This window comes from Pseudomonas mangiferae (assembly GCF_007109405.1).
GTDB classification, from domain to species: Bacteria; Pseudomonadota; Gammaproteobacteria; order Pseudomonadales; family Pseudomonadaceae; genus Pseudomonas_T; species Pseudomonas_T mangiferae.
Genome location: NZ_VJOY01000011.1, coordinates 113562 through 154251, shown reverse-complemented (window position 1 = coordinate 154251; position 40690 = coordinate 113562). Strand labels below are relative to the sequence as shown.

Here is a 40690-nt window from a genome sequence, read left to right as displayed (position 1 = left end):
GCCCCACCGCCCCGGGCCGCACCCCGGCCGCCGGCGGTGCCTCGCGCTGGCTCGGCCCTCTGGCCGGCCTCGCCGCCGGTGGCCTGCTGGCCTCGATGTTCATGGGCGATGGCTTCCAGGGCCTGCAGTTCTTCGACATCCTGATCTTCGGCCTCATCGCCTTCGTGCTGTTCCGCTTCCTCGCCGCGCGCAAGCGCCAGCATCAGGGCCAGCCCCTGGCCGCCGGCCCGTTGCAGCGGCAGATGCCCGAGGCCCAGGCGCCGATCTTCGGCAGCGCCGCGCCGGTCGCCCGCCCGGCCGTCAACGCCCCGGCCTGGTTCGACGAGCAGCGCTTCGTCGAGGCCGGCCGCGAGCACTTCATGAACCTGCAGCAGCACTGGGACGCGGCGGAGATGGACAAGATCGCCGAGTACGTCACCCCGCAGGTGCTGGCCTTCCTCAAGGAAGAGCGCGCCAGCCTGGGCGATGCCTACCAGTCCACCTACATCGACAACCTGCAGGTGCAGCTGGACGGCGTCGACGAGCTGGCGGACAAGACCGTCGCCACCCTGACCTTCAGCGGCCTGTCGAAGAATTCGCGCTTCGACCAGGGCGAAGGCTTCAGCGAGAGCTGGCGGATGGAGCGTGAACACGGCGACAACCAGCCCTGGCGGGTCGCCGGTATCCGGCAGAACGCCTGATCGGCGGCATGAAAAAACCCGGGCGCTGCCCGGGTTTTTCGTAGGTGGGATCGGGAAACTGGGGTCAGTACGCCTCGGTCAGCAGTGGCCCGAGCCGCTCCACCACCCCGGGCAGGTGGCGCACCCGCAGGCCGAACGGGCCTTCCAGCAGGTCCAGCAGCTCGCCGACGTTGGCGATCGTGCGGGTCTGCTTCTCCTCGCCCATCGTCTGCCGGCTGTAGCGGCCGTTGAACAGGCTGTGGCGCACCCCCGGCAGCGCCCGCGCCACCATCAGGTCGTTGACGAACAGCGACGCCGGGCAGTGGGACAGGTACCAGCTGGCGAGCCGGTAGTCCACCTCCAATTGCTCGCTCAGGTCGAAGCGGTAGAGGGTCTTCCACTCGTCGCAGGAGAGGCCCTGCAGGGTGTAGCCCTCGCCGTCCTGGAGCAGCCGGAAAGGCTCGTGGGGGGTTTCCTGGACCACGTCCGGCACCAGCCGCAGCGGGCCGGTGGGGGTCAGGCCGCCGAAGCCGACGTCGACGATGTACTCGCCGTCGTCGAGGCTCACCAGGATCAGCATGTGGGTGCGCGGGGTCGGCGGGGCGTCATCCGCCAGGTTCCAACGCACCCGCCCGGCCAGGCCGCGGGCGCGGAAGCCGAGGGTGTGCAGCATGCGCAGGAACAGCAGGTTCTGCTCGTAGCAGTAGCCACCGCGCTGGTCGCTCACCTGCTTGTCCAGCAGCGCCTGGGGGTCCAGGTCCACTTCCATCCCCAGCAGCGGCGTGAGGTTCTCGAAGGGGATGCTGGCGATGTGGGCGGCCTGCAGCGCGGCCAGGGTGTCCAGGGTTGGCGCGCAGTCACCGGTGTGGCCGATGCGCTGCCGGTAGAGATCGAGAGGCTCCACGAAAGGGGTCACTCCTGTAGGATGCGCCGCGTTCAGGGGCGGCGCATGCCGATGTGGGGGATGTCGTCTTCCAGGTAGACGCCGGTGACCGGCTCGAAACCGTAGCGGCCGTAGTAGGCCTGCAGGTGCGCCTGAGCGGAGAGGTAGACGGGGTGGCCGGGCCAGCGCTCGGCACAGGTTTCCAGGGCGCGAGCCATCAGTCCGTGGCCGAGGCCCTTGCCGCGGGCGGCGGCGTCGCTGGCGACGCGGCCGATGACCACCTCGCCGTCGTGGCGCGCCGGGTCCAGCAGGCGCAGGCAGGCCAGCAGCGTGTCGCCTTCCCAGGCGGTCACGTGGCAGGTGTCTCCCTGCAGGTCTTCGCCGTCCACATCCAGGTACGGGCACTTCTGCTCCACCACGAAGACCCGGGCACGCAGCGCGAGGATCGCGTAGAGCGTGACCTTGTCGAGCTCGCGGTGATGTTGACTGAGCCAAACGATCGCCATGGGGGCTGTCCTGCCTGTGCGGGGAACCGGGGTCGATGGTAGGAGGTCGACGGGCAGGCGTCGAGCCACCCGCGGGCGAAAAGACGCGACACTTGACCGCAGGGTGTCACCACAGGTTAACCTTCGGTACGCGACAGGACGTAACCGGACCGCACGAGCGGACGGCGCACACGCGAACCCGCGACAGACATTAGGGACGAACGATCATGAGCCAGGCATGGCACTCCACCCCCGACGCCCACGTGGCCGGGCTTCTCCACCCGACGTACGGCGCCCGCGCCGGCCGGTCCTAGGGAGGCGCCCATGGCCATTTCCCTGCCGACCACGCGCCGCCTCGGCCTGCTGGTGCTGCTGCTGGCACCCCTGGGCCTCACCTCCTTCGTCGCCACCGAGCGCGTCGAGGCCACCCGGACCATCTTCCCCGGCCAGCCGCGCCACGCCGCGCCGTCCATCGACGACCGCTTCCGCGACCCGCGCCACGACCTGCGCCGCCTGCTGCTGGAGGCCCGGGCCAACCGCCACACCAATCACTTCTGCCTGGTGGCCTACGTCTGGCCGGACGGCACCTCCCGCGCCGCGGTGCACTGGCTGGAGGGCAAGCGGCTGATTCCCTGGGCCGGCGAGAGTGTCGACGCCAAGACCGGCGGCACCCGCCAGGACGACCTGCTGGCGGCGCCCTACATCGATCTCACCCGCGACCTGGTGGACACCCCCCAGGAGCAGGCCGGGGAGAGCTATTACCACCTGCGCGCGGACGCCGAGGGCACCCTCGAGGACTGCCGCCAGCACGGCGTGCACTACACCATCCCGCCCTTCCGCCAGTACACCCAGGCCTTCTGAGCCACGGCGGGGTTCGTCGCGGCGCGGCGCCTGGGGTATAAAGCGCGTCTGAACGGGAGGGCCTTGGCCGTGGAAGAAGTCATCGAACAGTTGCGTGAAGTGAACGAGCCGGTGCCGGTGCCGCTGGAGCTGCCGGACGACGACCTGCTGGTGGAGATCGAGGAACAGCTGCTGATCAACCTGCCCTTCGAGCTGCGAGAATTCCTGCTCAAGGTCAGCGACGTGGTCTACGGCCGGCTGGAGCCGGTCACCGCCACCGACCCGCAGTCCCACACCTACCTGCCGGAGGTGGCGGCCAACGCCTGGGACGCCGGCTTGCCGCGCGACCTGCTGCCCATCTGCCAGGACGGCCGCGACTACTACGTGGTGGACATCGAGGGCCAGGTGACCCTGTGGGACGGCGACGACGGCGAACTCACCGAGGAGACCTGGGACTCGGTCTGGCACTGGGTGCGGGACGTGTGGCTGGCGGACTGATCCACCGCTGCCGCCGGCGCTCTGCCTGCCTCAGTGGGATGGCGGCTCCGGGCGGTCCAGGGTCTCCATCAGGGCGATCTGCATCCGCGAATGCACGCGGATCAGCCAGCGCCAGAGCAGCGCGCTGACCCCGGCGGCCAGCAGGCCGATCACCACCAGCAACTCCAGGGTCGGCAGAATGCTCGCCGAAAGCGGCATCAGCAGCAGCACGATGCCCCCCAGGGACAGCAGCGGAATCACCTCGGCGACGATCCGCCGGACCCGGGCGGTGTGGCGCCCGGCCTGGTCGGGGCTGACGCTCATCTCCGCCAGCAGCAGCGACAGCGCCTTGAGCTTGCGGTAGGCGGCGATCAGGAACGGCAGGGAAACCAGCAGTGCGCCGCCCCAGATCAGTGCCTTCTGCAGGTTCTCCTGGCCCACCCAGGGGTCCAGGCGCAGGGCCAGGGAGTCGGCGAACCAGGCGCTGCCGAGGAAAATCGCCACCACCAGCGCGAAATTGATCCCGATCTGCAGCAGGATGCGCCGGATCATCTTCGCCAGCACCGCGCTCTGGCCCTGGGGCTGGATGCTCCGCAGCCAGTCGCCGTAGTGGCTGAAGACCCGCGCCACCCGGGTCGGCATCACCCGCGCCAAGTAGCGGCTCAGGGGGTCGGCGGCGCGGATCTGGTAGGGCGTGCTGAGGGTGGTGATGGCCGACACCGCCACCACGATGGGGTAGAGGAAGTCGCTGGTGACCCCCAGGGTGGTGCCCAGGGCGGCGATGATGAACGAGAACTCGCCGATCTGCGACAGGCCCATGCCGACCCGCAACGAGGTGCGCCCGTCGTTGCCGGCGAGGAATGCGCCGGTGCCGCAGGAAATCATCTTGCCGAGGATCACCGCGCCGGTGATCACCAGGATCGGCCAGGGGTGCTCCAGCAGGATCGACGGGTCGATGGTCAGGCCGATGGCGACGAAGAAGATCGCGCTGAACAGGTCGCGCACCGGCTCCACCAGCCGCTCGATCTGCGGCAGCTGGCGCGACTCGGCCATGATGGCGCCCATCAGGAAGGCCCCCAGCACCATGCTGTACTGCAGCTTGGCCACCAGCAGGCAGAAGCCGAAGCACAGCCCGAGCACGGTGATCAGCAGCATCTCGCTGCTCTGGAAGCGCGCCACGTAGGCCAGCAGCCGCGGCACCAGCAGGATGCCGATGACCAGGGCGACGATCATGAACAGGGTCAGCCGGCCCACCGTGCCGGCCACCTCGCCGGCCTCCACGGTGCCGCTCACGGCGATCCCCGAGAGCAGGGCGATGATGCCGATGCCGAGGATGTCCTCGACGATCAGCACGCCGAAGATCTGCTGGGCGAAGCGCTCGTGCTTCATCTTCAGGTCGCCCAGGGCCTTGACGATGATGGTGGTGGAGGACATGGCGAGGATCGCGCCGAGGAAGATCGCGTCCATGTGGGTCCAGCCGAAGAAGCGGCCGATCTCGTAGCCCAGCCAGACCATCAGGACGATTTCCATGAAGGCGGCGAGGAACGCCGTGGAGCCGACGCTGGCCAGCTTGCGCAGGGAGAACTCCAGGCCGAGGAAGAACATCAGGAAGATCACCCCCAGCTCGGCGAGGATCTTGATGGTTTCCTCGTCGTGGATCAGGCCGAAGGGTGGGGTATGGGGGCCGATAATGAAGCCGGCGACGATGTAGCCCAGCACCACCGGCTGGCGGAAGCGGTGGCAGAGCACGGTGACCACGCCGGCGACCAGCATGATCACCGCCAGGTCCTGGATGAAGCTGATGGCATGCATGGCGGGGCTCCTCGGTCCGGGGTGGGGCGACCGGCGGTTGCCGGTCAGCGGGAGCGTACCATCGCGTCTTCGCGCCTCCGGCGCAGGGCAACATGTCGAAACAGTTGCCGCACACCGGTGGCGGCCGCCTCAGCCCCTGGCTGCGCGGCTCGGTATGCCGAGTGCCGACGCAGACTGGCCGGGTCGGGTCCGGGTGGATGCGCCGCGACCCGCCCGGGCGGCGGCACCCGACTTGCGGGCCGGGGCATCCGCCTCCAGGCGCAGCAACCCCGCCAGGTACTGGCCGCAGTAGCGCAGGTCCTGCTCCACCGCGTGACGCACCGCCCGGGCGTCGCCGGTGCGCAGGGCGCGGCAGGCCTCGTCGTGGAAGCCGTTGAGGCGCAGGTTGAGGTCGGCCTCGGTGAACAGCCGGTTGAAGAACGGCCCCACCTGCAGCCACAGGGATTCGATCAGGCGCAGCAGCAGCGGGTTGTCGCAGGCGCCATAGAGGGCCAGGTGGAAGCGGCTGTTGGCCGCCAGGTAGGTGCGGATGTCCCGGCGCTGCAGGGCCGCGTCCATTTCCGCCACCTCCGCCTCCAGCTGCGCCAGGGCCTCGGCGGTCACGCGCGGGCAGGCCAGCTCGGCGGCCAGCCCCTCCAGGCTCAGGCGCACCTCGAACAGCTGGCGGAAGCGCGCCTCGGTCATCGGCGGCACCCGCACCGAGCGCTGCGGCTCGCCTTCCAGGGCGCCTTCGGCCACCAGCCGCTGCAAGGCGGCGCGCACCGGCATCGGGCTGGTGCCCCAGGCGCTGGCCAGGTCGCGGATCTTCAGCGCCTCGCCGGGCTGGAAGCGGCCGTCCAGCAGGGCCTGGCGCAGCGCCTGGTAGAGCCGTTGCTGCAGGTTGGCATCGGCCATCTCAGGCCTTCCCGGCCGGCGGCGCCGGCAGTTGCGACAGGGTCAGGCTGCAATTGCGCATGGCGCACCTCGTTCTGTGATCACGAAAGCGACAGATTAGCCCATCGCGGCCCCATTCGAAGTGGCTATTGACATTCTGTGATCACAAAACAACGATGGCGACTCCTTCGCACGAGGTGTTCAGCATGACCGCCAGTGGCATCGCCGACTCTGCCGTGGAAACCTTCGCCGCCCGCGAGCGGCAGCGTTTCCTCGCCGCCAACCCCGCCTCCGTGGCCCTCGCCGAGCGCGCCCGCCAGTCCCTGTTCGGCGGCGTGCCGATGCACTGGATGAGCGACTGGTCGACGCCCTCGCCGCTGTTCGTCCGCCACGCCCGGGGCGCGCGCTTCGTCGACGTGGATGGCCACACCTACGTGGACTTCTGCCTGGGGGACACCGGGGCGATGTTCGGCCACTCGCCGGCGCCCATCGCCCGGGCGCTGGCGGAGCAAGGAGCCGACGGCCTGACCACCATGCTGCCAGGCGAGGACGCAGTGGTGGCCGGCGAACTGCTCGCCGCGCGCTTCGGCCTGCCGTTCTGGCAGGTGGCGACCACCGCCACCGACGCCAACCGCTTCGTGGTGCGCTGGGCCCGGGCGATCACCGGGCGCAAGCGGCTGCTGGTGTTCGACGGCTGCTACCACGGTACCGTGGACGACACCCTGGTGCGCTGCCGTGACGGCCGCACGGTGCACCGCCCCGGCCTGCTGGGCCAGGCGCGCAACCTGGCCAAGACCAGCCGCGCGGTGCCGTTCAACGACCTCGCCGCCCTGGAAGCCGCCCTGGCCGGCGGCGACGTGGCGGCGCTGCTCTGCGAGCCGGCCATGACCAATATCGGCATGGTCCTGCCCGACCCGGGCTACCTCGACCAGGTGCGCGCCCTTACCCGCCGCTACGGTACCCTGCTGATCGTCGACGAGACCCACACCCTGTCCACCGGGCCCGGCGGCTGCACCCGCGCCTGGGGCCTGCAGCCGGACTTCATCACCCTCGGCAAGCCCATCGCCGGTGGCGTGCCGTGCTCGGTCTACGGCTGCACCGCGGAGATGGCCCGGGCCATGCACCTGGCACGGCAGCACGCCAGCCAGCACGGCGGCCACGGCCACAGCGGCATGGGCACCACCCTGTCGGCCAACGCCCTGGCCATGCGCTGCATGCGGGTCAACCTGGAACAGGTGATGACCGAGGCCGCCTACGCCCACATGCTGCCCCTGGCGCAGCGCCTGGCGGCCGGCTTCCGCCGGGTGATCGCCGGCCATGGCCTGGCCTGGTCGGTGACCGAACTGGGCGCCCGCTGCGAATTCCAGTTCTGCCCAACGCCGCCGCGCTCCGGCGCCGAGGCGGAGGCGGCCTTCCACGACGCCCTGCAGAGGGCCCTGCACCTGTACCTGATCAACCGCGGGCTGCTGATCACGCCGTTCCACAACATGACCCTGTGCTGCCCGGACACCACCGAAGCCGACGTGGCGCGCCTGGTCACGACCCTCGACGAGGCCCTGGGCGAGCTGCTGGCCCTGCCCGGCGCGCGCCTGGCCTGACCCGATCCCCGGGGCCGCGCCCCGGCCACCCACGAGTAGCCACCATGCGATTCGCCGATCCCCGGGAAGCCCGTGACTTCCTCGCCGCCCACCCCGAGGTGCGCAGCATCGAACTGTTCCTCATCGACGCCAACGGCGTGCCCCGCGGCAAGCTGCTGCACCGCGACGAACTGCTGGCGGTGTACGAGAGCGGCCGGCCGCTACCCAGCACCATCCTCGGGCTGACGGTCAACGGCGACGACGTGGACGAGACCGGGCTGGTCTGGGACGTGGGCGACGCCGACTGCTGGACCTACCCGCTGCCCGGCAGCCTGACCCTGCAACCGTGGCGCCACCAGCCCACCGGGCAGGTGCAGGTGAGCATGCACCCCGAGCACGGCCAGCCGGCCGCGGCGGCCGACCCGCGCCACGTGCTGGCGCGGGTGATCGAGCGGCTGCGGGCCGACGGCCACTACCCGGTGATGGCGGTGGAGCTGGAGTTCTACCTGCTGGACCGCGAGCGCGGCGCCGACGGCCGGCCGCTGCCGGCGCGCCAGGCCAACGGCCAGCGGCCCGGCGCCACCCAGGTCTACGGGGTCTACGAGCTGGAGCAGTTGCAGCCGTTCCTCGACGACCTCTACGCCGCCTGCGAGCGCCAGGGCCTGCCGGCGCGGACGGCGATTTCCGAATACGCCCCGGGCCAGGTGGAGATCACCCTGGAGCACCGCGGCGACGCCCTCCAGGCGGTGGACGAGGGGGTGCGCTACAAGCGCCTGGTGAAGGGCGTGGCCAACCGCCACGGCCTGCAGGCCTGCTTCATGGCCAAGCCGTTCGGCGACCTGGCCGGCAGCGGCCTGCACCTGCACGTCAGCCTGGCCGACGCCGACGGCGCCAACCGCTACGCCTGCGACCTGGAGGACCTGGACGGCGCCGGCCACGGCACGGCGGCGACCCTGCTGCGCCACTCCATCGGCGGCATGCAGGCCAGCCTGCGGGAATCCCTGGCGCTGTTCTGCCCCCACGCCAACTCCTTTCGCCGCTTCCAGGCCAACAGCTACGCGCCCCTGGCCACCACCTGGGGGGTGAACAACCGCACCGTGTCGTTCCGCGTGCCGGGCGGGCCACGGGCCAGCCGGCACATCGAGCACCGCATCGGCGGCGCCGACGCCAACCCGTACCTGGCGGCGGCGGCGCTGCTGGCCGGGCTGCACCGGGGCCTTCGCGAACGCCTCGACCCCGGCACGCCGATCCGCGGCAACGGCTACGCCCAGGGCGGCGAACCGCTGCCCACCGACTGGCTCACCGCTCTGCGCGCCCTGGAGGGCTCGGCCTGGGCGCGGGAGGCCTTCGGCGAGGACTTCCTGCGGGTCTACCTGGCCATCAAGCGCGCCGAATACCGGCAGTTCATGGGCGAGGTGGGCGAGCAGGACTGGCGTTGGTACCTGGTGCACGCCTGAGAAGGCCAGGCGGCGGCGCCATGGGCAAAGCGGCCGGGCCCGGCTAAGGTAGCCCGACCATCCCCCCGACGGAGCGCGCCCATGGAACCCGGCAACGCCGAACTGACGATGACCGTGCTGATGACCCCGGACATGGCCAACTTTTCCGGCCACGTCCACGGTGGCACCCTGCTCAAGTACCTGGATGAAGTGGCCTACGCCTGCGCCAGCCGCTTCGCCGGCCACTACGTGGTGACCCTCTCGGTGGACCAGGTGACCTTCCGCCAGCCGATCCACGTCGGCGAGCTGGTGACCTTCCTGGCCACGGTGAACTACACCGGGCGCACCTCCATGGAGATCGGCATCAAGGTGGTCACCGAGAACATCCGCGAGCGCTCGGTGCGCCACACCAACAGCTGCTTCTTCACCATGGTGGCCCTGGACGAGAACCGCCAGCCGGTGCCGGTGCCGCCCCGGGAACCGCAGACCGCCGAGGAGCGCCGGCGCTTCGAGCAAGGCCGCCAGCGCCGGGAGATCCGCCAGGAACTGGAGCAGCGCTACCGCGACCTGCGGGGCGCCGCGACCGGCCAATCGGCATGACACGTTCTGTTTAAAATTGAGCCGCTCTTTGCGGTAGCCCGCGATAGATAGGCTACCGCTATCACGCTACCCTTCCCGGACGCGGCCTCGCCGTCTCCCCACGGGTCCGCCCGTGAACCCCGCCGAACTCTCCCCCTCGCGCCATGGCCCAAGCCTTGCAGAGCCGTGGGAGCGTTCCCGGCGCGCACAGGAAGGAGCCCTCCCCATGCCCCATCACACTCCGCTCATCGCCACACTTGCCGTAGGCCTGGTGCTGGCCTTCATCTTCGGCACCCTGGCCGCTCGTATCCGTCTCCCGCCGCTGGTCGGCTACCTGCTCGCCGGCGTGGCGTGCGGGCCCTTCACCCCCGGGTTCGTCGCGGACCAGGGGCTCTCCATGGAAATCTCGGAAATCGGCGTGATGCTGCTGATGTTCGGCGTCGGCCTGCATTTTTCCCTCAAGGACCTGATGGCGGTAAAGAACATCGCCATCCCCGGCGCCATCGTGCAGATCGCCGTGGCCACCCTGCTGGGCATGGCCCTGGCCTGGGCCATGGACTGGACCCTGGGCGGCGGCTTGGTATTCGGCCTGGCACTGTCGGTGGCCAGCACCGTGGTGCTGCTGCGGGCCCTGGAGGAGCGCCAGCTGATGGACAGCCGCCGCGGGCGCATCGCGGTGGGCTGGCTGATCGTCGAGGACCTGGTGATGGTCCTGGCCCTGGTGCTGCTGCCGGCCCTCTCGGGCATGCTCGGCGGCCAGGCCGCGGAGGGCGACGGCAACCTGGTGTTCGACCTGCTGCTCACCCTGGGCAAGGTCACCGCGTTCATCGTGCTGATGCTGGTGGTGGGCCGGCGGGTGGTGCCCTGGGTGCTGGCCAAGGTGGCCGGCACCGGTTCCCGGGAACTGTTCACCCTCTCGGTGCTGGCCATCGCCATGGGGGTGGCGTTCGGCTCGGCCAAGCTGTTCGACGTGTCCTTCGCCCTCGGCGCGTTCTTCGCCGGCATGGTGCTCAACGAATCGGAACTCAGCCATGAGGCGGCGGAGAACTCGCTGCCCTTGCGGGACGCCTTTGCCGTGCTGTTCTTCGTCTCGGTGGGCATGCTGTTCAACCCGGCGATCCTGATCCAGCAGCCGCTGCCGGTGCTGGGCACCTTTCTGGTGATCGTCATCGGCAAGTCCATCGCTGCGGCGCTGATCGTGCTCGCCTTCCGCCACCCGCTGTCCACCTCCCTGACCATTTCCGCCAGCCTGGCGCAGATCGGCGAGTTCTCCTTCATCCTCGCCAGCCTGGGGGTGAGCCTGAAGCTGCTGCCGGACGAGGGCCGCGACCTGCTGCTGGCGGGCGCCATCCTCTCCATCACCATCAACCCGCTGCTGTTCCTCGCCATCGACCGCCTGCAGCCCTGGCTGGAACGCCGCGAGGGCCATCGCTTGAAGGGCGGCACCCACCACGCCAAGGAAATGGACCAGCCGCCGCCCATCACCGAGCGCGACCACGCGATCCTCATCGGCCACGGCCGGGTGGGCAAGCTGATCAGCGGCAACCTGCGGGAGCGCGGCATCCCCCTGGTGATCGTGGAGAACGACCGCGATCACATCGACGAGCTGCGCCAGCAGGGCTTCAGCGCGGTGCTGGGCAATGCGGCGCGCCAGGATGTGCTGGACCGCGCCGAGCTGGCACAGGCCCGTTGGCTGCTGCTGGCGATCCCCAACGGCTTCGAGGCGGGGGAGATCGCCCAGTACGCCCGCAGCGTCAACCCGACCCTGGAGATCATGGCCCGGGCCCACTTCGATACCGAGGTGGAACACCTGCAGCAGCGCGGCGCCGACCTGGTGATCATGGGCGAACGGGAAATCGCCCGCAGCATGATCGAGCACATCACCGACGGCGTTAACCCCCACGCCACCCCCGACGCCGCCTGAGGCCGGCGCCGGGGGGCGCGCCGGTCAGGGCTGGCCGGTGCCGTGGTCCATGCCCCCGTGATCCATGGCGCCATGGTCCATCCCCTCGTGGGCATGCCCCGAGTCGGCGGGCGCAGCGGGCGCCGGGGCGTCCTTCTGCACGGCGATGTCCACGGTGACGTCGCCGGCCTTCTGGAAATGCAGGGTCATGGGGAAGCGCTGGCCATCCTCCAGGGGCTGCTTGAGGCCGAACAGCATCAGGTGGTAGTCCCCCGGGGTCACTTTCAGCTCTCCGCCGGCGGGGATTTCCACGCCACCGTCCACCGCCTCCATCTTCATCAGGCCGTTCTGGTGGACGTGGCGGTGGATCTCCACCTTGTCCGCCCGCGGGGTGTCGGCGCCCAGCAGGCGGTCGGCCTGCTCGCCGTGGTTGTGCACCACCAGGTAGGCGGCGGCGGTCGGCGCCACGGCGGGCATCGCCCGGGCCCAGGGGTGGTCGATGTGCAGGGCGCCGGCCTGGTATTCGTGGGCCAGGGCGGCGGCGGACAGGCCGAACACGGCGGCCAGGGTCAGCAGGGTCTTGCGCATGGGAAGGTCTCCAGGGAATCGACAGGGAACGCGCCGGCGGCGGCAGGCCGCCGGGCGGGAAAGCAACGTCACGCTCATTCGGCCAGCGGCCGGTTGCCGGCCAGGCGCGCCAGCACCAGCCGGTCCAGGGCCCAGACCGCCAGCAGCGAGGCGCCCACCAGGGGGAACAGCAGGCCGAGCGCGACGATGATCGCCACCCCGCCCTTCCACAGCGGCAGCCCGTGGGGCAGCGGCGGCACGCCGAGGCGGCCCTGGGGCCGGCGCAGCCACCACATCGCCAGGCCGCTGGCCGAGCCCAGCAGGATCGCCAGGCAGACCACGGCCATCAGCGCCTGGTTGAGGGGGCCGAACAGCTTGCCCTCGTGGAGCATCACGCCGGTCTCCACGGTACGCGCCACCGCGCCGTAGTCGCGCCAGCGCACGTCGGCCAGCACCGCGCCGGTGTAGGCGTCCAGGTGCAGGGTGGCATCGTCGCGGGGGTCGTCGGCGAAGATCGCCACGGTGTACACGCCGTCGGCGGCCACCGGCAGGGTGATGCTGTAGCCGGGCACCACCCCGGCCGCAGCGGCGCGCTCCACCACCGCCTGCAGGCCGATGCGCGGCGGCGCCGGCTCATGGCCGTGGTCGCCGTGGCCGTCGCCGCCACCATGGCCGGCGTGACCGGCATGCCCCGTGGAGACCGGCAACGGGGTGTTCTCCACCGGCCAGGGCACGGTCTGCGCCTCGACCCGGTTCAGGCTGCCGGCCTGGGCCCCGGAGGTGGGCACCGCGTCCCACATGGCCGCCGGAAAGTGGTTCCAGGCGCCGGCGAAGGCCTTGCCCCAGAAACCGGTCCAGGTCATCCCGGTGAGCAGCATGAACAGCAGCAGCAAGGCGCCCCAGGCGCCCAGCACGGCGTGCAGGTCGCGCCAGAACAACCGGCCGCGGGCATTCAGCCGCGGCCACAGCACGCCCCGCAGGCCGCGCCCCCGGGGCCACCAGAGGTACAGGCCGGACACCGTCAGCACCACGCCCCAGCCGGCCGCCAGTTCCACCAGGCGGTCGCCCGGGGTCCCCAGCATCAGCTCGCCGTGCAGCGCCCGGGCCACCGCCTGGAGGTTGTAGCGGGCGTCCTGGGTACCCAGCAGGGTGCCGCGGTAGGGGTCGAGGAACAGGCTCAGCTCGCGGCCGTCCTCGCTCGCCACGAACTCGGCGCTGCGGTCCGCCGCCGGCGGCGGCAGGTACTTGCTCACCTGCGCCGCCGGACGCAGCTCGCCGACCCGCGCCAGCAGCGCGTCGGCGGACAGTGCCGGGCCCGCCGGCGCCACCACCCGCAGCTCGGCGTCGAGCCACAGGTCCAGCTGCGGCTTGAACAGGTAGACCAGGCCGGTCAGGGCCAGCAGCATCATGAAGGGCGCGACGAACAGGCCGGCATAGAAATGCCAGCGCCACGCCAGGGTGTAGAAGGACACGCGTCTGTCGCTCATGGAAAGGCTCCTCGCCGGCGCGCTCAGAAGTGGAAGTCGACCCGGGTCCACAGGGTGCGGCCCGGTTCGTCGATGGCCCGGGCGACCTCGGCGGGGTAGCCGAAGCCGGCGTCGCCGGCCAGGTTCAGGTGCTCCGCGTAGTCCTTGCCGAACAGGTTGTCGACACCGACGCTCACGGTCAGGTTGCGGCTGACCCGGTAGGTGCCGTTGAGGGAGAAGACCCCGAAGCCGGCGCTGTCGCCGAAGTCCTGGCCCACCACGTTACCCTTGCCGTCGGCCACCCGGTGCTGGGCGGCGACCACCCGCCAGAGGGCGCCGGCGCTCCAGGCATCGCGTTCGTAGCTCAGCCCCAGGCGCGCCTCCAGGGGCGGCATCTGCGGCAGGGCCTCGCCGTCGGCGCGGTTCTCGCCCCAGGCGTAGGCCAGGCTCGCCTCGCTCTTCCAATGGGCGCTCCAGCGATAGGCGGCCCCCAGCTCGCCGCCGGCGATGCGCGCGTCGACGTTGCGCGCCAGGGACGACGGCCCCATGGCGCCGCGCTCGCTGTAGTCGAAGAGGATGAAGTCGCGCACCACCCCGGCGTACAGCGACGCCCAACTCTCCAGGCGCTCGCCCTGGTACTGCAGGCCGATGTCCAGTTGGGTGGTCTTCTCCGGCTTCACCCCGTCGAAGGCGTTGACCGCGCCCGGGCTGCCCTCGGGCGAGAACAACTCCCAGTAGTCCGGGAAGCGCTCGGTGTGGCCGAGGCCGGCGTAGACCGTGGCGGGCATCCCGGCCAGGTCGCGCTCGTAGCGCAGGAAGCCGCCAGGCAGGGTGTCGCGGCGGGTCTCGCCGGCAGTAGGGTTGGGCTGGCTCATCATCCCCGAGCCGATGCGCGAGCGGTGATCGCGGACCTCGGCGCGGTCCAGGCGGGCGCCGCCGATCAGCCGCTGGTCATCGGCGGCGTACCAGGTCAGCTCGCCGAATGCGCCGTAGGTGTGGAAATCGGCGTCCTTGTCATAGGGCACGCGGTCGTAGGTGCCCTCGCCCATGGCCGAGCGCTGGCGGTGTTCGTTGGCCTGGCCGTCGGCCCCGGCCACCAACTGCAGGTCGTCCCAGCGCCAGGTGGCGGCCAGGCGCCCGCCCAGGGTGCGGCGGTCGACGTTGGCGGCCATGGGCCCGGCCATCATGCCGCTGCCCGATGGCCGGCGCAGGCTGTAGTTGTCCATCACGTGGTCGGCGTAGTTGTAGTAGAGCTGCGCCTCGACCTTCTCCAGGGTCTCGCTCAGGCGGCTGCGCTCGGCCCGCAGGGCCAGGCTTTCCCGCAGGAAGCGGGCGCCGTCCATGCCGCGCCCGGCGTAGCGCGCCTCGCCGTCGCCGCGACCGCCCGACAGCTCCACCCAGGTGTCCTCGTCCGGGGTCCAGCCCAGGGCCAGGTCGCCGTTCCACTTGTCCCAGCGCGAGGGCACGCGGTGACCGTCGCCGTCGTGGTAGTCATCGGCGCGGGAGGTGTTGGCCAGGCCCCGCAGGTAGCCCAGGGGCCCGCCGACAGCGGCGTCCAGGCGCTTGTCCAGGCGGCCGTCGGTGCCGGCCAGCAGCGTGCCGTCGACCCGGCTGCCCAGCGCGCCGAAGCGCTCCGGGTCGCGCTCGAAGAGCACCGTGCCGGCCGAGCCCATGGGGCCCCAGAGCACGCTCTGCGGGCCCTTGATGACCGTCAGCTTGTCGTAGTTCTCCGGGGCGATGTAGGAGGTCGGGGCGTCCATGCGGCCGGGGCAGGCGCCGAGCATCTGCCCGCCGTTGGCCAGCAGGTTGATGCGCGAGCCGAACATGCCGCGCAGCACCGGGTCGCCGTTGCTGCCGCCGTTGCGGATGGCGGCGAAGCCGGGGATGGTCTTGAGGTAGTCGGCGCCGTCGCTGGCGGGCACCGGCTGACGCGGGACCTTGGGGTCGGTGACCACCGTGAGGGGCGAGCTGGGGGCTACCGCGGTGATCACCGTGGCGTCGAGTTCGGCGGGAGCCGGCGCGCTGTCAGCCAGGGCCAGGGGCGCCATCAGGCCGCCGCAGGCGGCCACCAGCAGACGGGCGGTAGCCGGGTGCGCCGGCCGCGGACGAGCGGCCAGCGGCCGCCCGGGAACGAAGGATGCGGACATGTGGATTCCATGATCGAGACGACGGGGGCCCGCCACCCCGCCGCCCCGCGCGCGAGGCACAGGTACGGAGCGGGCCGGCGGGCCGTTCCTTGGGGGTGGGTCGATCAGGCGGTGAGCGGAGGCGCGCGCGTGCGGGCGCCGGGGAAGATCGCCGAGCGGGCGTGGCCCTCGGCCAGGGGCGCGACGCGCCGGGAGTCGGCCTGCACCCCGGCGGCCGGGAGGGCCAGGACGGTGGCGGTCAGCGCGGGGGAATTGAACAGCAGGGTGCAGTAGCCGCACTTGGCCCAGTGCTCGTCCGGCGTCATGGGGTCGGCGGCGGGCGTGGTCAGGCCGGCGTCTGCCTCGGCCGGGCCCGCCATCCCGTGGCCCATGGCGCCATGGTCCATTGCGACTGGGCCGACCCGGTCTGGCGAGACCCGGTCTGGCGCGACCCGGTCTGGCGAGCCGCTGGCCATCGGGCCGTGCTCGGTGCCGCAGTCCATCTGCGCCATCCAGCCCGCCGCGTGCCCGCCCGCGCGCACCTGGGCCAGGCCCTGGGAGAGCAGGGGCCCGGCCAGCAGCAGGAGCATGGCGAACAGCGCCAGCCAGGCTCCGGAGCGTACGCGTCTGGGGTGGGTCACGGGGTGATCCGCTGGAAGAAGGGGTGGACCGGCGCCGCTATCCTAGCGAAAGCCGGCGCCGGGGATGAAGCGTAGACCCTGGGGCGGATGGCCGCAGGGTGACGCCGGTCACAGCGCCTGCGCCTCGAATTTCACCCGCGGGTGGGCGATGCGGTCCTGGGCGCGCACCAGCTGCAGCTCGTAGCTGCCGCAGGCCTGGGTTTCCAGGAGCACCTCGTGGACCGCCGCGGCGCTGGACTCGAAGGCATCCCGCGGGCTCTCCCCCAGCAGCAGGCGGGCGAGGAACAGCCCGGAGGTGAGGTCGCCGACCCCCACCGGCTGGCGCGGGAAGGCCAGCAGCGGGCGCGACAGGTGCCAGCAGGCGTCCGCCTGCACCAGCAGGGTCTCGAAGCGGTCGGCGGGCTTGCCGGGGTAGTCCAGGTGCTTCACCAGCACCGCCCGCGGCCCGCGCCGCAGCAGCTCGCGGGCCATGGCCACGCAGTCCGCCAGGGACTCGGGCCGGCGGCCGACGAAGCTGTCCAGCTCCAGCTGGTTCGGGCACAGGTAGTCGGCCACCGCCGCCGCTTCCTCCAGCAGGAAGGCGCCGACTTCCGGCGCGACGATGCAGCCTTTCTCCGGGTGGCCCATCACCGGGTCGCACAGGTAGACCGCCGCCGGGTTGGCCTGCTTGATCCGCGCCACCACCTCGAGGATCGCCCGGCCCTGGGCGGCCGAGCCCAGGTAGCCGGAGAGCACCGCGTCGCAGCGGGCCAGCTCGCCGATGGCGGCGATGCCGTCCACCAGGGCGGGAATCTGCGTTGGCGCCAGGACATCCCCGGTCCAGCGGCCATACTGGGTGTGGTTGGAGAACTGCACGGTGTTCAGCGGCCAGACGTCCACCCCCAGGCGCTGCATGGGAAACACCGCGGCACCGTTGCCGGCGTGGCCGAACACCACGTGGGACTGGATGGCGAGCAGGTGGGGCGTGCGTTTCATCGACTACCTCGGACGAACGGGACGCGTCGGCGACGCGGGACGGCAGCGGACGCTAACCAAGATCGTCGGCCAGGGCAAGAAACCCGCCGGGGGTTCGGGTAAGCTGGCCCCCCTGCCATGGGAGGCGACATGCTGACTCTGAGTGATCTGCTGGTCCTGCTGCTGTTCATCGCCGCCGCGGCCTGGTTCTGGCGCGTGCACGGCGTGCGCGAGCGCGCCCTGGCGCGGGTCAAGCAGCATTGCGCGGCCCAGGAAGTGCAGCTGCTGGACGACAACGTGGCGTTCCGCGGCATCCGCTGGGTCCGCGATGCAGGCGGCCGGCGGCGCCTGGCACGGGTCTACGGCTTCGAGTTCACCGTCACCGGCGAGCAGCGCCACGCCGGCAGCCTGTGCATGTTCGGGCCGCGCCCCGGCCCCATCGAGATGGACCCGCACCCCTTCCGCGCCCCGCCCGCCGACGACGGCCGGGTGATCCAGCTGGACGACTGGCGGCGCACCCACCCGCGCCCCGACGAGCAGCGCCGGGTCGACTGACCGAAAAACCCCGCGGCGACCGCCCCAGGCGCCTGCTATACCTGAGCGACTGGCGCATTCGCGACCCGCGTCGACGGCTGGTACCCGTCCCCTCCGGAGCCCGCCGCCATGTCCCGTCGCCCTGCCCGCCTCGCCTGGCTGCTCGGTCTCGTCGTGTCCTTCGCCGACGCCGCCAGCCTGACCCTCGACCGCCCCAGCGTGCCCCCCGGCCAGCCCCTGGGCTTCGACGCCGCCGGGTTCGCCCCCGGCGAGCCGCTGACCCTGTACCTGGACGACCAGGCCCTGGCCCCCGCTTATGCGGCGGACGGCCACGGCGCCCTGCGCGCCCGGGCGAACACGCCAACCGCGGCCCGCGCCGGCCTGCATCGCCTGACCCTGCGCGGTGCCACCGCCCGTGCCAGCGCGGCCCTGCGACTGGACGCGCCCTGGCCGCAGTTCGGCTTCGACGCCGCCCACACCCGCCACGCCCTCTACGAAACCCGCCTGAGAGCCGCGCGCCTGGGCGAGCTGACCCTGCACTGGCGCAAGACCTTCCGCTGCGGCGGCCAGCTGTACACCTCACCGGCCGTGCGCGACGGCCTGCTCTACGTCGGCTGCTCGGCGGCCGGGCGCCGCGCCTATGGCCTGAGCGCCCTCAACGAGGCCAGCGGCACCACCCACTGGTCGCGCACCGGGGACGGCTTCGGCCTGTCCTCGCCGGCCCTGGCGGGCGACCTGGTGATCAGCGGCTCGCGGGAGGACGGCCGTCTCTCGGCGTTCGACGCCCGCAGCGGTGCGCCGCGCTGGTCGCTGCAGACCGAGGGCTTCGTGATCGCCTCGCCGACGGTGGCCGACGGGCGGGTCTTCGTCGGTTCCAAGGATGCCCGGGTGTATGCCCTGGACGTCGCCAGCGGGGCACTGCTGTGGCGCGCCGACACCGGCGGGGCGATCACCGCCTCGGCGGCCCTGGCCGGCGGCACCCTGTTCGTCGGCGTCCACGACGGCAGCCTGTATGCCTTCGCCGCCGACGACGGCCACCTGCGCTGGCGCGCCCCCACCGGCGGCGCCCTGCAATCGCCACCGCTGGCGGGAGGCGACGCGGTGTTCGTGGAATCCAACGACGGCCTCCTGTACGCCTTCGCCCAGGCCGACGGCACGCCGCGCTGGGCGGTGCCGGTGGGCACCCGGGCCCCGGAGGGGGACCAGCTGGCCACCTCCGCCGCCTATGCCGACGGGGTGCTCTACCTGGGCTCGCGGGACCAGCGCGTCAGGGCCCTGGACGCCGTCGATGGCCGGCTGCGCTGGTCGACGGACCTGGGCGCGCCGGTGCTGGCCTCGCCCGCCCTGGCCAACGGCCTGGTGTTCGTCGCCACGGTGGACGGTCGCCTGCAGGTGCTGGACGCCGCCGACGGCCAGGTGCGGCTCGACCGCCCGGTGGGCGACGGCTGGCCGATCCAGCATTCCGTGGTGGTGGCCAATGGGCGCGTCTACCTGGGCGCCAGCGACAACACCCTGTACGCCTTCGGCCTGCCGGAGGACGCACCACCCGGCGCGCCCTGAAGGGCGGCGATCAGAGCGCGCCGAGGCAGTCCGCGAGGCCGTCGGCCAGGCGGTCCAGCAGGCGCTCGTAGCCGTCCGCGGCGGGCGCCAGGCCCGCGCCCATGGCGTCCAGCTCGGCCAGGCGCACCGGCAGCCCGGCGGTAAGGGTTTCCGCCAGTCGCGGGCGCAGCGGCGGCTCGCTGAAGACGCAGCTGGGGCCGGCCTGCTGCAGGCGTTCGCGCATGGCCGCCACGTGGCGGGCGCCGGGCTGCACCTCGCCCAGCACGCTGAACACCCCGGCATGGCGCAGGCCATAGGCCTGTTCGAAGTAGTCGTAGGCCTCGTGGAAGACGAAGTAGGGCTTGCCGGCCAGGGGCTGGAGGCGCGCGGTCAGGCGCTGGTCGAGGCGGGCCAGGCGCGCCTCGAAGGCTTTCAGGTTGGCCTGGTAGCGGGCCGCGTTGGCCGGGTCGGCGGCGGCCAGGTCGGCGGCCATCCGCGCGGCGATCACCCGGGCGTTGGCCGGCAGCAGCCAGAGGTGGGCGTCGAGGCTGCCGGGGCGGTGGTCGTGGTCATGCTCCTCGTCGGCGGCGTGGGCGCTGCCGTCGGCCTCGAAGCGGCGCAGGTGCAGGCCCGGCAGGTCCTGCACAGCCACCGTGGGCTTGTCGCGGCCGGCCAGGGGCTTGTCGAGGAAGCCCTCCAGGTCGGCGCCGACCCAGTAGAACAGGTCCGCGCCGCGCACCCGCCGCACGTCGGACGGGCGCAGCGCATAGTGGTGCGGCGAGGCCCCCGGTGGCAGCAGCACATCGGGCTGGCCCATATCGGGCTCGCCCATGGTGGGCTGGCCCGCGCCGTCCTGCACCGCGGCGGCGATCAGTTGCAGCGGCTTGATGCTGGTCAGCAGGCGGACCTCGGCCCGGGCGCCGAGGGACAGCAGGCAGAGGCAGAGCAGAAAGAGCGGTCGCGTCACGGCAGCACACCTGGCGGGAAAAGAGTTATAGAATAACGTCCTTCACCCGTTTGTGCCGCCGCCATGACCGAACCATCGCCGTCCCGGGCCTCCCTGGCCTGCCTGCCCCATGACCATTCCCACTGCGTGAGCGATGCCCTGGCCAGCGCCGAGCGTATCTGCGCGCAGCTGGGGGTGCGCCTGACCGTGCTGCGCAAGCGCGTGCTGGAGCTGGTCTGGCAGAGCCACAAGCCCCTGGGCGCCTACGACATCCTCGGCGTGCTGAGCGGCGAGGACGGCCGCCGCGCCGCGCCGCCCACGGTCTACCGGGCCCTGGATTTCCTCCTGGAGACCGGCCTGGTCCACCGCATCGCCTCGCTCAATGCTTTCGTCGGCTGCAACCACCCCGGCGAGGCCCACCAGGGCCAGTTCCTCATCTGCCGCAGCTGCCACGCCGCGGTGGAGCTGGAACACCCGGCCATCAGCACGGCGATCCTCGACGGGGCGCGCACCGTGGGCTTCCAGGTGGAGGGGCAAACCGTGGAAGTGCTGGGCCTGTGCGCCCCCTGCCAGGCGGCGGCATGAGCGACGCGCTGATCCGCCTCGACGGGGTCGGCGTGCGCTTCGCCGGCCAGGACGTGCTGCAGGACGTGCGCCTGGCGGTGAAGCCCGGCGAGATCGTCACCCTGATCGGCCCCAACGGCGCCGGCAAGACCACCCTGGTGCGCGCCGTGCTGGGCCTCCTGCAGCCCGACAGCGGCAGCGTCTGGCGCAAGCCGCGCCTGCGCATCGGCTACATGCCGCAGAAGCTGCAGGTGGACCCTACCCTGCCCCTGAGCGTGCTGCGCTTCCTGCGCCTGGTGCCGAAGGTGGACCGCGCCCGGGCCCTGGCGGCCCTGGGGGAAGTGGGCGCCCAGGCAGTGATCGATAGCCCGTTGCAGCGGATTTCCGGTGGCGAGTTGCAGCGGGTGCTGCTGGCCCGCGCCCTGCTGCGGGCGCCCGAGCTGCTGGTGCTGGACGAGCCGGTGCAGGGGGTCGACGTGGCCGGCCAGGCCGAGCTGTACCGGCTGATCGGCCGCCTGCGGGAGCGCCATGGCTGTGGCGTGCTGATGGTCTCCCACGACCTGCACCTGGTGATGAGCGCCACCGACCAAGTGGTCTGCCTGAACCGCCACGTCTGCTGCAGCGGCCACCCGGAACAGGTCAGCGGCGACCCGGCGTTCCTCGAGCTGTTCGGCGGTGACGCCCGCAGCCTGGCGGTCTACCACCATCACCACGACCATGCCCATGACCTCCACGGCGGCGTGGTGCTGCGCCCGGCCCACGTCCACGGCCCCGGCTGCACCCACGGCCCGGGCGCCCTGGCGCCCGGAGCGCCCCGTGACCGCACCGACTGACGCCGCGCCCGCCCGTATGCCCCGCTCCCTCTCGCGCCTGCTTCCGGAATCCCCGCGCCATGGCTGACTTCCTTTTCAACGCGCTGCTCGCCGGCCTGGCCCTGGCCCTGGTGGCCGGCCCCCTCGGCTCCTTCGTGGTCTGGCGGCGCATGGCCTACTTCGGCGACACCCTGTCCCACGCGGCCCTGCTGGGGGTCGCCCTGGGACTGATGCTGGACGTCAGCCCGACCCTGGCGGTGACCGTCGGCTGCCTGCTGCTGGCGGTGCTGCTGGTGACCCTGCAGCAGCGCCAGCCCCTGGCCTCTGACACCCTGCTGGGGATTCTCGCCCACAGCACCCTGTCCCTGGGTCTGGTGGCCCTGAGCTTCATGCCCGACGTGCGCATCGACCTGATGGGCTATCTGTTCGGCGACCTGCTGGCGGTGAGCCGCACCGACCTGGCCTGGATCCTCGGCGGCAGCGCCTTGGTGCTGGCCCTGCTGGTGCCGCTGTGGCGGCCGCTGCTGGCGATCACCGTGCACGAGGAACTGGCCCGGGTGGAAGGTTTGCCGGTGGCGGCGATCCGTCTGGCGCTGATGATGCTGGTGGCGGTGGTGATCGCCGTGGCGATGAAGATCGTCGGCGTGCTGCTGATCACCTCCCTGCTGATCATCCCGGCCGCCGCCGCCCAGCGCCACGCCCGCACCCCGGAGCAGATGGCCGGCGGCGCCAGCCTGCTGGGGCTGCTGGCGGTGTGCGCCGGGCTGGCCCTGTCCTGGTACAAGGACACCCCGGCCGGGCCGTCCATCGTGGTGGCCGCCGCCGCGCTGTTCCTGCTGAGCTTCGCCCTGCCGCGCCGCGCCTGAGGATGGGGCCGCGCGCGCCAGGGGAGAAACCCGAGCGGTCGCCGGTCACATGTCCCTGAAGGGCGGCCCAGCGAGGCCCGGCGCCGCCCGCCGCCATTCCTCAGCAAGGAGCGACCATGAACATTCCCTACGTCCAGCTCAACGACGGCCACCGCATCCCGCAGCTCGGCCTGGGCACCTGGCAGACGCCGGACGCGGACGCCCCGGCCCTGGTGCAGACCGCCCTGCAGCTGGGCTACCGACACATCGACACGGCCGCCATCTATGGCAACGAGCGGGGCATCGGCGAGGGCCTGGCCCGCGCCGGCGTGCCCCGCGATGAGCTGTTCGTCACCACCAAGCTGTGGAACGACCGTCAGGGCCACGACGAGACCCTCAAGGCCTTCGACGAAAGCCTGCAGCGCCTCGGCCTGGACTACGTCGACCTGTACCTGGTGCACTGGCCGTGCCCCCAGCGCAATCAGTTCGTCGACAGCTGGAAGGCCATGCTGCGCCTGCGCGACGAAGGCCGCATCCGCTCGGTGGGGGTCTCCAACTTCCGCGAGGACGACATCGAGGCGGTGATCATGGAGACCGGCGTGGTGCCGGCGGTGAACCAGATCGAGGTGCACCCCTGGCTGCAGCAGCGGGCGCTGCGCGAACTGGGCACCTACAAGGGTATCGCCACCGAGGCCTGGAGCCCCCTGGCCCAGGGCGGCGAGCTGCTGGCCGACCCGCTGATCCGCGAGATCGCCGACCGCCATGGCAAGACGCCGGCCCAGGTGGTGCTGCGCTGGCACGTGCAACTAGGCTCCATCGTCTTCCCGAAATCGGCGAACCCGGCGCGCATCCAGGAGAACGCGGCGATCTTTGACTTCCAGCTGGATGAGGCCGACCTGCAGCGCATCGCCTCCCTGGACCGCGGCCAGCGCCTCGGCCCGGACCCGGAGACCTTCACCGGCTGATCCCGGCCCGCGGAGGACGCAACCCCCGACGCCCCTGGCCGCCTCAGTCGAGGCCCGGGCGCAGCGTCGGGCGGGCAGGCGCCGCGGGTGCCGGGCGGGCCCGGCTGGACAGGCGCCGGCCGAGGGCGATGAAGGGCCTTTCCACGACGACGTGGAGGGCGGTGGCCAGCAGCCCCACCACGGCCAGCAGCAGGCCCAGGTAGCCGTACCAGGTCAGCCCGGGCAGGTAGCGTGGCGCCCACGTCGCCATCGTCTCCATCACCGGCAGGTGCACCAGGTAGACCCCATAGCTGATCTCGCCCAGGTAGACCCAGCCGCTGCGCTGGAAGAAGCGGCCCACCGCCGGCGGCACGCAGGCGAACACCAGCACCAGGTAGCCGAACACCACCGCGGTGAAGAACCGCCCCCAGACCACCGGAACCTCGACGTCCCAGTAATCGCCGATGTGCCCCCGCAGCCAGCCCAGGTAGAGCACCAGCAGCAGTGCGGCAGAGGCCGCGCAAAGGGCGAAGTGCGCCTCGATGGCGGCGCGGCACAGCGGCCGCAGCTTCACCACCGCGAAGCCCGCGGCGAACAGGCCGAGCATGCCCGGCAGCTGGGTGCCGAGGAAGAAGCGCTGCCCCGGCTCCTGCCACAGGTGGAACACCGCGTAGCGGCTGGCCAGGGAAATGCCCAGCATCGCCAGGGTGAGCGTCCACCAGGCGCGGGGACCGCGCACCAGCCCCAGCAGCAGCGCCGCCAGCAGGTAGAACTGGAACTCGCTGCCCAGGGTCCAGAGCACCCCGTTGATGGCCCCGCCATGGCCGGGCACCAGGTTGTGCACCATGAACAGGTGGCTGACCAGCACCCAGGGCTCTTCCAGCAGGTGCGGCCGGGTGCCCAGCAGGCAGGCCACCGCCACCACCAGGAAGGCCGGGTAGATGCGCAGGACGCGCCGCAGCAGGAAGCCGCCCCGGGTCTCGCCGCGGTCGGCCGCCAGCAGCCCGCCGATGAGGAAACCGCTGAGCACGAAGAACAGGTCCACGCCGTTCCAGCCCACGTGCAGCAGGTAGGGGGAATACGGGCCGTGGTAGGCCGCCGGCACCAGTTCGACGACGTGGAACATCAGGACCCAGAGCGCCGCGAACCCGCGCAGAAAGTCCAGGCCGGCCAGGCGTGGGCGCGTATCGGCGGAGGCGGGCGGGACGGTCTTCGACTGCATGCTGAATTCCCTTTCGGAGCGGGTCGGCCGTGCCGCGACGTGAAGAAGGCCGGCAGTGTGCCCGAGGATGCCCGGCGTTCCAAGGGTAACGGCGGCGATCGCGGGCCCTCGCCACCGGTCGCGCGGTCGTCCGCAGCGGGTGGTCGGCACGGCGGACCGCCCTGGCCCGGGCCTGCCCGCGGCGGACGCCCATGAAAAAGCCCCCGCGGCCCGGAGGGCGGCGGGGGCTCGGTGACGCGGCGGGCGTCAGGCCGGGATCGACTTGATCTTCGGCATGCGGGCCCAGACCCGGTGCTTGGCCATGGCGGCGAAGAACGGCTTCTGCAGCGCCTTGACGTCGGCGCCGGTGAGCAGACCCTCGTCCGCGGTCAGGTGCACCGCCTGCAGCAGGTCCTTGGCTTCGCCGGACAGGGCGATGGCCTTCAGGTGCTTGTAGGCTTCCAGCAGGTAATGCTTGTACACCCCGTCATCCTGCATGGCCTTGACGCTCTGGGCGCCGCCCGGGACGAACACGGCATCCACCGCCACCGACGGCAGGCCCTCGGCGGAACCGTCCACCGGTACCGGCTTGCCGTCGGCGCCCTTCACCGGGCCGGCGGTGGGACCGAGCACCTTGACGTGGGCGCCCTCGGCCTTGAGGGCCTTCTTCATGGCGTCCACTTCGGCGCCGTTCACGCCGTCGGCGATCAGCACCGCCACCTTGAAGCCCTTGATGTTGCCGGACAGCAGGTTGAGCTGGCTCAGAGCCGGGGACTTCTCCAGGGACGGCTTCTTCGGCGGCACGGTGGGGGCGGTGGGCGGTTCCACGCCGATCTTGCGGGCCACCCGCTGGGCCAGGTCCAGGTCGATGTTGGCGAGGATTTCCTTCACCTGGCGCTCGCGGATCCACTGCCGCTCCACTTTGCCCAGCTCGAAGCTGTAGGCGTCCACCACGTGCTCCTGCTCCGGCTTGGAGAGGCTGTGGTAGAACAGCGTGGCCTGGGAGAAGTGATCCTTGAACGACTCGCTGCGCTCGCGGACCTTATGGGCGTCGACGCGCTCGTGGTAGCTCTCGAAGCCGCCGTCCACCGGGCCCGGCGGGGTTTCCTTGGGCCAGCCGCCGTCAATGGAGTTGGGCTCGTAGGAGGCACGGCCCTTGTCGATGCGCTGGCGGTGCATGGCGTCGCGCTGGTTGCTGTGGTTCGGCGCCAGGGGCCGGTTGATCGGGATCTCGTGGAAGTTCGGCCCACCGAGGCGGCTGATCTGGGTGTCGGTGTAGGAGAACAGCCGGCCCTGCAGCAGCGGGTCGTTGGAGAAGTCGATCCCCGGCACGATGTGGGCCGGGCAGAACGCTACCTGCTCGGTCTCGGCGAAGAAGTTGTCCGGGTTGCGGTTGAGCACCATCTTGCCGATGGGGGTCACCGGCACCAGCTCCTCGGGGATGATCTTGGTGGGGTCCAGCAGATCGAAGTCGAATGTGTGCTCGTCCTTCTCCTCGACGATCTGCACGCCCAGTTCCCATTCCGGGTAGTCGCCGCTCTCGATGGCTTCCCAGAGGTCGCGACGGTGGGCATCGGTGTCCTTGCCCGCCAGTTTCTGCGCCTCGTCCCAGACCAGGGACCGCACGCCCTGCTTGGGCTTCCAGTGGAACTTGACGAAGCGCGACACGCCCTTCTTGTCGATCATGCGGAAGGTGTGGATGCCGAAGCCCTGCATGCTGCGCAGGTTCACCGGGATGGCCCGGTCGGTCATGGTCCACAGCACCATGTGGGCGGATTCCGGGGTCAGCGAGACAAAATCCCAGAAGGTGTCGTGGGCGCTGCCGCCGGTGGGGATCTCGTTGTGGGGCTCGGGCTTCACCGCGTGGACGAAGTCCGGGAACTTGATGGCGTCCTGGATGAAGAACACCGGCATGTTGTTGCCCACCAGGTCGAAGTTGCCTTCTTCGGTGAAGAACTTCACCGCGAAGCCGCGCACGTCGCGCACGGTGTCGCCGGAGCCGCGGGGACCCTGCACCGTGGAGAAGCGCACGAATACCGGGGTCTGCTTGGCCGGGTCCTGCAGGAAGCCGGCCTTGGAGAGGGTGTCGCCCAGGGGCTTGTAGACCTGGAAATAGCCGTGGGCCGCGGTACCGCGGGCATGCACGATGCGCTCGGGAATCCGCTCGTGGTCGAAGTGGGTGATCTTCTCCCGCATGATGAAGTCTTCCAGCAACGACGGCCCGCGGGCGCCCACCCGCAGGGTGTTCTGGTTGTCGGAAATCTTCACCCCCTGGTTGGTGCGCAGGGCCTTGCCGGTGGCGTCGGAGCGGAAGCGCTCCAGGCTGTCCACCTTGGCGTTGTGGTTGGCGCGGTCCAGGGTATCGGTCCCGGCGAGCTCGCTCGGGGTGGCATCAGGCTTGTCGATGGCCATCGGTTGTAGACTCCTCGTAGGCGGCCCCGGGCGGGGCGTCGGTTTTCTCGTGCGACCGGTCCCGCCAGGCGGCGGGCCGGTCGTCGCATTCGAGGCGGCGGGTACAGGCTGGGCCCCGTCGCAGGTCTAGGTAGTGACCGGCGCACTTCGCCATGCGTTCCGCCCCGTTGATCGTCCGTGTTGTCGCAGGCGTGACCCCGGGTCCGCTCATCGGCTTATGCTTTTTCGCTCGGGCGCCCGCCAAACAAAAACTAAGTTTGCATAAGGGTTCAGGCTAAAATGCGCGCCCCCGGCGCTCACCGCCCCCCTTTACCGAATTACCTCGCACCCACAAGGTTCGTCCCGTGATCGAGTTCCACAACGTCCACAAGACCTACACGGTCGGCAAACGCGAGATTCCCGCGCTGCATCCCAGCCGCCTGACCATCGAAGGCGGGCAGATCTTCGGCCTGATAGGCCATTCCGGCGCCGGCAAGAGCACGCTGCTGCGGCTGATCAACCGCCTGGAAGAACCCAGCGGCGGGCGCATCGTGGTGGACGGCGAGGACATCACCGCCCTGGACGGCGAGGGCCTGCGGCGCTTCCGCCAGCGGGTCGGAATGATCTTCCAGCACTTCAACCTGCTCTCGTCGAAGACCGTCGCCGACAACGTCGGCATGCCGCTGAAGCTGGCCGGCGAGCTGTCGCGGCGGGAGATCGAGGCGCGGGTCGCCGAACTGCTGGCCCGGGTCGGCCTGTCCGACCACGCGAAGAAATACCCGGCGCAGCTTTCCGGCGGCCAGAAGCAGCGGGTCGGCATCGCCCGGGCCCTGGCCACCCGGCCGAAGATCCTGCTGTGCGACGAGGCCACCAGCGCCCTCGACCCGCAGACCACCGGCCAGGTCCTGCAGCTGCTGGCGGAGATCAACCGCGAGTTGCGGCTCACCGTGGTGCTGATCACCCACGAGATGGACGTGATCCGCCGGGTCTGCGACCGGGTGGCGGTGATGGACGCCGGGACCGTCGTCGAGGAAGGCCCGGTGGCGGACGTCTTCCTGCACCCGCAGCACCCCACCACCCAGCGCTTCGTGCTGGAGGCCGAGCAGGTGGACGAACACGAGCAGCGCGACGACTTCGCCCACGTGCCGGGGCGCATCCTGCGCCTGACCTTCCAGGGCGACTCCACCTACGCGCCGCTGCTGGGCACCGTGGCGCGCCAGACCGGGGTGGACTACAGCATCCTGGCCGGGCGCATCGACCGCATCAAGGACGTGCCCTACGGCCAACTGACCCTGGCCCTCACCGGCGGCGACGTGGAGGCGGCCCTGGACTGCTTCCGCGCGGCCGACGTGCACCTGGAGGTACTGCGCTGATGGACGCTTCCTTCGCTTCCCTGGTCCAGAACATCGACTGGGCGGAAATCTGGCTGGCGACCCTGGACACCCTGCTGATGCTGGGCGGCTCGCTGCTGTTCACCGTGCTGCTGGGGCTGCCCCTGGGGGTGCTGCTGTTCCTCACCGGGCCACGCCAGCTGTTCGAGCAGAAGGGCGTCTACGCCCTGCTCTCCCTGCTGGTCAACGTGCTGCGCTCGTTGCCGTTCATCATCCTGCTGATCGTGATGATCCCCTTCACCGTGCTGATCACCGGTACCTCCCTGGGGGTCGCCGGGGCCATCCCGCCGCTGGTGGTGGGCGCCACGCCGTTCTTCGCGCGGCTGGTGGAGACCGCCCTGCGGGAGGTGGACCGCGGCATCATCGAGGCCACCCAGGCCATGGGCGCCACCACCCGGCAGATCGTCCTCAACGCCCTGCTGCCGGAGGCCCGCCCCGGCATCATCGCCGCCACCACGGTCACCGCCATCACCCTGGTGTCCTACACCGCCATGGCCGGCGTGGTGGGGGCCGGCGGCCTCGGCGACCTGGCGATCCGCTTCGGCTACCAGCGCTTCCAGACCGACGTCATGGTGGTCACGGTGATCCTGCTGCTGATCCTGGTGCAGGTGCTGCAGACCGTGGGCGATCGCCTGGTGGTGCATTTCTCCCGCAAGTGAACCGGCGCGGGCGGGCCTGTCGCCCGCCTCATCGCTACCCCGAAACCAAAGGAGCCTTCCCATGAAGAAACTGCTGACCGTCCTGGCCGCCGTCGCCGCGTTCTCCGCCCAGGCGGAGACCCTCAAGGTCGCCGCGACCCCGGTGCCCCACGCGGAAATCCTCGAGTTCCTCAAGCCGCAGTTGGCCAAGGAAGGGGTGGAGCTGGAGGTGAAGGTGTTCACCGACTACGTGCAGCCCAACGTGCAGGTGGCGGAGAAGCGCCTGGACGCCAACTTCTTCCAGCACCAGCCTTACCTGGACGAATTCAACAAGAGCCGCAAGACCTCGGTGGAACTGGTCAGCGTGACCGGCGTGCACGTGGAGCCGTTCGGCGCCTACTCCAGCAAGGTCAAGCGCCTGGAAGACCTGCCCGACGGCGCCAGCGTGGCCATCCCCAACGATGCCACCAACGGCGGCCGCGCCCTGCTCCTGCTGGCCAAGGCCGGGGTGATCACCCTCAAGGAAGGCACCGGCATCCTCGCCACGCCCAAGGACATCGTCGGCAACCCGAAGCACGTGAAGGTGCGTGAACTGGAAGCGGCGACCCTGCCGCGGGTGCTGCCCCAGGTGGACCTGGCGCTGATCAACACCAACTATGCCCTGGAAGCCAAGCTCAACCCGACCCAGGACGCCCTGGTGATCGAGGGCGCCGACTCGCCCTACGTGAACATCCTGGTGAGCCGCGCCGACAACAAGGACGCGCCGGCCCTGCAGAAGCTCGCCCAGGCCCTGCACAGCCCCGAGGTGAAGCAGTTCATCCAGGAAAAATACAAGGGCGCCGTGGTCCCGGCGTTCTGATCCCCGCGGGCCGGCGACGGCCCCCGACGACGGGCGCCCCACCGGCGCCCGGCGTTCCCCTGGCGACCCGCCCCGCGACGCTCGCCTGACCGCTTCTCCCCACTCCTCTCACGACACCCCCTTGGTGGATGGCGCGGCGCGCCCGTGCGTCAGTCGCCGGCCACCAGGGACGGCAGCTGGTCGGCCAGCTTGGCGTTGTTCAGGGGCGCGCGGATGAAGCCGCGCTGGGTGCCGTCCGGGCCGATGATCACCAGGTTGCCGCTGTGGTCGACGGTGTAGTTGGGCTTGCTGGTGTCGGCGGGGATGAACGGGATGCTCACCGCGGCGGCGAATTTCTGCAGGGTGTCCAAATCGCCGGTGGCGCCGCGGAAGGCGGGGTCAAAGTAGCCCAGGTACTGCTTGAGCTGCTGCGGCGTGTCGCGGTTCGGGTCGACGCTCACCAGCATCACCTGCAGCCGCGCGCGGGCTTCCTCGGGCAGCTTGCCCTTGAGCTCGCGCAGCTGGGCCAGGGTGGTGGGGCAGATGTCCGGGCAGAACGTGTAGCCGAAGAACAGCAGGCTCCAGCGGCCCTTCAGGGTATCCACCCGCAGCGGCTGGCCATCCTGGTCGGTCATGCTCAGTTCCGGCAGGGTACGGCTCTGGGGCAGCAGCACAATGCCGGCGTCCAGCAGCCGCACCGGGTCCTGCTGGTGGCGTTCGCTCAGGGCCTTGTAGACAGTGAGCCCCATCACCAGGGCGACGACGGCGACGAGGATGAAGACGGTTTTCTGCACGCGGGTCATAGGCTTGCCTGTTCCGAGAAGACGGTCGGCCGCTGGCGGCCGGGCCCCGCATGGCCGCGGGACCCGCCGCGCATCATAGGTTCAGCAGCAGGTAGTGGTCGACCAGCAGCGCGATGAACAGCAGGAACAGGTAGGCGATGGAATAGCGGAAGGTACCCATGGCGGCCCGCGGGTCGTGGCCGCGGTAGAGCACCCAGGACCAGCGCAGGAAGCGCGCGCCCAAGGCCAGGGCGCAGAGCAGGTAGAGCGGGCCGCTCATGTGGATGACGAAGGGCATCAGGCTCACCGCGATCATCGCCAGGGTGTAGAGCAGGATGTGCACCTTGGTGTAGTGCTCGCCGTGGGTGACCGGCAGCATCGGGATGTCCGCCTTGGCGTACTCGGCCTTGCGGTGGATCGCCAGGGCCCAGAAGTGCGGCGGCGTCCAGGCGAAGATCAGCAGCACCAGCAGCAGCGGTTCGGCGCTCACCTGGCCGGTCACCGCGACCCAGCCCAGCAACGGCGGCGCGGCCCCGGCGACACCGCCGATGACGATGTTCTGCGGCGTGGCGCGCTTGAGGAAGCCGGTGTAGATCACCGCGTAGCCCAGCAGCGAGGCCAGGGTCAGCCAGGCGGTCAGGGGGTTGGTGAAGGCCAGCAGCAAGCCCTGCCCGGCGACGGCCAGCAGCAGCGCGAAGGCCAGGGCCGCGGCGGGCGAGACCCGCCCCTCGGCCAGGGGCCGGCGGTGGGTGCGGGCCATGATCGAGTCGATGCGCCGGTCCACCACGTGGTTCACCGCCGCCGCGGCGCCGGCGCACAGGGCGATGCCCAGGTTGCCGAACAGCAGCACGGTCCACGGCACGCCGGCGCGGGTGGCCAGGAACATGCCCACCAGGGAGGTGATCAGCATCAGCACCACCACCTTCGGCTTGGTCAGCTCCAGGTAGTCGCGCCAGCCGGCGTGGACGCGCTGCGCGGACGATAGCGTAGCCATGGCTCTTTCTCCTCAGGGCATCAGTCGGTCGCCAGGCGCTCCAGCGCCGGCGCATCCCGCGGCACCGCGCGGGCCTCGGCCGCGGGCGCCGCCAGGGGCCGCACGCGGTAGTTGGTCAGGATCAGGGTCAGCAGCAGCAAGGCACCGCCGCCGTTGTGGGCCACCGCCACCGGCAACGGCAGGTGCAGCAGCACGTTGCTCACCCCCAAGGCCAGTTGCAGCGCCAGCACCGCCAGCAGCAGCCCGGCCAGGCGCGCCAGGCCCGCCCGCCACAGGCGCCAGGCCAGCAGCGGCAGGTACAGCGCCAGGGTCAGGGCGCCGAGGCGGTGGGTCAGGTGGATGGCCGTGCGGGCGTCACTGTCCAGCTGCCCGCCCAGGTAGTTGGGGCCGATGTGCTGGGTCAGGTGGAAGCCGTTAGCGAAATCCGCCGCCGGCCACCACTGGCCGTGGCAGGTGGGCAGGTCGATGCAGGCCATGGCCGCGTAATTGGCGCTGACCCAGCCGCCCAGGGCGATCTGCCCCACCACCAGCGCCAGGCCCAGTCCCGCCCACACCCGCAGCGAGGGCGCCAGCGGGCGCGGCGGCCAGGCGCCGGACAGGCGCAGCGCCAGCAGGAACAGCAGGCCGAGGGTGCAGAAGCCGCCCAGCAGGTGGGCGGTGACCACCTGGGGCCAGAGCTTGAGGGTCACCGTCCACATGCCGAAGGCGGCCTGGGCGATCACCACCCCGAGCAGGACCAGGGGCAGCCCCAGCGGCTGGCCGGGGCGCCCGCGATGGCGCAACGCCTGTACCGCCAGGGCGAGGATGGCCAGCCCGAGGCTGCCGGCGAAGTAGCGGTGGATCATCTCGTTCCAGCCTTTGTGGGCTTCCACCGGCGCGTCCGGGAAGCGCGCCTCGGCGTGGGCCAGTTGCACCTCGCCCTGGGGCACCGCGAGAAAGCCGTAGCAGCCCGGCCAGTCGGGGCAGCCGAGCCCGGCGTGGGTCAGCCGCGTATAGGCGCCCAGCAGCACCACCAGCAACGCCAGCAGGGTGGCGGCGCAGGCCAGGGGGAAGCCGGGGCGGGCGCGTCGGGGCATGGGTTCTCCTCGCATCGAGACTGTCTGACCGGCCGCCTCGCGGTTTTGCTCCAGCGAATTGGCCGGGCCGGCAGCCAGGGTTCAGCCGATCTTCGACAGCTTCAGCAGGTGGCGCAGGTCGTCCAGCACGGCCTTGCCGTTCACCCCGGCCGGGTAGCGCAGCACCAGGTTGCCGTGGGGGTCGACGATCCACAGGGCCGGCTCGCCGCCCGGCACCGCGCCGCGGTAGCGCCCGGCGTCCAGGTCGTAGCGGCGCAGGCGCGGGTAGTCCCGCGCCAGGGTCGCCCGGTAGTCGGCCGTGGGCGCGGTGGCGCTGGCCAGGGCGTGCTCGCCGCGGGACGCCTCGCGCCCCAGGCCGATGTGGATCTGCCGGGCAAGGTAGACCAGGCGCCGGCAGGCCTCGGCGCAGTCGTCGGGGCTGGTGACCAGCACTTGCCAGCGGTCGCCCGGCGCGTCCACCTCCGAAGCCGCCACCGGCGCGGCCGCTGCAGCGGGCGTGGCCGCCTCCGCGATGCCCAGGGCGGCGCGGTCGCGGCCATCCCCCAGCAGTTCGCCGTGGAAGCTGCGGCCCTCGGGCACCCAGAACTGCCAGCGGTACATGGCCGAGGCCAGCAGCATCGGCCCCAGCACCAGGGCCAGCAGGCCCAGCAGCTGCCAACGGCCGCGACCGCGGGGCGAAGGGGTGTCAGAGAGGTACAGGCTGGGGTTCATCGACCACCTCCCGGGCCCGGCGGATGCCGAGGTAGCAATAAAGGGCGAGCAACGCCGCGGCCATGGCGAACCATTGCACGGCGTAGCCGACGTGGGTCTCGGGGCCCAGGCTCACCGTCGGCCAGCCGACCCGGTAGGCCGCGGGGCCGCCCTCCAGGCGCGCCTCCAGGGGCACGCCGTCGCGACCGAGGGCGGTCCACAGGGCGGGTGCGTCGACCCGGTTGACCAGCCGCGGCCAGCCCTCGCCGGCCACCTGGCGCAGCTCCAGCACCTGGCCCGGCGGCCGGTAGAGGTCGACGGTCAGGGCCTGTGGCCCGGGCGGCGTGTCGAAGGCCACCGGCACACGCCGGTCCGTCCAGGGCAGCCAGCCCCGGTTGACCAGCACCCAGCGCTGGCTGGCGGCGTCGTGGAAAGGTTGCAGCAGCTCCACGCCGGGACGGCCGTCGCGGGTGCGGTTGTCCAGCAGCAGGGCATGGTCGGCATCGAAGCGGCCTTCCAGGCGCACCCGGCTGCCACCCGGCGCGGCGCCCTGCAGGACCTGCTCCAGGGGCTGGGGCGGCAGGGCCTGCTGGCGGGCGTCCGCTGCCAGCATCACGCGCTTTTCCTCGGCCCGGGCCAGTTGCCAGGCCCCCAGGCCCACCAGCAGCGGCAGCAGCAGGAACACCGCCACGCTGGGCCCCAGGCCAGGGCGGAAGCAGCGTCGCCGGGGCGGCTGGCTATACTGGCCGACACCCCCTCGCGCCAGGAGACCGCCATGCTCAAGCTCGCCATCGTCGTTCTGTTGCTGGCGTCCGTGGCCAGCCTGTTCGGCGGCCTGGTGTTCCTGGTGAAGGACGAGGGCCGCAGCTCGCGCCTGGTCAACGCCCTGACCCTGCGGGCGGTGCTGGCGGCGTTCACCGTCGCGCTGATCGCCTGGGGCTTCTACAGCGGCCAGCTGGTGGCCCATACCACCTGGTAGCGCCTGGCGCGGGTCAGAGTACATAGACGAAGACGAACAGGCAGACCCACACCACGTCGACGAAGTGCCAGTACCAGCTGGCCGCCTCGAAGCCGAAGTGCTGGTGGGCGTCGAAGTGCCCGCGCTGGATGCGCACCAGCATGATCCCCAGCATCAGTGCGCCGATGGTCACGTGGGCGCCGTGGAAGCCGGTGAGCATGAAGAAGGTGGCGCCGTAGATGCCCGAGCCGAGGGTCAGTCCCAGCTCGTGGTACGCCTCCACGTACTCGGTGACCTGCAGCGCCAGGAAGCACGCCCCCAGCAGCACCGTGGCGCCGAGCCAGGCCTTGAGCTTGCGCCGGTCGCCGCGCTTCAGGGCGTGGTGGGCGAAGGTCACGGTGAAGCTGGAGGTCACCAGCAGCACGGTGTTCAGCAGCGGCAGGTGCCAGGGGTCGATCACCGCCTTGGGCGGCGGGAACAGCTTCGGGTCCGGGGTGTGCAGCAGTGGCCAGGTGTACTGGAAGTTCGGCCAGAGCATGTGCGCCACGCCCTTGCTGCCCTCGCCCCCCAGCCAGGGCCCGGACCACATGCGGATGTAGAACAGCGCACCGAAGAAGGCGGCGAAGAACATCACCTCGGAGAAGATAAACCAGGTCATGCCCCAGCGGAACGAGCGGTCCATCTGCGGGCTGTAGAGGCCGGCGCGCCCCTCGCGGATCACCGCACCGAACCAGCCGAACAGCATGTAGGCGATGAACAGCGCGCCGACGAAGAAGATCAGCGGCCCGTGGGAGGCCTCGCGGGCCGCCTTCAGGTCGTTGAACCAGGTGCCCAGGCCGTACACCGTGATGAGCAGGCCGAGGGTGGCGACGATCGGCCACTTGCTCTGGGCCGGGACGTAATAGTGCTCGTGGCTAGCCATTGGGGTTCTCCTTGGTCGCGCCGGTCCGCGGCGCCTGGGCCACCGGCGGGTGCCGCGCGGTGACGTCGAACAGGGTGTAGGCCAGGGTCAGGTGGAAGACGTCGCCGGGCAGTTCGCGGTCGACGATGAAGCGCACCGGCATCTCGATGCGCTCGCCCGGTTGCAGCACCTGCTGGCTGAAGCAGAAGCACTCGGTCTTGTGGAAGTAGGCCGCCGCCTCGGCGGGCGCCACGCTGGGGATGGCCTGGGCGGTCATCGGCCGGTCGGTGGGGTTGTAGGCGACGAAGAGCATCTCGTTGCTGGCGCCGGGCCTCACCTCCAGCTGGTCGGCCTTGGGGTGGAAGTCCCAGGACATGCCGGCGGCGTTGGTGGCGAGGAACTGCACCCGCACCTGGCGCGTCTCGTCCACCTGCTGGCGGCCTTCGTAGGCCGAGCCGGCGGTCTTGCCGTTGATGCCCAGGGCCTTGCACATCACGTCGTAGATCGGCACCAGGGCGAAGCCGAAGCCGAACATGGCCACCACCGCCAGCAACAGGCGGCGGATCAGCCGCGGGGTGCTCAGGGTGCGCTCCATGGCTGCCTCCCTGCCCGCCGGACCGTCTCGCGGCTCACGGCTGGCGCTCCTCCACCGGCAGTTCCGGCGGGGTGCTGAAGGTGTGGTAGGGCGCCGGCGAGGGCACCGTCCATTCCAGGCCGTGGGCGCCGTCCCAGGGCTTGGCCGGCGCCGGCCGCCCGCCGCGGATGCACTTGATGACGATGAACAGGAACAGCAGCTGGGTGGCGCCGAAGGTGAAGGCGCCGATGGACGACACCATGTTGAAGTCGGCGAACTGCAGGTTGTAGTCGGGGATGCGCCGCGGCATGCCGGCGAGGCCGACGAAGTGCATGGGGAAGAACGCCACGTTCATGCCGACGAAGGACAGCCAGAAGTGCAGGCGGCCGAGGGTCTCGTCGTACATGTGGCCGGTCCACTTGGGTAGCCAGTAGTAGGCCGAGGCGAAGATCCCGAAGATCGCCCCGGGCACCAGCACGTAGTGGAAGTGCGCCACCACGAAATAGGTGTCGTGGTACTGGAAGTCCGCCGGGGCGATGGCCAGCATCAGCCCGGAGAAACCGCCGATGGTGAACAGGATGACGAACGCCACGGCGAACAGCATGGGCGTCTCGAAGGTGAGCGAGCCCTGCCACATGGTGGACACCCAGTTGAACACCTTCACCCCGGTGGGCACCGCGATCAGCATGGTGGCGTACATGAAGAACAGCTCGCCCACCAAGGGCACCCCCACCACGAACATGTGGTGGGCCCAGACGATGAACGACAGGAAGGCGATGCTGGCCGTGGCGTAGACCATGGAGGTGTAGCCGAACAGCGGCTTGCGGGAGAAGGTGGGGATGATCGAGCTGACCGCGCCGAAGGCCGGCAGGATCATGATGTACACCTCCGGGTGGCCGAAGAACCAGAACACGTGCTGGAACAGCACCGGGTCGCCGCCGCCCGCCGCGTTGAAGAAGCTGGTGCCGAAGTGGATGTCCATCAGCATCATGGTCACCACCCCGGCCAGCACCGGCATCACCGCGATCAGCAGGAACGCGGTGATCAGCCAGGTCCAGCAGAACAGTGGCATCTTCATCAGGGTCATGCCCGGCGCCCGCAGGTTCAGCACCGTGGCGACCACGTTGATCGCGCCCATGATGGAGCTGATGCCCATCAGGTGGATGGCAAAGATGAAGTAGGTGACGCTCTCCGGCGCGTAGGTAGTGGACAGCGGCGCGTAGAAGGTCCAGCCGAAGTTGGGCCCGCCGCCGGCGGTGAACAGGGTGCTCACCAGCAGGCCGAAGGCCGCCGGCAGCAGCCAGAAGCTGAAGTTGTTCATCCGCGGCAGGGCCATGTCCGGCGCGCCGATCATCAGCGGGATCATCCAGTTGGCCAGGCCGACGAAGGCCGGCATCACCGCGCCGAACACCATCACCAGCCCGTGCATGGTGGTCATCTGGTTGAAGAATGCCGGCTCGACGATCTGCAGCCCCGGCTGGAACAGCTCGGCGCGGATCACCATGGCCATGCTGCCGCCCAGCAGGAACATGCAGAAGCTGAACCACAGGTAGAGGGTGCCGATGTCCTTGTGGTTGGTGGTCAGCAGCCAGCGCGACAGCCCGCGGGCCGGGCCGTGGGCGTGGTCATGAGCGGCTTCGGTGTGGCCCGGTTCGATCACTGCGCTCATGTCATTTCTCCTCGGCCTGCTTCAGGGCCAGCACGTCCTTCGGGGTGACCATGTCGCCGTCGTTGTTGCCCCAGGCGTTGCGCTCGTAGGTGATGACGGCGGCCAGGTCGACCTCCGAGAGTTGCTTGCCGAAGGCCGCCATGGCGGTGCCCGGCACGCCGTGGAACACCGTGGACAGGTGCTTCTCCTTCGGCCCGGTGACGATCTTCGAGCCCTTGAGCGCCGGGAACATCGGCGGCAGGCCCTGGCCCTCGGGCTGGTGACAGGCGGCGCAGGTGGTGTGGTAGACCTTGTCGCCCCGGGCCACCAGCTCCTCGCGGGTCCATTCCTTGTCGGTCAGCTCCTTGAGCTTGGCCACCTCGGCCTTCTTGTCGGCGAGCCAGGCGGCGAAGTCCTCCTTGCTCTTGGCCTCCACCACCACCGGCATGAAGCCGTGATCCTTGCCGCACAGCTCGGTGCACTGGCCGCGGTAGATACCGGGCTTGTCGATGCGGGTCCAGGATTCGTTGATGAAGCCAGGAATGGCGTCTTTCTTGACCGCCAGGGCCGGCACCCACCAGGAGTGGATGACGTCGGTGGCGGTGATCAGGAAGCGCACCTTGGTGCCCACCGGCACCACCAGGGGCTGGTCGACCTCCAGCAGGTAGTGGTCGTCCTTGTCGGCCTGGTTGTGGATCTGCTCGATGGGCGTGGCCAGGTTGCTGAAGAACTCCACGTCCTGGCCCAGGTACTTGTAGTGCCACTTCCACTGGTAGCCGGTGACCTGCACGTCCAGCTCGGACTCCGAGGGGTCGTAGATCTGGATCAGGGTGCGGGTCGCCGGGATCGCCATGACCACCAGGATCACCAGGGGCACCACGGTCCAGGCCACCTCCACCAGGGTGTGCTCGTGGAAATGGGCGGGCTGCTGGCCGGTGGAACGGCGGTGCAGGATCATCGACCAGATCATCACGCTGAACACCACCACGCCGATGGCGACGCAGATCCAGAAGATGGTCATGTGCAGGTCGAAGACGGAACGGCTGGTGGCCGTGGCGCCGGGCGCCATGTTCACCGTCCAGGCCGCTTGCACGGTCTCGAACGGTAGCCACAGCAGGAAGCTCATCCATGCGCTTGGATGACGCGTCATCGCGGTTCCCCTTATCGTTCTTGTTATCCCGCCGGCTGTGCCTGCGGCCAAGGGAGCGGCTGTCGATACGGCTGACTTCAACGGCCGGACGCTCGGTCGAACGCGCAGTCGGACTCATCAGGTAACGCCTTTCGAGACCGAGTATAGCCAGGGTCCCCAGGCTGACAACGCGAGATGAACGACGCCCCGGCGCGACCCGCCGACGTGCCGGGAGCCCATGGCACAAGGGCTGCAGGCCGATGGACGGTCGTTGGTTATGCCCTTCGCGAATAATCAAGAATGGTTTATGCCGAAGCGGTCTTAGGCGGTGCGCGGTAGCGGCTAACGTCTGTGACGGTCGGCGTCGACCGTCGGCTTTCCGTAGCCGGCGGTGACGCCGCGCCGGTCGGCCGCCGTCGTACGCCAGGTAGAGGCCGACCGTTCCCCGCCCCACGACCTTCGCTACAGGAGTCCCCATGAACACTGCCGCCCTGCGCGCGCTGATCCAGCAGGCCCATCGCCACGAAGCCGCCACCGGCCACCTGGCGCGCCTGCTCGATGCCCGCCTCGACCACCTGCACCCCGCCATCCGCCTGCCCCAGGCCGACCCGCGGGGCGCCCTGGCCGCCTTCGTCGCCGCCTACCTGGACGAGGTGCCGGAGCTGCTGGACGCGGCCGCCGAGGTGGCCCGGGAAGCCGGCATCGAGGACCAGGTGAAACCGGTGCTGAAGGTGGCGGAACAGTTCTTCCTGCAGCCGCCGGCGCTGATGGAAGGCCACGATGGCCTCGACGGGCTGCTGGACGAGGCCTACCTGGCCCACCGCCTGGTGGAGGAAGTGAACGACCGCTACATCGCCCACCTCGGCCGCCCGTTGATCCCCCTGGACACCACCGTGGCCAACCTGGTGGCCCACCAGCTGATCGGCGAACCGTTCGCCAACCGCCTGGACGAAGCGGTGCACCACGCGGTGGACGGGTTTCTGGACGAGCGCGCCTTCGCCCAGGAGTCGGTGCGCAGCTACCGCGCGCGCCTGGACGACCCGTCCACCGAGTCGGCCTGGCGGCGCTGGCCATGCCTGTCCCGACGCCTCGGGGTGGACCTGCAGCTGGACGGCGCGCCGACCTGAGGCCGCCGCGCCGTCGCGTCAGGCGGCCTTGGCCGAGCCCACCGCGCTGGCCCCGCGCAACCGCCCTTCCAGGCGCCGCTTGAGCGCCCGCGGCTCGATCACCAGCCGCGAACCGCTGGCCGCCGCCGCACGGCTCCAGTCCTCCAGCAGCTCCATGCAGGCGTGGTCGATGTAGCTCAGGTGGTCCAGCGGCACGTGGAGCTCGGTGCCAGGGCGCACCGATTCCAGCACCCGGGCCAGCAGCGGCACCTTGAGGAAGGTGGCGGCGCCCACCAGGCGCAGCTCGGCGCGCCGGGCATCCCGGTAGACCAGGCTGACCTTCAGCCGCGAGGCCTTCCAGGCCAGCTTGGCCAGGGTCAGGCCGAAGCCCACCAGCACCCCGGTGAGCAGGTCGGTGCAGACGATCACCAGGGCGGTGGCGGCGTAGATCACCATCGGCATGCGTCCGTAGCGGCCCAGGCCGCGCAGGGCCTTGAGGTCCACCAGCTTGATGCCGGTGTAGACCAGCACCCCGGCCAGGCTGGCGACCGGAATGCTCTGCAGCACCCCCGGCAGCAGCATGACGAAGGCCAGCAGCCAGGCGCCGTGGAAGACGGTGGACAGCCGCGTGCGGGCGCCGGCCTGGACGTTGGCCGAGCTGCGCACGATCACCCCGGTCATGGGCAGCGCCCCCAGTACCCCGCAGAGCAGGTTGCCGACGCCCTGGGCGGTCAGCTCGCGGTCCAGGTCGGAGCGCGGGCCCGCTTGCATGCGGTCCACCGCGGCGGCCGAGAGCAGGGTCTCGGCGCTGGCGATGAAGGCCATGGCCAGGGCCGCCACCAGCAGCGTCGGGTCGGCCAGGGCTAGCAGGTCGGCCGGGCGCAGCCAGTCGATGGCGTCGGCGAGGGTCG

General features: G+C 70.8%; 40 protein-coding genes (1 of these 40 running past the window's edge). 18 read left to right on the top strand and 22 right to left on the bottom strand.

Features of this window, described 5'->3' with window-relative positions; all coding sequences use genetic code 11:
* On the top strand, positions 1–680 hold a 680-nt coding region (locus tag FM069_RS15965), incomplete at its 5' end, for a Tim44 domain-containing protein (RefSeq protein WP_143489364.1).
* 64 nt (positions 681–744) lie between these two features.
* On the opposite strand, the gene FM069_RS15960 is transcribed toward FM069_RS15965, so the two are convergent.
* The gene (locus FM069_RS15960) at positions 745–1563 is read right to left on the bottom strand and encodes an arylamine N-acetyltransferase family protein (RefSeq protein WP_178106775.1); all 819 of its coding nucleotides are present in this window, start codon (positions 1561–1563) and stop codon (positions 745–747) included.
* Between the two features lie 32 nt (positions 1564–1595).
* Positions 1596–2048 carry a GNAT family N-acetyltransferase gene (locus FM069_RS21640; protein ID WP_178106773.1) on the bottom strand — a complete coding sequence of 151 codons (453 nt, stop codon included), beginning with the start codon at positions 2046–2048 and terminating at the stop codon, positions 1596–1598.
* A gap of 303 nt (positions 2049–2351) precedes the next feature.
* Between FM069_RS21640 and FM069_RS15955 the strand changes: the two genes are divergently transcribed.
* Positions 2352–2888 (top strand): hypothetical protein, encoded by a 537-nt coding sequence (locus FM069_RS15955; protein WP_143489362.1) that lies wholly within the window; start codon positions 2352–2354, stop codon positions 2886–2888.
* A gap of 69 nt (positions 2889–2957) precedes the next feature.
* Positions 2958–3365, top strand: coding sequence for an SMI1/KNR4 family protein (locus FM069_RS15950; protein WP_143489361.1), 408 nt, complete (start codon positions 2958–2960; stop codon positions 3363–3365).
* Positions 3366–3395: 30 nt separating this feature from the next.
* On the opposite strand, the gene FM069_RS15945 is transcribed toward FM069_RS15950, so the two are convergent.
* Both FM069_RS15945 and FM069_RS15940 read right to left on the bottom strand, forming a co-directional pair.
* A complete protein-coding gene (locus tag FM069_RS15945) occupies positions 3396–5156 on the bottom strand; it encodes a cation:proton antiporter (protein WP_143489360.1) in 1761 nt (586 codons plus the stop codon).
* Positions 5157–5285: 129 nt separating this feature from the next.
* The gene (locus tag FM069_RS15940) at positions 5286–6050 is read right to left on the bottom strand and encodes a GntR family transcriptional regulator (protein WP_143489359.1); all 765 of its coding nucleotides are present in this window, start codon (positions 6048–6050) and stop codon (positions 5286–5288) included.
* Positions 6051–6235: 185 nt separating this feature from the next.
* Between FM069_RS15940 and FM069_RS15935 the strand changes: the two genes are divergently transcribed.
* The 4 genes from FM069_RS15935 to ybaL all read left to right on the top strand — a co-directional run bounded on the left by FM069_RS15935 (position 6236) and on the right by ybaL (position 11545).
* Entirely contained in the window at positions 6236–7627 is a 1392-nt protein-coding gene (locus FM069_RS15935; RefSeq protein WP_143489358.1) for an aspartate aminotransferase family protein, read from the top strand.
* A 44-nt stretch (positions 7628–7671) separates the two neighbouring features.
* Positions 7672–9063 (top strand): glutamine synthetase family protein, encoded by a 1392-nt coding sequence (locus tag FM069_RS15930; protein ID WP_143489357.1) that lies wholly within the window; start codon positions 7672–7674, stop codon positions 9061–9063.
* 81 nt (positions 9064–9144) lie between these two features.
* The gene (locus FM069_RS15925) at positions 9145–9642 is read left to right on the top strand and encodes an acyl-CoA thioesterase (RefSeq protein WP_143489356.1); all 498 of its coding nucleotides are present in this window, start codon (positions 9145–9147) and stop codon (positions 9640–9642) included.
* A 205-nt stretch (positions 9643–9847) separates the two neighbouring features.
* Entirely contained in the window at positions 9848–11545 is a 1698-nt protein-coding gene (gene ybaL, locus FM069_RS15920; protein ID WP_143489355.1) for a YbaL family putative K(+) efflux transporter, read from the top strand.
* A 24-nt stretch (positions 11546–11569) separates the two neighbouring features.
* On the opposite strand, the gene FM069_RS15915 is transcribed toward ybaL, so the two are convergent.
* The 5 genes from FM069_RS15915 to pdxY form a co-directional block, all read right to left on the bottom strand.
* Positions 11570–12112, bottom strand: a complete 543-nt coding sequence (locus FM069_RS15915; RefSeq protein WP_143489354.1) for a copper chaperone PCu(A)C — start codon at positions 12110–12112, stop codon at positions 11570–11572.
* Positions 12113–12186: 74 nt separating this feature from the next.
* Positions 12187–13578 carry a PepSY-associated TM helix domain-containing protein gene (locus FM069_RS15910; protein ID WP_143489353.1) on the bottom strand — a complete coding sequence of 464 codons (1392 nt, stop codon included), beginning with the start codon at positions 13576–13578 and terminating at the stop codon, positions 12187–12189.
* Positions 13579–13601: 23 nt separating this feature from the next.
* On the bottom strand, positions 13602–15605 hold the full coding sequence (locus FM069_RS15905) for a TonB-dependent copper receptor (protein ID WP_233282062.1): 2004 nt from the start codon (positions 15603–15605) through the stop codon (positions 13602–13604).
* A 203-nt stretch (positions 15606–15808) separates the two neighbouring features.
* Complete coding sequence (locus FM069_RS15900) at positions 15809–16324, bottom strand: DUF2946 family protein (RefSeq protein ID WP_143489351.1); 516 nt, start codon at positions 16322–16324, stop codon at positions 15809–15811.
* Between the two features lie 108 nt (positions 16325–16432).
* Positions 16433–17299: a pyridoxal kinase PdxY gene (gene pdxY / locus FM069_RS15895; RefSeq protein WP_143489350.1), complete on the bottom strand. Its 867-nt coding sequence runs from the start codon at positions 17297–17299 to the stop codon at positions 16433–16435.
* 129 nt (positions 17300–17428) lie between these two features.
* On the opposite strand from pdxY, the gene FM069_RS15890 reads away from it, so the two are divergent.
* Positions 17429–17833, top strand: coding sequence for a DUF3301 domain-containing protein (locus FM069_RS15890; protein WP_143489349.1), 405 nt, complete (start codon positions 17429–17431; stop codon positions 17831–17833).
* Between the two features lie 108 nt (positions 17834–17941).
* Positions 17942–19372, top strand: a complete 1431-nt coding sequence (locus tag FM069_RS15885; protein ID WP_143489348.1) for an outer membrane protein assembly factor BamB family protein — start codon at positions 17942–17944, stop codon at positions 19370–19372.
* Between the two features lie 10 nt (positions 19373–19382).
* On the opposite strand, the gene FM069_RS15880 is transcribed toward FM069_RS15885, so the two are convergent.
* Positions 19383–20318, bottom strand: coding sequence for a zinc ABC transporter substrate-binding protein (locus tag FM069_RS15880; protein WP_233282060.1), 936 nt, complete (start codon positions 20316–20318; stop codon positions 19383–19385).
* Positions 20319–20381: 63 nt separating this feature from the next.
* On the opposite strand from FM069_RS15880, the gene FM069_RS15875 reads away from it, so the two are divergent.
* The 4 genes from FM069_RS15875 to FM069_RS15860 all read left to right on the top strand — a co-directional run bounded on the left by FM069_RS15875 (position 20382) and on the right by FM069_RS15860 (position 23483).
* On the top strand, positions 20382–20882 hold the full coding sequence (locus FM069_RS15875) for a Fur family transcriptional regulator (protein ID WP_143489347.1): 501 nt from the start codon (positions 20382–20384) through the stop codon (positions 20880–20882).
* On the top strand, positions 20879–21694 hold the full coding sequence (znuC, locus tag FM069_RS15870; RefSeq protein ID WP_143489346.1) for a zinc ABC transporter ATP-binding protein ZnuC: 816 nt from the start codon (positions 20879–20881) through the stop codon (positions 21692–21694). The genes FM069_RS15875 and znuC overlap by 4 nt, the downstream gene beginning before the upstream one ends.
* Before the next feature lie 59 nt (positions 21695–21753).
* On the top strand, positions 21754–22539 hold the full coding sequence (gene znuB / locus FM069_RS15865) for a zinc ABC transporter permease subunit ZnuB (RefSeq protein ID WP_143489345.1): 786 nt from the start codon (positions 21754–21756) through the stop codon (positions 22537–22539).
* 116 nt (positions 22540–22655) lie between these two features.
* Entirely contained in the window at positions 22656–23483 is an 828-nt protein-coding gene (locus tag FM069_RS15860; protein ID WP_143489344.1) for an aldo/keto reductase, read from the top strand.
* Between the two features lie 43 nt (positions 23484–23526).
* Here FM069_RS15860 and FM069_RS15855 read toward each other — a convergent pair whose 3' ends face one another.
* On the bottom strand, positions 23527–24684 hold the full coding sequence (locus FM069_RS15855; RefSeq protein ID WP_143489343.1) for an acyltransferase family protein: 1158 nt from the start codon (positions 24682–24684) through the stop codon (positions 23527–23529).
* A 246-nt stretch (positions 24685–24930) separates the two neighbouring features.
* Complete coding sequence (gene katE, locus FM069_RS15850; protein ID WP_143489342.1) at positions 24931–27075, bottom strand: catalase HPII; 2145 nt, start codon at positions 27073–27075, stop codon at positions 24931–24933.
* Between the two features lie 344 nt (positions 27076–27419).
* Here katE and FM069_RS15845 point away from each other — a divergent pair, with 344 nt between their 5' ends.
* From FM069_RS15845 to FM069_RS15835, 3 genes are all read left to right on the top strand, one after another.
* A complete protein-coding gene (locus FM069_RS15845; RefSeq protein WP_143489341.1) occupies positions 27420–28427 on the top strand; it encodes a methionine ABC transporter ATP-binding protein in 1008 nt (335 codons plus the stop codon).
* Positions 28427–29104: a methionine ABC transporter permease gene (locus tag FM069_RS15840; RefSeq protein ID WP_143489340.1), complete on the top strand. Its 678-nt coding sequence runs from the start codon at positions 28427–28429 to the stop codon at positions 29102–29104. The genes FM069_RS15845 and FM069_RS15840 overlap by 1 nt, the downstream gene beginning before the upstream one ends.
* A gap of 61 nt (positions 29105–29165) precedes the next feature.
* Complete coding sequence (locus FM069_RS15835; protein ID WP_143489339.1) at positions 29166–29942, top strand: MetQ/NlpA family ABC transporter substrate-binding protein; 777 nt, start codon at positions 29166–29168, stop codon at positions 29940–29942.
* A 149-nt stretch (positions 29943–30091) separates the two neighbouring features.
* Here the strand turns inward: FM069_RS15835 and FM069_RS15830 are convergent, their stop codons facing one another.
* The 5 genes from FM069_RS15830 to FM069_RS15810 all read right to left on the bottom strand — a co-directional run bounded on the left by FM069_RS15830 (position 30092) and on the right by FM069_RS15810 (position 34154).
* Positions 30092–30724, bottom strand: coding sequence for an SCO family protein (locus tag FM069_RS15830; protein WP_143489338.1), 633 nt, complete (start codon positions 30722–30724; stop codon positions 30092–30094).
* A gap of 73 nt (positions 30725–30797) precedes the next feature.
* Complete coding sequence (gene cyoE / locus FM069_RS15825) at positions 30798–31697, bottom strand: heme o synthase (protein WP_143489337.1); 900 nt, start codon at positions 31695–31697, stop codon at positions 30798–30800.
* A gap of 20 nt (positions 31698–31717) precedes the next feature.
* Positions 31718–32773 (bottom strand): COX15/CtaA family protein, encoded by a 1056-nt coding sequence (locus tag FM069_RS15820; protein WP_143489336.1) that lies wholly within the window; start codon positions 32771–32773, stop codon positions 31718–31720.
* 81 nt (positions 32774–32854) lie between these two features.
* A complete protein-coding gene (locus FM069_RS15815; protein ID WP_143489335.1) occupies positions 32855–33484 on the bottom strand; it encodes a hypothetical protein in 630 nt (209 codons plus the stop codon).
* Positions 33459–34154 carry an SURF1 family protein gene (locus FM069_RS15810; protein ID WP_233282059.1) on the bottom strand — a complete coding sequence of 232 codons (696 nt, stop codon included), beginning with the start codon at positions 34152–34154 and terminating at the stop codon, positions 33459–33461. Before FM069_RS15810 ends, FM069_RS15815 begins: the two co-directional genes overlap by 26 nt.
* Positions 34155–34238: 84 nt before the next feature.
* Between FM069_RS15810 and FM069_RS15805 the strand changes: the two genes are divergently transcribed.
* Entirely contained in the window at positions 34239–34442 is a 204-nt protein-coding gene (locus FM069_RS15805; protein ID WP_143489334.1) for a twin transmembrane helix small protein, read from the top strand.
* Between the two features lie 13 nt (positions 34443–34455).
* Here the strand turns inward: FM069_RS15805 and FM069_RS15800 are convergent, their stop codons facing one another.
* The 4 genes from FM069_RS15800 to coxB are packed head-to-tail and all read right to left on the bottom strand — an operon-like array spanning position 34456 to position 38694.
* A complete protein-coding gene (locus FM069_RS15800; protein WP_143489333.1) occupies positions 34456–35343 on the bottom strand; it encodes a cytochrome c oxidase subunit 3 in 888 nt (295 codons plus the stop codon).
* Positions 35336–35917 (bottom strand): cytochrome c oxidase assembly protein, encoded by a 582-nt coding sequence (locus FM069_RS15795; protein ID WP_143489332.1) that lies wholly within the window; start codon positions 35915–35917, stop codon positions 35336–35338. Before FM069_RS15795 ends, FM069_RS15800 begins: the two co-directional genes overlap by 8 nt.
* Positions 35918–35951: 34 nt before the next feature.
* Entirely contained in the window at positions 35952–37565 is a 1614-nt protein-coding gene (gene ctaD / locus FM069_RS15790) for a cytochrome c oxidase subunit I (RefSeq protein WP_143489331.1), read from the bottom strand.
* A 1-nt stretch (position 37566) separates the two neighbouring features.
* Entirely contained in the window at positions 37567–38694 is a 1128-nt protein-coding gene (gene coxB / locus FM069_RS15785) for a cytochrome c oxidase subunit II (RefSeq protein WP_143489330.1), read from the bottom strand.
* A 455-nt stretch (positions 38695–39149) separates the two neighbouring features.
* On the opposite strand from coxB, the gene FM069_RS15780 reads away from it, so the two are divergent.
* Positions 39150–39800, top strand: coding sequence for a hypothetical protein (locus FM069_RS15780; protein WP_143489329.1), 651 nt, complete (start codon positions 39150–39152; stop codon positions 39798–39800).
* An 18-nt stretch (positions 39801–39818) separates the two neighbouring features.
* On the opposite strand, the gene FM069_RS15775 is transcribed toward FM069_RS15780, so the two are convergent.
* Positions 39819–40690: the 3' portion of a SulP family inorganic anion transporter gene (locus tag FM069_RS15775; RefSeq protein WP_143489328.1), read on the bottom strand. Its footprint extends 667 nt past the window's final position; 872 of the gene's 1539 nt are visible here — the last part of the coding sequence; its start codon lies beyond the right edge, outside the window; it ends in the stop codon at positions 39819–39821.

Excerpts from the sequence above, each read along its gene's own strand:
- FM069_RS21640 (WP_178106773.1), bottom strand. The coding sequence starts at position 2,048 with ATGGCGATCGTTTGGCTCAGTCAACATCACCGCGAGCTCGACAAGGTC.
- FM069_RS15955 (WP_143489362.1), top strand. The coding sequence starts at position 2,352 with ATGGCCATTTCCCTGCCGACCACGCGCCGCCTCGGCCTGCTGGTGCTG.
- FM069_RS15945 (WP_143489360.1), bottom strand. The coding sequence starts at position 5,156 with ATGCATGCCATCAGCTTCATCCAGGACCTGGCGGTGATCATGCTGGTC.
- FM069_RS15940 (WP_143489359.1), bottom strand. The coding sequence starts at position 6,050 with ATGGCCGATGCCAACCTGCAGCAACGGCTCTACCAGGCGCTGCGCCAG.
- FM069_RS15935 (WP_143489358.1), top strand. The coding sequence starts at position 6,236 with ATGACCGCCAGTGGCATCGCCGACTCTGCCGTGGAAACCTTCGCCGCC.
- FM069_RS15930 (WP_143489357.1), top strand. The coding sequence starts at position 7,672 with ATGCGATTCGCCGATCCCCGGGAAGCCCGTGACTTCCTCGCCGCCCAC.
- FM069_RS15925 (WP_143489356.1), top strand. The coding sequence starts at position 9,145 with ATGGAACCCGGCAACGCCGAACTGACGATGACCGTGCTGATGACCCCG.
- ybaL (WP_143489355.1), top strand. The coding sequence starts at position 9,848 with ATGCCCCATCACACTCCGCTCATCGCCACACTTGCCGTAGGCCTGGTG.
- FM069_RS15915 (WP_143489354.1), bottom strand. The coding sequence starts at position 12,112 with ATGCGCAAGACCCTGCTGACCCTGGCCGCCGTGTTCGGCCTGTCCGCC.
- FM069_RS15910 (WP_143489353.1), bottom strand. The coding sequence starts at position 13,578 with ATGAGCGACAGACGCGTGTCCTTCTACACCCTGGCGTGGCGCTGGCAT.
- FM069_RS15905 (WP_233282062.1), bottom strand. The coding sequence starts at position 15,605 with ATGGCGCCCCTGGCCCTGGCTGACAGCGCGCCGGCTCCCGCCGAACTC.
- pdxY (WP_143489350.1), bottom strand. The coding sequence starts at position 17,299 with ATGAAACGCACGCCCCACCTGCTCGCCATCCAGTCCCACGTGGTGTTC.
- FM069_RS15890 (WP_143489349.1), top strand. The coding sequence starts at position 17,429 with ATGCTGACTCTGAGTGATCTGCTGGTCCTGCTGCTGTTCATCGCCGCC.
- FM069_RS15885 (WP_143489348.1), top strand. The coding sequence starts at position 17,942 with ATGTCCCGTCGCCCTGCCCGCCTCGCCTGGCTGCTCGGTCTCGTCGTG.
- FM069_RS15875 (WP_143489347.1), top strand. The coding sequence starts at position 20,382 with ATGACCGAACCATCGCCGTCCCGGGCCTCCCTGGCCTGCCTGCCCCAT.
- znuC (WP_143489346.1), top strand. The coding sequence starts at position 20,879 with ATGAGCGACGCGCTGATCCGCCTCGACGGGGTCGGCGTGCGCTTCGCC.
- znuB (WP_143489345.1), top strand. The coding sequence starts at position 21,754 with ATGGCTGACTTCCTTTTCAACGCGCTGCTCGCCGGCCTGGCCCTGGCC.
- FM069_RS15860 (WP_143489344.1), top strand. The coding sequence starts at position 22,656 with ATGAACATTCCCTACGTCCAGCTCAACGACGGCCACCGCATCCCGCAG.
- FM069_RS15855 (WP_143489343.1), bottom strand. The coding sequence starts at position 24,684 with ATGCAGTCGAAGACCGTCCCGCCCGCCTCCGCCGATACGCGCCCACGC.
- katE (WP_143489342.1), bottom strand. The coding sequence starts at position 27,075 with ATGGCCATCGACAAGCCTGATGCCACCCCGAGCGAGCTCGCCGGGACC.
- FM069_RS15840 (WP_143489340.1), top strand. The coding sequence starts at position 28,427 with ATGGACGCTTCCTTCGCTTCCCTGGTCCAGAACATCGACTGGGCGGAA.
- FM069_RS15835 (WP_143489339.1), top strand. The coding sequence starts at position 29,166 with ATGAAGAAACTGCTGACCGTCCTGGCCGCCGTCGCCGCGTTCTCCGCC.
- FM069_RS15830 (WP_143489338.1), bottom strand. The coding sequence starts at position 30,724 with ATGACCCGCGTGCAGAAAACCGTCTTCATCCTCGTCGCCGTCGTCGCC.
- cyoE (WP_143489337.1), bottom strand. The coding sequence starts at position 31,697 with ATGGCTACGCTATCGTCCGCGCAGCGCGTCCACGCCGGCTGGCGCGAC.
- FM069_RS15820 (WP_143489336.1), bottom strand. The coding sequence starts at position 32,773 with ATGCCCCGACGCGCCCGCCCCGGCTTCCCCCTGGCCTGCGCCGCCACC.
- FM069_RS15815 (WP_143489335.1), bottom strand. The coding sequence starts at position 33,484 with ATGAACCCCAGCCTGTACCTCTCTGACACCCCTTCGCCCCGCGGTCGC.
- FM069_RS15805 (WP_143489334.1), top strand. The coding sequence starts at position 34,239 with ATGCTCAAGCTCGCCATCGTCGTTCTGTTGCTGGCGTCCGTGGCCAGC.
- FM069_RS15800 (WP_143489333.1), bottom strand. The coding sequence starts at position 35,343 with ATGGCTAGCCACGAGCACTATTACGTCCCGGCCCAGAGCAAGTGGCCG.
- FM069_RS15795 (WP_143489332.1), bottom strand. The coding sequence starts at position 35,917 with ATGGAGCGCACCCTGAGCACCCCGCGGCTGATCCGCCGCCTGTTGCTG.
- ctaD (WP_143489331.1), bottom strand. The coding sequence starts at position 37,565 with ATGAGCGCAGTGATCGAACCGGGCCACACCGAAGCCGCTCATGACCAC.
- coxB (WP_143489330.1), bottom strand. The coding sequence starts at position 38,694 with ATGACGCGTCATCCAAGCGCATGGATGAGCTTCCTGCTGTGGCTACCG.
- FM069_RS15780 (WP_143489329.1), top strand. The coding sequence starts at position 39,150 with ATGAACACTGCCGCCCTGCGCGCGCTGATCCAGCAGGCCCATCGCCAC.